A 57,671-nucleotide genomic window follows, 5' to 3' on the forward strand; every position below is an offset into this window, starting at 1 on the left:
TCTTGAATTCGTACTCGTAATCTAAGTTATAGTGGTGTCTTTTTATTGTTTTTAACCAGTTTTTTGTTTGTTCATCATCTGTATTAATAGCTATAAAATCTATATTTGGGTGTAATGATTTTAAATATTGCACTTTATTATGAGCTCTCTCATAATGTTTTTTACTTTCCATAGACCAAAAATAAAGAGCGGTTATGGGTTGGTTGAACAAAGAAGATAATTTGATTGTTTCACCTTTAGAAGTTATTAAGTCTTGGTCTGGTATGATATTGTTGGGTCTTAATTTTGAAATTAAACCTGCTAACTCTTTTAGTTCTTTTTGTGATTTTTTATCAGAATTAATCAGTAAATAGCGCTTTAAGATCTTGTTAGATTCTAAATTATTTTCACTGTTTAATAAAAAATTAGAAGTTACCCTTCTTAAAAGATTGTCTTTAATAAATGAATGCTGAATTAGACTATCGATCAAATTAATTTTATACAATGTTTTATCAAAATGAGTCTCAAATTCTCTATTTTCTGTTATTTGATTTGATAATGGAATATTAGCAAAATAGAAATTTAAAAATCTATTGTAAGAGTATAATCGCTTTATATCATTATCATTAAAGTTAATTAGATTTCGATAGTTAAAAAATGGTGAAGATACAATGTCTCGTACAGCATTTTTGCCTTTTATATCGTGTTTGATATTAAAATACATTTCATGTCTTGTGTAATAATCATAAACAAAACTTGCTTGTGTAATTTTTTTAGACAAATTACTTAGACTATTTTTCTTAGTAAGTTTTTCAAAAGATGAAAGTTTGACATTTAGTAAAGAATCTTGTTGATTTTTGAAATATGGAGGAGAAAGTTTAAAACCAACTCTTCTTAATTGCTGTCTTTCTTTCTCATTTTGAAGGTATGTATCAATTAAAAAGTTATTTTTTCTTGCCCCATCTCCTGTAAAAACCAAAGATTCATCAAATTCGATAGTGTTAAGTCTAATTAAAATACTATCTCCTTTTTCCAGAATAACAACCTGACTTTCTGGATTATGTTTAAAAGAATAAAGTCCGTCTTGTAAACTGTCAATTTTATAGATAAACCTATTGTTATCATCAAGAAATATAGTGTCCCTAAAATCATATCCTTTTGATAGTACTACATAATTGGTGTTAGGGTTGATAATTTCCCCTCCAAAATAGGTAGCTTGTCTATCACTTTTTTTAGGAGTACTACAACTTGTAATTGTAATTAAAAAAGAGATTAGGATTAAAAATTTAAAAGTAAAAAGATTCATTTTCAGGACTAAAGATTTCTACAACACAAAATCAAAAATAAACGGAAACATGAGTCAAGGTTGTTAATTATAAGTTAATTGTGGATATCGCAAATTGTAGAGAATAAAATTAAAAGAAGTATAATTTACTTTTTTGCAAAGGGGGCTAAGATTCTTTTTCTAAATGTTGTACTTATTATAAATTAATGAGGTAATGTTTCTGGTTCTGAATCCATTTTTCTACTTTTGCCGCAAATTCTAGTTTACAACTTTTATAATTATGTTATCAGTTTCAAATCTTTCGGTTCAATTTGGCAAAAGAGTACTTTTTGATGAAGTAAATACTAATTTTACTCAAGGTAATTGTTACGGTATTATTGGGGCTAATGGAGCAGGAAAATCCACTTTTTTAAAAATTCTTTCCGGTACAATGGAAGCTACTTCGGGACACGTACATCTCGAACCTGGTAAAAGAATGTCTGTTCTAGAACAAAACCATTATGCATATGATGAGTTTACTGTTTTGGAAACTGTGATTATGGGTAATAAACCGTTGTATACAATTAAAAAGGAAATAGATGCCTTGTATGCCGATTACACAGATGAAAATGCAGAAAAGATAGGAGAACTGCAAGTGCAATTTGAAGAAATGAACGGGTGGAATGCTGATAGTGATGCCGCTGCTATGTTGTCTAATCTTGGGATCAAAGAAGATATTCACTACATGAAAATGTCTGATCTTGATACCAAACAACGTGTGCGAGTATTATTGGCACAATGTTTATTTGGTAGTCCTGATGTGTTAATAATGGATGAGCCGACAAATGATTTGGATTATGAAACAATCTCTTGGTTAGAAAGTTTTTTGGCTAACTATGATAATACTGTGATTGTAGTATCTCATGACCGTCACTTTTTAGATGCAGTATGTACTCATATTTCTGATATAGACTTTGGGAAGATTAATCACTTTAGTGGTAATTATACTTTTTGGTACGAATCATCACAATTAGCTGCAAGACAAAGAGCTCAGCAAAACAAGAAAGCTGAAGAAAAGAAAAAAGAATTACAGGAGTTTATTGCTAGATTTAGCGCAAATGTTGCCAAATCAAAACAAGCTACTTCTCGTAAGAAAATGATTGAGAAACTAAATATAGAAGATATTAAACCTTCTAGTCGTAGATATCCTGCAATCATTTTTGAAAGAGATAGAGAGGCTGGGGATCAGATTTTAAATATCGAAGGTTTATCGGCAAGTTTAGAAGGAGAAACTTTATTTAAGAATATAGATATTAATCTTGCAAAAGGAGATAAAGTGGTTGTGTTTTCTAAAGATTCGAGAGCAACGACTGCTTTCTATCAAATCTTAAATGGTAAACAAGATGCAGATTCCGGAAAATTCGAATGGGGAATTACAACAACTCAATCTTATTTGCCCGCTGATAATAGTGAATACTTTCAAAACGATCTTACTTTGGTAGATTGGTTAAGACAATGGGCTACAACAGAAGAAGAAAGAGAAGAAGTATTCATAAGAGGTTTCCTGGGGAAAATGATTTTTAGCGGAGAAGAAGCTCTTAAAAAGTCCAATGTTTTATCAGGTGGAGAAAAAGTACGTTGTATGTTATCAAAAATGATGATGACTAAGGCAAATGTTGTTATGTTGGATGAACCTACCAACCATCTGGATTTAGAGTCTATTACTGCTTTTAATAATTCGCTCAAAAAATTTAAAGGAACAGTTTTGTTTACAACTCATGATCATGAGTTTGCTCAAACTGTTGGAAATAGAGTTATCGAACTTACTCCAAATGGAGTTATTGATAGATATACAACTTTTGATGAATATATGAGTGATTCAAAAGTAAAAGAACTACGTGATAAAATGTATGCGGTAAATGTGTAAATAACATTTATAAAAATACTTCGTCAAGTAATAAAAAAAACACTTAGTTCTTAAAAATGGACTAAGTGTTTTTTTATGATTAAATTTTAATAATATTTCATCATTGCCTGTGAAATTAGGATTTCCTCAATGTTTGAGTTGAATTACCGAACTTCATCTATTAGATTTTGTTTTACTACAAGATAAAATCTGTTAAATTAACATAACATATTCCTATTTTTTAAAATTTAAAGTTAAATTTGCCACTCTTAAAAGTTAAGAAATAATAACTTTTGAGAAGATATATAGCTTTATTATAGGTATCCAGACTTTTGAGATCGTTTTCCATTCATACCCCAAATTTGAAACGATTATTTTTTTGAATATAGTTCTGATAAAGAGTTGTTACCTAAAAGTATATACGATTAAGAATTCATTTAGACATTAATATTATTACAGTAAATGATATTTAGAAAAGCTATGATTGTTTTTTTAATAGCAATTACATTCTTTTCTTTTACGCAATGTAAAGCGGTAGAAAAAAAAGAATCAATAAAGGATAAGCAAAACATAATCATGCCTCAAGAAAAAGGTATTTCAAAATTGAATACTGATAAAAGTATGCAACTCGTCATTAATAAAGAGCAAAAGGAAGGGGATCCTGCTTTTTATTTTAACTATAAAGTTTTTAATACAAAAACACGAGAGGTCATAAAAAAAGGAACATTTAGAGGGATGAATATTGACTGGCATGGCAATACCTCTATAAAATTGATACCTTATGTAGGTATGGAACAAAAACCAAACTCAGAAAACCCAGAAGAAGTTCTTTCTTCTGACACACTAACTCAAATTCAAATTATTAAATTAAACCACTAATTCATGACACACAAACTTTACTTTAGCAAATTTGTTTTTGTATTATTGTTATTGTTTTACACCTCGTGTTCTACGAATACTCAAGAGGAAACTCAGAAGGTAGAAGTAGTAGAGCGTTTTGAACAAAAACAAAAGACTCAAAAACAAAAAGACCATAGCAAAAAGAAAGGGATTGAGATTATGGCAGAGTATATCGCCAGTCTTTTAAAACCTATTGGAGCAGAAAAATCTACATATAAAGAAGGCTTTTTGATCACTGAACATCAAAAAGCTATGAAAAATGCTTTTAAAGCTCAAGCTAAAAATTCAAGTATCATCAGATGGAAAGAAAGAGGACCAGTTAATGTTCCAGGAAGAGTACGAGGAATCGTAGTAGCTCCTGATAACCAGGATAAATGGTATGCAGGGACTGTTGGTGGTGGACTTTGGGTAACAAAAGATGCAGGAACAACTTGGGAAAACCTTACAGATTATAAAATACCTAATTTATCTACATCTACAGTAGCAATTAGTCCTAATGATCCAAAAACAATTTATCTAGGTACAGGAGAACCATTTAATAACTTAGATGCAATTGGGGGAGTAGGAGTATTAAAGTCTACTAACGAAGGTCGTAGTTGGGAATATTTAAATAATACTAGAGACTTTGGAGGAATAGGACGATTAGCTATAAATCCAGAAGACGAGAATAATTTGATAGTAGCAAGTAGTAATGGAATCTATGTAACGACAGATGGAGGGATTACTTGGCAGAATACCTATACAGGCGGAAATGTTCAGGATCTTAATGCAGACCCTACAGACTTTAATGTTCTGTATGGAGGAGTCAATAGCATTGGAGTCATCAAAAGTGAAGATGGTGGATTAACGTGGGAGCTTATTTTTGATAAAGACGACTATAATGCGGGGCATCAAAGATTTGAATTAGATGTATCTCCGGCAAACCCAAAACGTGTATTCATTTCAGTTTATACTCCAAGCAATGATGAGAGCAGTGCTACAACCGCTGTTAATACTGATTTCTATTTTACAAATGATTCAGGAGCTACATTTGCATTGCTTGGATTTGATGGAGAGCCAGCAGCTGGTAACTTGATTACTGGTCAGGGATGGTATGATAATATCATTATGGCACACCCGTTTAATGAAGATATTTTTTATGCAGGTGGAGTGGTAATGCATAGAGTAGAAATAGTTAAACGATCAAAGTCAGAATCTAAAAAGAAACCGGTACCACCAAGACCTACTCCTCAAGGGTTAAAGTATACGTTTCAGCCAATTGCTGCAGGGTATAATAATGAATTAAATGATTATGTGCATGTGGATCAACATGGATTAACCTGGACATCAAGATCTCCTGAAAAGAAGTTTAAACTTATACTTGCAAATGATGGAGGGGTATATCATACAGATTATTTAGTAGATCCAGGAACTACATTTAATGATTGGTCACAAGCAGCAGTAGGACTTAATTGTACACAATTCTATGGAGCAGATAAGCGTAATGGTGTTGAAGATTATATTGCAGGAGCACAAGATAATGGAACCTGGGTATCATTAACAGGTAATACTGCAAATGATGAAACTGAATATACAAGAATTATTGGAGGAGATGGATTTGAAGCCCTATGGAATTATAATGATCCAGGTAAATTTATCGGAGGGTCGCAATATAATAATTTTGTAGGATATGCAAATGGTCAAGGATATAGTGCAAGACATGGTGAATCAGGAAATGGAACTTCTCCATTTTATTCTAAAATTGCAAATACAAATAATAATCCAGATGTGCTTTTCAGTCCTTCAATAAGTGGAGTTTGGAAATCAACTAATTTTGGAGAGTCTTGGGAATTAACTTCGATCCCAAGTAATTTTTCTGTAGGAGCTTCAAGTGCCTTAGACGTAGTGGTTTCTACAGCTAATCCTGATATTGTATGGGCAGGAAATGCAATGACAGAGTCTGGTAGTTTTGTTCTTCATGTTTCTAAAGATAATGGTAGATCATATGAACCTGCAACTACGTTTTCTGATCCTAGAGAGGATAAAACTCATAATCTTTTTATCGCAGGTATAGAGACATCCTCTGTTAACGAAAATAGAGCGTATGCATTATTCTCAAGTCAAGGAGCTGCAAAAGTTCTAAAAACAGAAGATTTAGGAAAAACCTGGGAAGATATTTCTGGTTTTTCGACAGGAGAAGATCGTGGATTTCCTGATGTAGCGATTCACTGTTTGGTAGAAATGCCTTTTGATGAAGATAGAATTTGGGTAGGTACAGATATTGGTGTTATTCAAACATTAGATGGAGGTAAAAATTGGTCATTATTAGCGGGAATACCTGCATTTTCGGTATGGCAGATGAAAATTGTTAATAATGAAGTTGTTATGGCTACACATGGTAGAGGAGTATGGACTGCTACACTAGATGAGCTAGAAGGGTATGAGCCACCAGCGTATTATGCACCGCCAACAATTGTCGCTTTAACACAAGATGCAATTGATAATCAAAACGGTAAAGTAACGTATATCAACACAAATGCAGATGCAGAATCAATCGTTGTTTATTTAGATGGCGAAGAAGTTGCTTCAATAACAGATAATGTAGCTCAAAATGAAGAATTTAGTTTTGTTATCGAAAATATTGAAGAAGGAAATCATACAGTTGGTATACAAGTAGTAAGTAGTGAAGGAGAAGCTTCAGTGATATCTACAGAAAAAATTGATATTATTGATTTCTCAGAACCGGAAACGTTGGTTTCTATAAAAACATTTGAAACATCCGATGTTTATACTTTTGGCGGTGAATTTGTTATAGATAATATAGGCGAAACTGTAGGTCAAGATGTTTTAAATAATTCTGACCACCCTTATCAAAACAATGCTACATATCGCACAGTTTTAAAACGTCCTATTGAGATATCAGCAGTTTACAAAGATTTTACTTATGAAGATGTGGCAATAACAGAGTTTGATCCTGCTCCAGGGAGCTTTTACGATTTTGTTGTTGTTGAAGCATCAACAGATCTTGTAAATTGGGTAGAATTAGATAAATATGATGCTCAGAAATTCCCAGAGTGGACAGAAGCGTTTAATTCTTCACCAACTCCTTCAATAAGTGATGATCTATTCAAGAAACAAACGATAGATTTATTAAGCTTTTTCCAAGAAGGGGATGTAGTAGCGATACGTTTTCAATTAGTATCTGATCCTTTATTTAACTCTTTTGGATGGGCAATACGATCTATTAATCCTGATGCAGAAGAAGTGGTAGCAGTAGAACCTGCACAACCAAGAACTTCTGAAGGACCTCTATTATATCCAACAATTTCTAATGGAGAAATTCAAATTTCTTCTGGTAATACAGTAACAAATAGTATTGTAGAAATTTATGGTATGAATGGTAGATTAGTATTCTCTAAAGCATTAGGAACTTTAGATAAAAAAGAACAAAGATTGGTATTGGGTAATTTACGTTCGGGACTTTATCTTGTAAAAGTTTCTGGAGATAACGGAGTAGCTAATACCTCAAGAATTGTCATTAGATAATCTTTAAAATTATATAGAATATAAAAAGGCTTGAAGATTTAATTTTCAAGCCTTTTCTTATAAAGATTGATAGTATAGTACTGTAAAAGTGATTTGTTAAAATTAATATCCGGCAGCTTGTCCGTCTTTTCTTGATTCTGAAGCACCATAATAAACCCCGTCTTTTAACATGATCGCTTGGTATCCACCATAGGGACCTACAGCGTATCCTATTTTATGTCCTTTTTCTAGTAGAACTCTTATCGTTTCATAAGAAAATCCTGATTCTATATGTAGAATTCCCCCATCGGCCATTTTCTCTCCTGTAGGTTGAGAAGATCCCATATGATTGATTCTTGGAGCATCTCCAGCTTCTTGTAGATTCATTCCAAAATCAATCATATTTACTATGATTTGTACATGTCCTTGCGGCTGCATTCCACCACCCATGAGACCAAAACTCATAAAAGGTTTTCCGTTTTTTGTAACAAATGCAGGAATTATAGTGTGAAAGGGTCTCTTTTTTGGAGCATAGGTATTAAAATGCCCTTCTTCTAAAGAAAATAACTCTCCTCGATCTTGTAATATAAAACCTAATTTAGTAGGAGTCATACCTGATCCCATACCTCTGTAATTACTTTGTATTAATGAAACCATATTTCCTTCTTTATCTGCTACAGTAAGATAAATAGTGTCTCCATCATTTAGATTTCCTGCGTCATACGTTTTTGAGGCTATATTTGTATTGATCAGTTTCTGTCTTTCTTTAGCATAATCTTTAGAGATAAGTTTCTTTATTGGTATTCTATTAAAATCAGGATCGGCATAAAATTTAGCACGATCTTCATAAGCAATTTTTTTAGCTTCAGTTAATGTATGCAGATATGCGGGAGAATCGAATCCCATAGAAGCAATATCATAGTGTTCTAAAATATTTAACATTTGTAAAGCAGCGATCCCTTGCCCATTAGGAGGTAGTTCCCAAACATCATATCCTCTATAATTTGTTGATAATGGCTCTACCCACTCAGATGTATGATTTTTTAGGTCTTCATAACTCAAAAAACCACCATTATCTTTCATATATTTTTCGATAGTTTTAGCTATTTCGCCTTCATAAAATACATCACGTCCTTGATTGGCAATTTTTTCTAATGTATTAGCTAAATATGGATTTTTAAATATTTGCCCTTTTTTTGGGGCTGCTCCATTTGGCATATATGTTTCTTCAAAGCCTGGATATTTTGATAAAAAAGTGGCACTACGTTGCATATAATAAGCAATGAGCTCTGTAACCGGAAAACCTTTGCGAGCATAGGTTATAGTGGGTTCTAGAATTTTTTTCATATCTAACTTTCCGAATTTTTTGTGCAATTCGAACCATCCGTCTACGCAACCCGGCACAGAAACAGGAAGAGCTCCATGAGAAGGGATTTTTTTCAGATTATTTTCTTTGAAATACTCTAAAGTTAGTTTTTCTGGAGATCGCCCACTAGCATTTAATCCATACAGTTTTTTGGTTTTTGCATCCCAAACAATAGCAAAAAGATCTCCACCGATTCCATTTCCTGTAGGTTCCATAAGGCCTAGCATAGCGTTTGCGGCAATTGCAGCATCTATAGCATTGCCACCATCTTTTAAAATATCTAAAGCGGTTTGAGTTGCCAGTGGGTGACTTGTTGCAGCCATTGCATCTGTAGCTATAACTTCTGATCGTGTTGCAAATGTTTTTCCTGTAATTCTGTCTTGTCCAAAACTAAAGGCAGTATAAAGTAATACTGTAAAATAAATAATGTAAGAGGATTTCATGTGATCTTGTTTTTTTACCAAATAAATTATTTGCTCATTAATTAGAATTAACAAGCAATTTAAAAAGAAATAGCACACTTTTATGTGCTAAAACAAGATACTAAAAATGTGTTTACCTTTTTGTTGTTATCTTTTTCTTTTGGCAATAGGAATCAAATAACTAATCGTGTAATTATATCCAACTCCAATATTGTTAAAATCATTTGTTTTGCCAAAACCGGGAATATAGAGGTTGTCAAAACCATCAGGTTTAGACTCATTTACAAGAGTTCTTAATGATAAGCTAGCTCCTAGATATATATTACTAATTACTTCTACTTCTAGTCCAAATACAAATTCAAGCCAACCAGCATTAAGTCCATCTTGTTTTATACTATCGGTGATTCGATCTGTTCCAAAAAAATTATTATCAGTAAAAATAGTATATTCATTTAATTCCTGGCTAAATGTAGAAAAACCATATCGCAATCCTACATAAATGCTATTTTGCATTCCGTACCAGTTATCGTATACATTATAATCAAATCCCGCTCTAATGTAAGTGCCAGAACCTTCTACATTAATATTTTCTTCATCTCTAATTAGAGATTCATTTCCAACTTCTCCGGCGATATAGATTTTTCTATGGATTCTATAATCTCCTTCTATTTCGAATCCGGTATAATTATTATCTAATGCAGAGCGTACAAGCCTAGCTATATCAACGCCTGCTCTTAAGCCGTATTTTTCGGCTGGTGGGAGAGTGTCCCTAGCAGAGATTCTGGGAACAGAATCTTGTGATTTTGTTTGTTTGTCTTGACTATATATACCGCTTATTACAAGGATATTAAAGAAAAATAAAAACGTGTGTAGTTGTTTCATCGATTACTTCTTCTGTTTGTAACTCTATATTTCGTATCCATAGCCCATCGTCTTGGCCATCTACAGGAGAATTTGTTAAAGCTCTGTAATTGACTTTAAAACCGCAAGCACTACTAACATATTCTTGTTCTGTGTTATATTGAAAACTTATTTTGTCTGTATTAGGAGGATCACTGTCCTCATCATTGTTTTCTGTATTAGAGTTGATCGTAAAGTTATATTCTGTTATAGATGCACTATTTCTAAGAGGTATTGATATAGAATCTGTTAGCTCACCCAATTCAAATTCTTCTTCTATACCATCAACTGTTATTTGTAATTCTGGAGGAGTAGTTCTTTCTAAACCTGTTTCAAAATCAAAGAACTGTATAATAAGTAATGGGGTTGTAGGTGTTCCTTCTGCACAGATATCATCTCTTTCACAACTGCTTATGCCTAAATAAGTGAAGAAAAGTAATATCGCAAAAATTACTGAATATGTTTTTATTTTCATATTATCTTTTTTCTAGCAAAAAATCCGCAACATTAAATTTATACATTTTTAACCCTTTCTTTTCTCTAACAATACTACATTTTCAACATGATATGTCTGCGGAAACATATCTACGGGTTGTACCTTTGTTACTGTATAACTCTTATCTAATAACGCAAGATCACGAGCTTGTGTTGCACTATTACAACTTACATATACGATTCTTTCTGGGGCAATATTCAATAATTGTTCTACTACATCTGCATGCATACCATCTCTAGGAGGGTCAGTAATGACAACTTCAGGATATCCATTTTGAGCTATAAAATCTTTGGTAAATACCTTTTTCATGTCGCCTGCATAAAATGTGGTATTGTCAATTTGATTTCGTTTTGCATTCTCTTTTGCGTCTTCAATTGCTTCGGGAACAGCTTCTACACCAATCACTTTTTTTGCTTTTTTGGCAACAAATTGTGCAATTGTTCCTGTACCTGTATAGAGATCATAAACAGTTTCTTCTCCTGTAAGACCCGCAAAGTCTCTTGTGATTTTATATAGTTCGTAAGCTTGTTTTGAATTTGTTTGATAAAAAGACTTAGCATTAATTTTAAAATGTAGCCCTTCCATTTCTTCCTGAATATGATCTTTTCCAGAATAGCATATGATGTCCTGATCATATATGGTATCGTTTCCTTTTGAATTGATAACATATTGTAAAGAAGTTATTTCAGGAAATTCTTCAGCGATATAATCAAGGAGTAATTCTCTTTTTTCTTTGTCTTCGTAAAAGAATTGTACCAATACCATGATTTCTTTTGTAGAAGCAATACGTATCATTAGTGTACGTAGAAGACCTTCTTGTTTTCTTGCATTATAAAAAGGTAACCCATGTTCTGTAGCAAATTGTTTTACTTTATTTCTAATAGCATTACTTGGGTCTTCTTGTAAATGACAGGTATTGATATCTAAAATTTTATCCCACATTCCCGGAATATGAAAACCTAAAGCATTTCTATTATTGATTTCAGAACTGTCTTCAATTTCTTCTTTAGTAAGCCATCTACTTTCACTAAAAGAGAACTCCATTTTGTTTCTATAAAAAAATTGGTCTTTTGAACCAAGAATAGGTGTTACTTCTGGTAATTCTATTTTTCCCAACCTGATCAGGTTGTTGATCACTTCATTTTGCTTGTATTCAAGTTGATGCTCATACTTCATAAACTGCCATTTACATCCTCCACAGGTGCCAAAATGATCACAAACAGGGGGTGTTCTTTTATCAGATTGTTTATGAAAAGTAGTTGCGGTACCTTCATAAAATGCTTTGCGTTTTTTGATAGTTTGTATATCTACTACATCACCGGGTACAGCATTATTTACAAAAATGATTTTCCCATCAGGAGCTTTGGCAATGCTTTTTCCTTTTGCACCAGCATCTACCACTTCTATATTTTGAAAAATTTGTCTTCTATTTTTTCTCGCCATAGCGCAAAAATAGAATAAAAAGTGAAATAGTAGAGCGGTTATTGCTTAAGAGTTAAATTCATTTTTATATTAATACAAATTATTTATATAAAATATTCTTTTCTCGTATCGTATAAAGAAGAAAATTTTTAATTGATCTAAATTACAAACCTCAAGTTATTCGACAAAGATTTAGTAATTTGCGATTCTCTTAGGGATGATTTCTCTCCCACGCTGAATTTTCGAAACTTGTCGAAAGGATAAAGGTACAGAAGGAATGGTTATTTTATTAATTTAAATTATGAAAAAATGGCTGTTTTAGAAAAAAAGTCATCAGAACAACTGATTGAGCTTGAGAACAAATACGGAGCTCACAATTATCATCCACTTCCTGTGGTTTTAAGCCGAGGAGAAGGCGTTTATGTATGGGATGCAGAAGGAAAAAAATATTATGATTTTTTAAGTGCATATTCTGCGGTAAACCAAGGGCATTGTCATCCAAAGATAGTGGAGGCTATGACAAATCAAGCACAAACATTGACATTGACCTCTAGAGCTTTTTACAATGATAAGCTCGGAGAATATGAAAAATTTGTAACAGAATATTTTGGGTTTGATAAAATCTTACCTATGAATACAGGAGCAGAAGCAGTAGAGACAGCGTTAAAAATTTGTAGAAAATGGGCATATGAAAAGAAAGGGATTCCAGAGAATGAGGCTCAAATTATTGTTTGTGAAAATAATTTTCATGGAAGAACTACTACAATTATTTCTTTTTCGAATGATCCTGTTGCCAGACAAAATTTTGGTCCCTATACAAGTGGATTTATAAAGATAGAGTATGATAATATTGATGCGTTAGAACAAGCATTAAGCTCTTCGAAAAATATTGCAGGATTTTTGGTGGAACCTATACAAGGAGAAGCAGGAGTATATGTTCCTTCAGAAAATTATTTAGCTAAAGCAAAAGAGCTTTGTGAAAAACATGGCGTTCTTTTTATTGCAGATGAAGTGCAAACTGGTATTGCAAGAACAGGGAGATTATTAGCGACATGTGGTGACTGTTCTTGTGAAGATAAGAATTGTTCAAAAGAACCGGACGTAAAACCGGATGTATTAATATTAGGTAAAGCATTAAGTGGTGGTGCTTATCCTGTTTCGGCAGTTCTAGCCGATGATCCTATAATGGAAGTGATACGACCTGGAAACCATGGAAGTACATTTGGAGGTAATCCTGTTGCAGCAGCAGTAGCTATGGCCGCTCTAGAAGTTATTAAAGATGAAAAACTTGCTGAGAATGCTTACGTATTAGGAGAACTTTTTAGATCAGAAATGAATAAATATATCGAAAAATCATCAATAGTTACTTTGGTTAGAGGTAAAGGATTATTAAATGCTATTGTGATTAATGATGATGAAGATAGCGATACTGCCTGGAATATTTGTGTGGCACTTAAAGATAATGGGTTACTAGCCAAGCCAACACATGGTAATATTATTCGATTTGCTCCTCCTTTGGTGATGAATAAAGAACAACTACTAGAATGTGTTGATATTATAACCAAAACATTACAAGAGTTTGAATAATTAAAAATTCAATATATCATAAAAAGAGGCTGTCAGAACAGTCTCTTTTTTTTTGAGAACTAGTTTATATTTTGAGATTCGGGGAGTAATAAAAACATAGAGCCCAAAAATATAAAGTACAATAGTATAAATAACGCATAAATAGAACTTAATATTAATCCTACTATGGCGCATATTCTACCTATTCTAAGGTTTTCATACCCAGTATACATGTCTGGATTTTCCAAATGTAACTTTTTTGAATTTTTAGAAACTATTAATGCAATAATACTTAAGATAAGTCCTGGTATTCCATAACAAAAACAAGTTATCAAGGAACTAATACCTAGTATTAAAGTCGTAGTAGCGTTCGGGAGTTCTTGTTTGACTTCCATAAAAAAATTAAAGTTTAATAATGTAATTTATAGTGATAAGAATAGAATTACAAATATAGAGATACATGAGGATTTTAGAACCATTCTTAAATTTTAAAATTAAATGTACTATAAGATATAGCCACATCAGTACTATTGGTAATAATGCAGGATACATTACAAAAGATTCTACGATTTTACCTTCAAGCAATAAAACGAAACTTCTTTGTAATCCACAGCCTAAACAATTTATATCAAGTGTAGCTTTTGTTGGACACTGTATAAGATGTGATTTTAAAAAAGAGATAATCTCTTTCATATTGAAATCATTTTCAATTTATGGAGCCAGTATTGTAAAAGGATATATATTGATATTTCTTAAAATCCAGAAAAGAATTATGATTACCGCAAGTATTATAGGAGTTTTAGGATGGTATAGGTAGTTATAATATGTTTTTTTTCCAAGTGTATTGACTCCTCTTACAGTAACATTATAGATTATAACAGCAAACCCCAGAATATAAAGAGCATTGTAGTCTAATGTACTTACAATATCAAAATGTAATAAATGATGAAGTGCTCTCTGACTTCCGCATCCTGGACAGTAAAGGCCTGTACATACATGAAAAGGACATCTTGGGAAAAGAGAAATTTCCGAGGGGTTTCCAAAATAATATAGGGATAGCAATATTATGATTCCTATCCCTAAAAATAGATATTTTACTTTCATTTAGTATCCGCCACCAAGTGCTGCTCCACCAACACCCATAACTACTACAAGTATTACATATAACACTATACCTACTACACCGGCGATAATTGAATACTTCATCCATTTTTTTGCACTTTCAGAAGCTTCTTGTGCCTCATCATAGTTACCCGCATCAAAAGCAGAATTTACTTTGGAAGCATTGATGATTGCTACCACACCTAAAGGTAAACAACAAAAGAGTGTTGCTAAAATAGACTCAACAAGGTAGTTTTTTGGTCTTGATTGATTTTCCATAAATATAGTTTTAAATTAAAATTACATATAGTTAGAATAGTTAATAACTATTCGAGATTAAAAGTTAAGAAAAAACGTTTAAAATATTGTTAAAAATAAAAAATCTTTATTGTCTGATATTCTAGTAACCTCCTGATCGACCGATCTCTTCTATCATGTCCTGATAACCAGCAAACCCAACCGTAGCAAACATAAAGATTACATAAATTAGATATAAAGAACTTAATACGACCCCTGATATCGCTAATATTTTACCAATTTGAACATTTTGATATCCCGTATATAATTCTGGATTTTCATTATACAATTCAGTCGCTTTTTTTGCCATTATTAAGGCGATTATACCAAAGATCATCCCTAGTAAACCATAACAACAGCAACCAAGAATAGAAATAATACCAAAGACTAGAATTAAAGTAGAGTTAGGAAGTATTTGTTTTTGCATAAATAGGATATTAATTTATTTAAACGATAATTTTCATTTTAATAATATAGTTTACTATAATAGTAAGAACACTAATAACAATTAAACTTGTTTTTATAATAGTATCATTCTTAAACTTAATAAAAATATTAAGTGTTGAAAATAATAATAACAATGAGAGAGGATATATAGCCGGATACATGTAAAATGCAGAAGCAAACTCTCCTTTAATTAAAAAAGAGATAGATCTTTGCATACCACAACCTAAACAGTCAATGCCAAAAAGTTTTTTGTTTAAGCAAGGTAACATATATTTTTCCAAGGGCAAAAAAATTGTGTTTTGTATTGCAATATACACAATTATGTTATTTATCATATTTAAAGCTATAAAAATATAAGATTTAATATTTTTGTCGTCATGAATTCTAATACAATAAAGAAAGTCGGTAGTGTACTTCTAATCATCACCGGAGCTATTATACTTTTGACAGAAATGTATACTGCTACAAAGAATTATTATTTCCAAAGTATTGGTATAATATTCTTAATGATTGGTCTATTTTTGATCAATTCTAATATCAAGAGTAAAAGTGAACAAAATTCTTTTATAGAAGATAAACAAGAGGAAGAAAATGATTAAAGTAGGAGATTTAGTATCTGTTATCGATGAACCAATTACAGGTAGTGTAATTTCTATTGTTGATGACAACATAACCATTACTACAGAAGATGGTTTTGATATGATTTTTTCTATTGATGAAGTTGTAAAAGTTAAAACAGGAGAAATGACGCTTCCTTCTTATGAAGAAGTACACAAAAATTTACAGGATAAAGAGATTTTTAGGAAAAAAACCAAAAAACGAAGTGTAAAACCTAAAGAAAGACATCTTCCTCCTATGGAAGTAGATCTTCACATTCATAAGTTAACAAAGTCAACCAAAGGAATGACAAATCACGAAATGGTGATTCTTCAGGTAGACACGGCAAAAAGACAATTAGATTTTGCCATTCAGAAACGAATACCAAAAATTATCTTTATTCATGGTGTAGGGCAGGGGGTATTAAAAGAAGAATTGAAGTATCTTTTTGGTAGATATGACAATGTAAGAATCTCTGATGCCGACTATAAAAAGTACGGATTGGGTGCTATGGAAATTTACATTGTACAAAATCCAAAGTAGACTACCATTTACAATTTTATACTCTAATTTAAGGAGTTGGTTCTGACTCTGGTTCTGTGATGTCTTGGGTAAAAATTATAAAATCTTCAGGCGTAATTTCAGGATCATCTGTGTCACCCACTATTGTTATATTTTTGAGGGTAAAAGTTCTTCTAAACCTTCTACGTGTATTAACGTTATCTAATTCCTCGTATGTGATTTCTAACATTCCTTCAGCTTTGCCATTGAGTACTCTTGTAGATGATGGAAATGTACTTCCGCACAATGAAGCCTCTATATTCTCTTCGCCTTCTTCGATTGGGGCTGTAAGATCTCTATAAGCCAATGTGTTACTGGCGTTACTAAACTCAATTTGAATAGTGTTATCAGCAGAAATTGTTTCAAAATCAGGTTCGATTTCAAAAGCATCACTAACAAAGTCTATTGTCAATATACGATTGCGATCTCCGTTTAATTTATAAAGACGAAAAGTATTAGTGGTTGTCTCCGGACAAAATGCTGCAGTACCATTAAAATTAATTGACGGGCTTGCAGTTACAATATCATTACCCATAGCAATTAATTCTCGTCTTATTTCTATTTCGTCTCCCATTAACGTTACACTAAATACATTTACGTTTCTTCTAAATATTCTTTGTGTACTAAAGTCAGAAGGTAATTCTTCATAACTTACAACAAGATTGCCACTATTACTTACAAGCTCTTCTGTAATTACAATATCACTAGGAGGAACACTTGTGCAAAAATATTCTGAACCTACAATAGGCTGCGCAAATTCTCTGTAATTTAATTGATTTCCATCTGAGCCAAGAGCGATTATAGTTGGTTCTTCTGTTGATATATCATCAATCTCAGGCGTGATGTCGAATGTATTGCTAGTAAAACCTACAGAAATAGCTTTGTTATTATCAACTTGAAAAAAAACAAAACTATTATCACTTAAATTAGCACAATTTTCGAGTTGAGATGTAATATCTTCTAAATCATTTTCAATGATATCTCCCTCACTACACCCAAAGATTGTTAATATGAATATGTATAAAAATGCTTTATTCATCATATGTAGATTATTCATTTACTTTGGTTGTTTTGGAAATAGTAATATCTCTAGAGCCAAATGAGAAACTACTGTCTTCAAAATTATCATTATTTCTGTCAAAAACCAGATTAGATACTCTTACTGTAGTTCTAAATGTTGTTTGTACTGTGTTATCCAGACCAGGTAGTACTTCTACAACTTCATCATTTCCATCATCTGCATCTAGATAATCAAATTGACCATCCCCATCAGTGTCGTCATCTCTAGGGGTTCCATTTTGATTAGCGTCTTCATTTCTCGTCAAAACCATGTCATTATCATCATCATTGTCTAGGTAATCGGGAGTACCATCCTCATCTGTATCTTTTGGTCCTTCTCCACCAATATTAGTAATTTCTACACTAGTCAACACATTATCATTGTCATCATCTTGGTCTTTATAATTAGGTATTCCATCTCCATCAGTATCGTCGTCATCTAGATTGCCATTTCCATTTATGTCTTCATCTTCAGGATCTACACCATCATTATCATCTTCGCCATTTTCTGTAATTTCGGTAATGATTGTTACTGTTCCTGATACTGCTTTTATTTCTTCCACAACCTGAATTTCTCCTGAGGGAACTCCTGCACAAAAATAACTTTCTGTAATAGGTACATTGAAAGTTCTATACGCTAGGTTGATATTTGGGTCTGATAAATCAAGAACAATTTCTGTATCTCCTGTAGGAATAGTGTCAGAAAACCTGTCGTTTATAAAATCGAGAGAAATGGCTTCGTTTATCGTTTCATTTATTTTAAAGAATACAAATTGATTGTCTGTAGCAGCTTCACAAAGTTGTAGGTCAACTTCATCAAATTCAAAGCTTGTTATAATAATATCACCATCATCACATGAAAATATTATTGTTATACAAAAAAGAAGACAAAATAGTTTTTTCATATATCAAAAATTACAGCATTGTTCGTTTGTATGCTAAAAGACGATAAAAATATAGAGATGTTGATATAAAATTCTTCTTTTAACAAATAAAACTAATCATTATCCCAAATAAATATCAAATTATATCCCACAAAAGTACACGAATTGAAAGATTATAACGTGTCTAGTGATAAATAATTTTATTTAAACTAATTTTGTATGTTACAAGTAATAAGTTAAAATTCTTTAATCTTCAAATATTAATATTGTTATGACGCAACATGTTTATTTCGATAGTGCCGCTACAACGCAAATTCGACCTGAGGTCATCACAAAAATGGTTTCAGTATTACAAGATGATTTTGGTAATCCTTCTTCTACTCATGGATTTGGAAGATCTGCAAAAAATCATATTGAACATGCTAGGAAGAATATTGCAAATTACTTAGGAGTAAAAGCCTCAGAAATTATTTTTACTTCAGGAGGTACCGAAGCAGATAATCTTGTGTTGAATAGTGCTGTGAGAGATCTAGGAGTTACTCATATTATCACTTCAAAAATAGAACATCATGCAGTTTTGCATACAGTTCAAGAAATAGAAGTGAATCAATCTATACAAGTAAGTTATGTAAATATTAATTCTGATGGTATCATAGATTATGATCATCTTGAATCTTTATTAAAATCATCTGATAAAAAGACATTAGTAAGTTTGATGCACATCAATAATGAAATTGGGACTATTCTGGATATACAAAGAGTAGGAGAGTTGTGTAAAACATACGAAGCTCTTTTTCATAGCGATATGGTACAGTCTGTTGGCCATTTTGAAGTAGATTTGAATACAATACATGTTGATTTTATAGCAGTAAGTGCTCATAAATTTCATGGTCCAAAGGGAATAGGTTTTGCTTATATTCGTAAAAACTCGGGCTTGAAACCTTTAATTTTTGGAGGAGAGCAGGAGAGAGGTTACCGTGCCGGTACAGAAAGTGTACATAATATTGTGGGTATGGATGAAGCATTGAAGTTATCTTATGAACATTTACAAGAAGAACAGAAATATATCTTAGATGTTAAGAAATATTTTATAAAAGAATTAAAAAATAATATTCCTGGAGTAAAATTTAATGCAAGTTGTACAGATAATGAAAAAAGTACTTATACATTGATCAATGTATGTTTGCCTATTGCTGATGAAAAAGCAGGGATTTTATTATTTCATTTAGATATTAATGGTATAGCATGTTCCAAAGGGAGCGCTTGCCAAAGTGGTAGTAGTACTGGCTCTCATGTATTGGCAGAAATTCTTTCAGATGAAGATTTGAAAAAACCTTCAATACGATTTTCTTTTTCACGATTTAATACCAAAGAGGATGTAGATCATGTAATCGAAGTATTAAAGAAATTTACTAATGAAGAGGTTGTGTCTGTTTAAAATAAATTAGTGATAAAAGTATAAGGTTGGGTTTTAGTATCCAGTATTAGAATAGATGATATAGAACATTAAGAAGTATAATTACAGGTAAAATCTAATATTTTAAGATTAACGATAGACTTTTATAGAGTATTGCGACTATTTTGAACTTATTACATATCGTTAATATGTAAGCAATAGTACATCAAGTAAAGGTTGAACGAGATCTAAAACTTCATCCTTACTCGAACATTAAAAACTCTGGGAGTTAAAAAATTTGGAATTGCAAATTGCCTTCTACTTGCAGCGTCTCTTACAAAAGTATTGGTAATAGCATTTTGATTATCAAAAATATTGAATATTTCTATTCCTATGTTTAGTTCTCTAAAGGTGTTTAAAAAATGTCCTTTTCGCATTCTTTTATTTGGGTCAACAACTACATACGATACTCCCAGATCTGCTCTTCTATAATCTCTTAGCCTTGTTTGAAAATCATACGGATCAGCATAGCTGGGAGACCCCCCAGGCATTCCTGTTTGGTAGACCATATTAAGATACATTTTTAGACTGGGTATCGTTGGTACATAATCTTGAAATAATACCCCTACTTTTAATCTTTGATCTGTTGGTCTTGAGATGTAGCCTCTATTATCAATATTCTCTTCGGTTTTCAGGTACCCTAAGCTTACCCAACTTTCTGTTCCTGGTACAAATTCACCATTCAGTCTTAGGTCAATTCCTTGTGCAAAGGCCTCTGCGTTATTTCGAGCTCTGTATCGTATACGTACATTTTCGATGGTATACGGATTTACATCTGTAAGTTTTTTGTAATATACCTCTGTAGTGAGTTTAAATGGACGTTTCCATAATAAAAAACTGTAATCATTACCCAAAACTACCTGTATTGATTGTTGGGCTTTGACCTCTGGCCTAACTACACCGAGAGAATCACGCAACTCTCTGTAAAATGGAGGTTGATGATACCATCCTCCGGATAGTCTGAAGATCATATCGGTTTTCCAGTTTGGTTTTATAGCGAATTGAGCTCTGGGGCTAAATACAATTTGAGAATCTGAACTTTCGACAGTATCCCCGGAGATATTCCAATTATGTGCTCGCACACCAATATTAGCCCAAATTTCATTGTCTTTGATAGCAGAGCGAATGCTGTACTGTGCATATCCCGATATACGATCTATTTTTGTGTCATTTATAGCTCTGGCACCGGTAAAAGGTACTATGGGACTGGCAAAAGGAGTATAAGGTTGATCATTGATAAATTCTGCAAGAGGAGGACGAATAGAAAAACCTGTAGAATCTACGATCTCATATTCTTGCAAACGATCTCTAATATCTTCTGAAGTGTATTTTATACCCCAATCGAATTGATGTTGATCTGATAGGTATGTACCTTTATGCTCAATATTAAAAATTAAAGCATCCAGATCATTTCTTGCATGAGTTAATTGTGAACCTGCACCTTCACTAAATTCTACTTCTCCAAGATTTTCGCTTCCGATGTCGGTATTTACAGTGCCAAGCGCATATGTAGCTAAAATGTCGAAGTGTTCTTGTTCTTGAGTATGATATCCGGAGGCAATTAATTTGAGGGTAAGATTATCATTAACAAGATACGTGCCTTTCAAAGCTCCAAAATAGGTGTCGTATTGATCTTCTTCCTGACCTTGATATCGTACTGTTAATGCTTGGACAGTTTGTAAAGTACCAAAATTGATTTGCTCACTTAATGGTTCATAATCATAAGAGTTGCTTGCTAAACTACCAAGAAAACCTAACTCAAATTTTTTGGTAAAATTATATGATATATAGGTCTGTATGTCTGCAAATCGGGGCTGAAAATTTACTTCTGTATTTCTAGAATTAACAAGCAAACTATTATTTCGATATCGTATTCCTGCGATGGCGGCTAGCTTCTTATCTTTTGAGATTCCTTCTACAGCAATACTGCCGCCAAGTAAACTCGCATCGAGCGAGGCTCCTAATCGTGTAGGCCGTTTATAAGTAATGTCTAAAACAGAAGAGAGTCTATCTCCATATTTGGCTTGAAAACCTCCCGCAGAAAAATCAACATTGCGAACCAAGTCTGTATTGACAAAACTAAGTCCTTCTTGTTGTCCTGATCGTATCAAAAAGGGCCTGTATACTTCTATTTCGTTGACATACACTAGATTTTCATCAAAATTACCGCCTCTTACAGAATATTGCGTACTTAGCTCATTGTTAGAACTCACGCCGGGTAAACTTTTTAGAAGACCTTCAACTCCTGCATTGGCAGAAGGAGTGGTTCGTATGGTTTCAGGATCTAATATTGTAATCCCTTCTACAGTTTTTCGTTCTCGACCAGAGATGACGACTTCGCTTATTTGTTCAACATCAGTTTTGAGAACAGGATTAAACTCGTATTCCTGATTTTCCTCTAAATTGATTATAAATTGTATATTTTTTAGCCCTATATATGATATGGTTATGGTAACCTCTTGATTAGAAGGAATAGCAATCTCATACACTCCATTTTTATTTGATTGCGTTCCTGAATTATCAAAAGAAACATTTGCTCCTTGCAAAGGAATATTATTCTCATCAAGAACTACACCTTTTAATATGGCATCTTGGGCCGATACAATTGTTGAGAGGATGAAACAGGTTAAGAGTAATAAATATTGATTTTTCAAGAAAAAGGGTTGTTTAAGGTTTTCTATAAAATACAGCTTCAAAAGTAGATCGATTTCCTACTTTGTCATAAACCACAAGTTTAAAATTATTTTTAGAATCAGTATTCGTTTGGTCGTTAAAATCATAAACCAACATCCCGGTTTTATAATCATACTCCATCAAAATAAATTTTCCATTTATAGTACCCCGATAACTTCTTATGCCTGTTTCTGCATCATTAATTTTCACTTTTAGGTGGGTATCATCAGAAAGCCATTTTTCATTAACAACATTGATAGGCATTATGGTTGGTTTTTTGCGATCAAAAAATAGTGCGTATTTGCCAAATGTTCTTGTTCTGGTCGAAAAGCGATTTCCTTTTTTTGAAGTTCTCGAATACAAATGTTTTTTACCAAATACTTCGCCAATATACAGTTGTTTTCTATCTTCTTGTTTGTATTTAGATACATCAAAAACTACGGTCATGCTTTTGTGCAAAGGCGTTCTGTTATTATGAATTTTTGCTGTTTCTCCTTCTACCGAAATATTAAGGTAGGTGTCCTTATAAAGTGCTCCTTTTGGAATATAAAGATCAACAATGCCAGAGTTAAAAGTATAATTTTGACTGGCTAGTGCAAGTTCCTTTGTTTTTGAAATATTTGATGTGATAATATTCTCTTCTTGTTTACCAAGTACAGGAATTGTTATTGTGGTTGTGTTTTGCTTGTAATCTTTTATACGTATTACATAGTTGTAAGACAAACTGTCTTCTATTTTTATAATCCCATTATTTACTTTGGTCTTATAAATAGATAATGGATTGACTTTTTCTACATATAGCTTTGTAATTCTACTTCTATTTTTTTTGTAATAGGCATAATCAATTAATTGATTGATATATCGAGTTTCTGCAAAAGAAAATCGATTCATTTCTAATTTGAAATTTTCTTGACCATTTACCTCAGTAGCAATTTCATAAATACCATTACTATTGGCAGCCAAATCTTGACGATCAATTGTTGATACCCCAAAACCAATATTACCTAAAGAAGTGATATCTTCAGCCATATAGCTTCCATCTTTTTGAGGAGTTAATTGGAGGCGAACGGGAGTTTGTACACCATTAATATGTGCTTTCTTATCAAGACTATAGACCCAAATACTATTCACTATTGGTTTTTTAGTATCTTTTACTTCTATCCCAAAACTCATAGGGTTCATAGGCCTTGCTCTAGGATCTCTAATTTCAAAATGTAAGTGTGGTCCTGAGCTACCACCTGTATTACCACTATATGCTATAGTATCTCCTTGTTTTACGATTAAGGCTTCGGATTTTGGAAATAATTCTATTTCATATGATTCTTTGGCATATTGTCTTTTTTTTACAAAAGCCTCAATTTTGGGTGCAAATTTTTGTAAATGAGCATATACAGTAGTATATCCATTTGGGTGGGTAAGATATATTGCTTTTCCGTACCCTCCATGAGATACCTTAATTCTACTTATTCGCCCTCTGGCAGAGGCAAATACAGGCAGACCTTCTTCGCCATTAGTTTTCATGTCCAACCCAGAATGAAAATGATTAGATCTCAATTCACCAAAAGTACCCGAAGCTACCATAGGAATATCCAAAGGATGAATAAAATAATCTGTAAATGGATCTTTTTGTGCATGACAAAAAGAAAGGTAAAACATGCTAATAGCTATTATTTTTTTCATATAAGAAAGTCTAGGTCAATATCGTTCTTAATAGCTTATAAAGCTACTTAATTTTTTTTTATGTCAAGTGTTTTTTACTATTTGATTGATAGCATCTTTTAAGTACCCTCCTGCAATGATTTTCTTTCTTACTTTTTCTACATTGGCTTTCATTGATTGGTACTCTTCTTTAGAAAGATTTTGCAGTTTTTGACTTAATTGATTTAAGTTAGAAACTGTAAAACCGATATTATTCTCTACAATAAAATTACTTATTGCAGCTTGATCCCAAACAATAACAGGTAATCCACACAAAATGTATAAAGAGGTTTTGTGTGGGTTATTAAATTTTAGATATTGTCCGTATTGTCCGCTACATTCTTCTGTAGATATACCATCCCAGACCAATCCAAAAGATCCTTCTATATGATATGCAACTACATCAGAAGGGAAGGCACCTTTGTATGATAATACAGAGTCTTCTTTATTAACTTTTATTTTATTTTCATCAAAACCTATACCGTATAAGTTCATGATAAACCCATCATTTTTTAACTGATCAAGATCATATAGATAGGCATTTTTTCCTTCACTTAATCCACCGGCATATACAATTTCATATGGGTTAGGAGAGAGGTTTTTGTCATTTTGGTTAGGTAATCCTTTATCTAGCAGATAGTCAAATATTCCTAAAACTGCTATAGGAGATTCCATTTTTTGTTCTAAAAACCATTGTTTCATAGATGCATTGTGTACAATAATACCTTTTGAAGATGCGATCTGGCGCAGTTCTTTATTGGCATCACGAGTTCTTCCTTTTAAAAACTTAACATCATGTACAATAGTAATAATTTGACATTTTTTTAATCTTGCCACAAACATAATGTAGTTTCTAAATTTATTGAGCGGGTATTGAGTGCATAAAACACTTTTAAAAGGCAATCGTAACAATGCAATACTAATTCCAAAAGTGTTTTTGATGGTTCCTAAAGCCGAACTTGGAATTGAAGATTGTTTGAACCCTAAATTTTTAAAACCGATTTCTGCTAAGATATTTTCGCAGTCAGTCTTGGCTTTTCCTGCAGCGTTAAATAGAGATTTGTAATTTCTAGATATATAATATCCTTTCATAAAGTTAAGTAAAGTTTACCGTTGGGAAAGATACATACATTTTATTTTGTTTATCTACTTTTTTGAAAAGTATTGTGCTGATTGTACTGCTTAAAATAGATGTATTGAATCATGTAAAATCATTTTTAAAAGTGTTAATTTTGAAAAAATAACTATTCAGGAGTTTTTCTTATTAAATTACCTTGGGGTAAACTCAATGGCTATTTACAAGAAATAAACTTTTTGTTTCGAGACAGCCCTTGAAATGTTTAAAAACTCGATTATCGGGTAAAATTATAATTATTGTGAGAGAAAAAAAATATGACTATTTAATTGTTGGTGCAGGACTTTTTGGAAGTGTTTTTGCTCATGAAATGACAAAATTAGGAAAAAAGTGTTTTGTAATTGATAAACGAAGTCATTTAGGAGGAAATGTATATTGCGAAAATAATGAAGGGATTAATGTGCACAAATATGGAGCTCATATTTTTCATACCAATGATAAAAAAATATGGGATTATGTAAATCAGTTTGCAACTTTTAATAATTATATTAATTCTCCATTGTCGCTATCAAAAGGTAAGTTGTATAACCTTCCTTTTAACATGAATACTTTTTATCAGCTTTGGGGAACAAAAACCCCAGAAGAAGCTAAGGCAGTGATTGATGCACAAATCGAAAAATATGGTGTAAAATCTCCCAAAAATCTTGAAGAACAAGCACTCTCTTTGATAGGAAAAGATATTTATGAAACCTTAATCAAAGAATACACAGAGAAGCAATGGGGTAAAAAAGCGAGTGAACTTCCGGCATTTATCATCAAACGTCTACCGGTAAGGTATACATACAACAATAATTATTTTAATGACGTATATCAAGGCATTCCTATTGGAGGATATAATACAATTATTAATGGGTTATTAGAAGGAATAGAAACAAAAACTAATGTAGACTTCTTTTCAGAAAGAGAATCTTTAAGTTCTATAGCTGATAAGATTGTATATACTGGTAAAATAGATGAGTTTTTTGATTATAAGTATGGAGCTTTAGAATACAGATCCCTGAGGTTTGAGAATCAATGGCATGAGATGCAAAATTATCAAGGTAATGCAGTTGTGAATTATAATGATTCTGAATACAAATTTACTCGAATCATAGAGCATAAGCATTTTGAATTTGGAACTCAAAAAAATACAATTATTACCAAAGAATATCCTGAAAATTGGGATAAAAGTAAAGAAGCATATTATCCAATCAATAATGATGTAAATCAACAAAAATTTAAACAATACAAAGAAGATGCTTTAGCTTTAAAGAATGTTATTTTTGGAGGAAGGTTAGCAGAGTATCGATATTATGATATGCATCAGATCATAGCATCGTCTCTTAAAAAAGTAGAAGAGATGCATAAAAAAAACTTAACAATTTAATATTCAGTTCTTTAAAATTAGTTTAAAAACTATTGGGTTTTTTCAATTCGTATGTTAACTTTGTGTGTTGAAGTATTGTGTAAAATATATTAATGAGTAGTTTAATTGAAATCATTGATTCTCTTGAAAATAGGATAAGTAAGTTGCTTCATAAATATGAACTTTTGAAACAACAAAATACGAATCTTAAACAAAAAATAGAGAAATTGGAGTCTGATTTAGAACTCCACGATGATCAATTAAAAAGATGTGAAGAAAAATTCAGTGCACTCAAGAATGCAAACGCAATGCTGGGCAGTGATGAATATAAAAGAGAAACAAAGCTCAAGATAAATGCTTTAATTAGAGAGATAGACTTGTGTATAGCACAGCTTTCTGAATAAATATATGTATGGGTGATAAGCTTAAAATAAAAATATCTATTGCAGATCGAGTGTATCCCTTGACTATAAATCCTAACCAAGAAGAAGGGTTAAGAAAGGCGGCAAAAAAGATTGAAGCTATGATAAAGCAATTTGAGCAAAGTTATGCTGTAAGAGATAAGCAAGATGTATTAGCAATGTGTGCTTTACAATTTGCTTCACAAGTAGAACAAAAAACTATAGATAAAAATGATGATATGATTACTGTAGAAAACAGGTTAAGTGATCTTAACGAGTTGTTGCATAATCATTTGTCATAAAAGTTCTTTAAATAATAAAGGTTACTGCCTGCACTAGTTGTTATTTTGATAAACTCAACAAGAATTAATTAAAAAGGGTGAGTTTAAGTTGTAAAAGCGTGCCGCCTTGAGCGGATTTTTGAGCAATTTGTTAGCCCTAAACCTGTTTTTTACAGAGTTTATACAGAACCTTTGCTAGTGCAGGCTTTTTTATATATAAATATTAACACAGATTATGGACAACACTATTATATTTTTGATAGTTTCGGGTATGGCAGGACTAGTGATTGGTTTTGTGATTGCTAAAATTTTGGAGCGTAACAGAGCCTCAGAAATTATTAAAGACGCCAAAAAAACTTCGGATAGCATTATCAGAGATGCTAAGAACGAAGGAGAAACAATTAAAAAAGATAAAATATTACAGGCCAAAGAAAAGTTTATAGAACTTAAGTCTGAGCACGAAAAAGTAATTCTGTCTAGAGATAAAAAAATGGCAGAAGCAGAAAAAAGAACTAGAGATAAAGAATCTCAGATATCTAATGAGCTTTCTAAAAATAAAAAATTAAACAAAGAACTTGATGAAAAATTAAAAGAAAGTCAGAAGCACAAAGAATATCTGGAGAAAAAACAAACTGAACTTAAGAAACTTCATAAGAGTCAAGTACAACAATTAGAAGTAATATCAGGTTTATCTGCTGAAGAAGCAAAAGAGCAATTGATGGAGTCTCTAAAAGAGCAAGCAAAGACAGACTCTATGGCACTTATACAAGACACTATTGAAGAAGCAAAGCTTACCGCGCAACAAGAAGCCAAAAAAGTTATTATAAATACAATACAACGAATAGGTACAGAAGAAGCTATTGAGAATTGTGTGTCTGTTTTTAATATCGAAAGTGATGATGTAAAAGGAAGGATTATTGGTAGAGAAGGTAGAAATATTAGAGCTATTGAAGCGGCAACAGGAGTAGAAATTATTGTAGATGATACTCCGGAAGCAATTATATTATCGTGCTTTGATTCTGTAAGAAGAGAAGTAGCACGTTTATCTCTTCATAAATTGGTTACAGACGGTAGGATACACCCTGCACGAATAGAAGAGATAGTTAAAAAGACAAGAAAACAAATTGATGAGGAGATTATAGAGGTTGGTAAACGTACAGTTATCGATCTTGGAATACATGGTTTACATCCAGAATTGATTAAAACAATTGGTAGGATGAAATATCGTTCTTCTTATGGACAAAACCTTTTACAACACTCTAGAGAAGTAGCAAAATTATGTGGTGTAATGGCATCTGAGCTAGGATTGAATCCAAAATTAGCAAAAAGAGCAGGATTGCTTCATGATATTGGTAAAGTGCCGGATACGGAGACAGAAGTTCCACACGCAATTTTAGGAATGCAATGGGCAGAAAAATATGGAGAAAAACCAGAAGTTTGTAATGCTATAGGAGCGCATCATGATGAGATAGAAATGACTTCGTTAATATCTCCAATAATTCAGGTTTGTGATGCAATTAGTGGTGCAAGGCCAGGGGCAAGAAGACAAGTTTTAGATTCATATATACAGAGATTGAAGGATTTAGAAGATATTGCTTTTAGGTTTGAAGGGGTTAAAAAAGCATATGCTATTCAAGCAGGAAGAGAATTAAGGGTGATCGTCGAGAGTGAAAAAGTAAATGATGAGAGAGCATCAAGTCTTTCTTTTGAAATTTCGCAAAAAGTACAAACAGATATGACGTATCCTGGACAAGTAAAAGTTACAGTAATTCGAGAAACGAGAGCTGTAAATATTGCAAAATAAGAAATGTCAAACAACCGAATCATAAAAAAAGGAGTGTAAAATGCACTCCTTTTTTTTATATAGATGTAAATAGTAATTATGTTAACATAAATTCTTCTTTAAAATTAGATTTTTATATTCTAGGGCATCTTCCATATTGTCAAACTGCCTGAATTCTTTTCTAAAAAATACTTTTTCAAGTTTAGTTTGTATTTTTTGTTGAGGATCATTGGAAACAACAATCATACCAGCAAGATTTTCAATTTTAGCTGTTTCTAAGTATATAGTGGGGTTTACAGCATAAGAATTGATACGATGAGTGATGTATACAAATGATTTGTTTTTGAAATGCTTATTAACTACTTGTAGTAAAATATCATTATGTTCTGGTGATACGGTAATTCCTTCAGACATTACCGCTTTAACATAGTCATCATATACTTCGAGATGACAAAAATCAAAGTCGTATGAGATAATCTTAGGATTACCTCTTAGTTGTTTAGGTATTTGCATATTTTGACGAAGGTGTAGTGTTATGACCAAAGTTTTAAATAAAACTAAGTCGTAACTTATTTAATAAAATTTTTCCCATTAATGACTGTTAAGATAATAAGAAAAAAACTTGAATCATATTATTTTGTTAATTTTTATCAAAACTAAATTAGTAAAATGGATAAAATAAAATAAGCTATTGCAACCAGTGCAATAGCTTATTTTTATAATGTTTAATACCCTGATATTTATGCAGATTCTTCTGCTTTCTTAATATTTATGGTAAGCTCATTTGACTCTTCATCTATATCCATAAAGATGCTATCTCCTTCTTGAAGTTGTGCATTTATAATTTCTTCAGCCAAAGCATCTTCGATATATTTTTGGATAGCCCTTTTGAGAGGTCTTGCTCCATATTGCTTATCAAACCCTTTCTCTGTGATATAATCTTTAGCTTTTTCACTAAGAGAGAGATCATATCCAAGATCCTTGATTCTTAAATATAATTTATCAAGCTCTATGTCAATAATTTTATGAATATCTTCTCTTTCTAGTGCATTGAATACGACTACATCATCAACACGATTCAGAAATTCTGGTGCAAATGCTTTTTTCAAGGCGCTTTCTATAACACTTTTTGCATAGTCATCTGCTTGAGACTTTTTGGCAGTTGTTCCAAAACCTACTCCTTGACCAAAGTCTTTTAGTTTACGAGCACCAATATTAGAAGTCATAATAATGATCGTATTTCTAAAGTCTATTTTACGTCCTAAACTATCTGTTAGATAACCATCATCAAGTACTTGAAGCATCATATTGAAAACGTCTGGATGTGCTTTTTCTATCTCGTCTAATAGGATTACAGAATATGGTTTTCTACGAACTTTTTCTGTTAGTTGCCCACCTTCTTCATATCCTACGTATCCAGGAGGAGCACCTATTAATCTTGAGACAGCAAATTTTTCCATATATTCACTCATATCTATTCGAATAAGAGTGTCTTCACTATCAAAAAGTTCTCTAGCTAAAACTTTTGCTAACTGTGTTTTTCCTACACCTGTTTGTCCTAAAAATATAAAAGAACCAATAGGTTTATTAGGATCTTTGAGTCCGGCACGATTACGCTGTATTGCTTTAACAACTTTGGCAACGGCTTCATCCTGACCAATTACTTTACCCATTATTAGATCAGGTAATTCTGCTAATTTGTTACTTTCTGTCTGAGCAATACGATTTACGGGTATACCTGTCATCATAGAAACTACATCTGCAACATTATTCTCATCTACCGTTTCTTTATGAAGTTTTGATTCTTTTTCCCATTGCTCTTGTGCTACGCCTAGCTCTTTCTCGAGGTTCTTTTCATCATCTCTTAGCTTGGCAGCCTCTTCATATTTTTGTTTTTTGACTACGCTGTTTTTGAGTTCTCTTACTTCCTCAAGTTTTTTCTCAAGATCAAGAATTTTCTTAGGAACATCGATATTAGTGATATGAACTCTCGATCCTGCTTCGTCTAATGCATCTATAGCCTTGTCTGGAAGGAATCGATCTGTCATATATCTATTCGTAAGTTTTACACAAGCCTCGATAGCTTCTGGAGTGTAATTTACATTGTGATGTTCTTCATACTTTTCTTTAATATTATTGAGGATCTCAATAGTTTCTTCAATATTGGTAGGTTCTACAATTACTTTTTGGAAACGTCTTTCAAGGGCACCATCTTTTTCGATGTACTGTCTGTATTCGTCCAAGGTTGTAGCACCAATACATTGTATTTCTCCTCTTGCCAAAGCAGGTTTGAACATGTTTGAAGCATCTAAACTTCCTGTTGCTCCACCAGCTCCAACAATAGTATGTATTTCATCTATAAACAGTATGATGTCATCATTTTTTTCTAACTCATTCATTACTGCCTTCATACGTTCTTCGAATTGTCCTCTATATTTAGTTCCGGCAACTAGACTCGCCAAATCTAACGTAACCACTCTTTTGTCAAAGAGGATTCTAGATACTTTTCTTTTAACGATTCTAAGTGCAAGACCTTCAGCTATTGCAGATTTACCTACACCTGGTTCTCCGATAAGAAGCGGATTATTTTTCTTACGTCTACTTAATATTTGAGAAACTCTTTCTATTTCTTTGGATCTACCTACAACAGGATCAAGTTTTCCTTCTTCTGCCATTGCGGTAAGATCGCGTCCAAAGTTATCTAAAACCGGAGTTTTTGATTTTTTACCTGCTTTTCCACCTCCAGAAGGAGAGTTAAATGGATTTTCTTTTGAAGAATCTCCTGTAAGATCATCATCTTCAGAAAAAGATTCGGCTTTTGGATTATCTATATATTCTTCCTCGTTAGTTATCATAAATTTAAATTGGTCTTTTACGTTATCATAATCAACTTTTAAACGATTTAAAAGCTTGGTTGTTGGATCATTTTCGTTTCTTAAGATACATAACAAAAGATGCGCTGTATTAATAGAAGAGCTTTGAAATAGCTTAGCTTCCAAAAAAGTAGTCTTTAATGCTCGTTCTGCTTGTCTTGTTAAATGTAAGTTTTTCTTCTCATTTGATGCAATTGCAATACTTGGGTTTGCAGGGCTTAAAATTTCTACTTTTCTTCTCAAATTGGTAAGATCTACATCTAACGCATCAAGAATGCTTATTGCTTTTCCACTTCCATCACGTAACAATCCTAACATAAGATGTTCTGTACCTATAAAGTCATGCCCTAATCTCAGAGCCTCTTCTTTACTGTAGGCAATAACATCTTTTACTCTAGGTGAAAAATTATCATCCATAAAAATTATTCTCTTTCTTTATAACTAAAATAGTAATTTTTTAATATTACTATGGCAAAAACTATTCCTTTTAATCGATCATTAACAAATAAACTTACAGAAGTGGCATTTTTGTCATAAAAATCAATTTTTTTAGAAGAAATCATGCTTATAATTTATCAATTTTCTCCTTCTGTAGTGTCTTGTTTGCGTAAATAGACAAAAAAAGCTTTAATAATCAAAACCTAATGTAATAGACTTATTAACCATATTAATTCTTCATATTGTTAATAAATTACGTATATTACATATAGAATTTGCTGTTAAAACCGTCTTTATTTAACTAAATTAGCGCGTTTAATTAATTAAATTTTAGAATATTTTTTTATGGCTGAAGGAGAAAAACTTATACCTATCAACATAGAAGATGAGATGAAGTCTGCATATATCGATTATTCGATGTCTGTGATTGTTTCTCGAGCTCTTCCTGATGTTAGAGATGGTCTCAAACCTGTACATAGACGTGTTCTTTATGGAATGTATGAATTAGGAGTACGTGCTAGTAGTGCTCATAAAAAATCTGCAAGAATTGTAGGTGAAGTACTTGGTAAATACCACCCACATGGGGATACTTCTGTTTATGATACGATGGTTCGAATGGCTCAGGAATGGAGTTTGAGATATATGTTGGTTGATGGTCAAGGAAACTTTGGTTCTGTAGATGGTGATAGCCCGGCAGCAATGCGTTATACAGAGGCCCGTATGCGAAAAATATCTGAGGATATGCTGGCAGATATAGAAAAGGATACTGTAGATCATACATTTAATTTTGATGATACTCTACAGGAGCCTACGGTTTTGCCAACAAGAGTTCCGGGATTATTAATTAATGGAGCTTCTGGTATTGCAGTAGGTATGGCTACAAATATGCCACCACATAATCTAAGTGAAGTAGTGGATGGAACTGTAGCTTACATTGATAATAATGATATAGAAATTGATGAACTAATACAATACATCAAAGCACCAGATTTTCCTACCGGAGGTATTATTTATGGTTATGATGGTGTAAAAGAAGCTTTTAAGACAGGGCGTGGTAGAATAGTGATGCGAGGTAAAGCTACTTTTGAAGAAGTCAATGGTAGAGAATGCATTATCGTAACAGAAATACCATATCAGGTTAATAAAGCTGATATGATTAAAAAGACTGCCGACCTCGTTAATGATAAGAAAATTGATGGAATTTCTACTATTCGTGATGAGTCTGATAGAAAAGGTATGCGTATTGTATACATTTTAAAGAGAGATGCTATACCTAATATAGTACTCAATCTTTTATACAAGTATACCGCTTTGCAATCTTCTTTCAGTGTAAATAATATAGCACTAGTTAATGGCAGACCACAATTACTTAATGTAAAAGAAATGATCCACTATTTTGTGGAACATAGACATGATGTAGTTGTTAGGCGTACTAAATTTGAATTAAGAAAAGCAGAAGAAAGAGCACATATTCTTGAAGGATTAATCATTGCTTCTGATAATATTGATGAAGTAATTGCATTGATTAGATCTTCTGCAAATGCAGATGAAGCACGTGCTAAATTGATAGAAAGATTTAAGCTTTCTGAAATACAAGCTAAAGCAATTGTAGAAATGCGTCTACGTCAATTAACAGGACTAGAGCAGGATAAACTACGTGCTGAGTATGAGGAATTAATGAAGACTATAGAAGATCTTAAAGACATTCTTGATAAGAAAGATCGAAGAATGCAAATTATTAAAGATGAACTTCTTGAAGTTAAAGAAAAATACGGAGACCCGAGACGTTCTCAAATTGAATATGCCGGAGGAGATCTTAGTATAGAAGATATGATTCCTGATGAAAAAGTAGTAATTACTATTTCGCATGCAGGATATATCAAAAGAACTTCTCTAAATGAGTATAAAAAACAGAATAGAGGAGGAGTAGGGCAAAAAGGAAGTACAACGCGTAACGAAGATTTTCTTGAACATTTATTTGTGGGGACAAACCACCAATATATGCTTTTCTTTACTCAAAAAGGAAAATGTTTCTGGATGCGTGTGTATGAAATACCAGAAGGAAGTAAAACTTCTAAAGGTAGAGCTATTCAAAATCTTATCAATATAGAAAATGATGATAAGGTAAAAGCTTTTATTTGTACACAAGACTTAAAAGACGAAGAATATATCAATTCTCACTATGTCATAATGGCAACCAAAAAAGGTCAGGTCAAAAAGACATCTTTAGAACAATATTCTAGACCAAGAACAAATGGTATCAATGCTATTACTATAAAAGAAGAGGATGAACTACTCGAAGCTAAACTGACAAATGGTAAAAGTCAAGTTATGCTTGCTGTAAAATCCGGTAAAGCCATTCGATTTGAAGAAGAAAAAACAAGACCTATGGGTAGGGGAGCTTCTGGTGTAAGAGGAATCAGAATGGCAGATGAAAAAGATGAAGTAATTGGTATGATTGCCGTTAATGAAATGGATAGTAATATCTTGGTAGTTTCAGAGAATGGATATGGTAAGCGTTCTAAATTAGAGGATTACAGGATTACTAATAGAGGAGGAAAAGGAGTAAAGACCATTTCTATAACAGATAAAACAGGAAATCTTGTCGCTATTAAAAATGTAACAGACAAAGACGACCTTATGATTATTAATAAATCAGGTATTGCTATTAGATTAGCTGTAGAAGATTTAAGAGTAATGGGTAGAGCTACTCAAGGAGTTCGCCTTATTAATCTAAAAGGAAAAGATTCTATTGCTGCAGTTGCAAAAGTAATGCATGACGAAGACGATATAGATGCCAATAATGAAGAAGAAAATGAAAACTCTTCAATAGAAAATTCTGATGATGCAACTAATGGCACGACTATTGATAACAATTAAAGAATAACTAAATCTCATATTAAAAACACAAGTAATGAAGACTAAATTTTTTGTAGCAATATTCTTGGCGGGTACTGCTATTGGATTTTCTCAAAAACAAGCTTTAAAAGCAGCTGCAAAGGCAATTAAATCAGGTAAAATGAATGTTGCTAGCGATGCTCTTAAATCTGCAGAAGCACAACTTGGTGCCGCAGACGAGAAGATGAAAGCTCAATTCTATTTCTTCAAAGGACAAGTAGAATCCTCTTCTGCAGGAGAATCTCTTGAAAAACTAGAATCTGCTGCAAATGCTTATGTAAAAGCTATGGAAATTGAAAAGGCTGCTGGAAGTTCTAAATACACTGCTGGAGCTAATGAGAATTTGCAGAAAATTCGCCAGTCTTTGATAGAAAATGCTATTAAAGATCAAAATGCTAAAAACTATAAAGGAGCAGCAGAAAAATTATATTTAGGATATAAAACAAACAAAGCAGATACAACTTATTTATATTATGCAGCTGGTAATGCTGTAAATGGTAAAGATTATGATATTGCATTGAAATATTATAATGAGTTAAAAGAATTAGGCTTTTCAGGAATTAAAGAAGAATTCGTCGCTACTAATAAAGAAACAGGAGAAGTAGAGCCGTTTGATTCTAAACAAACTAGAGATTTGTCTGTTAAATCAGGTTCGTATATAAAACCAGATATTCGTAAATCAGAATCAAGAAAAGGAGAAATAGCTAAAAATATTGCTCTTATTTATATTACTCAAGGTAAAAATAATGAAGCTATTGCTGCTATAGAAGATGCAAAAAAAGAAAACCCTAACGATTCAGCTCTAATGCAAGCAGAAGCAGATATACACTATAAACTTGGTGATATTGCAAAATATAAAGAGATAATGGAGAAAATTGTTGCAAATGATCCTGAAAATCCAGATTTATTATATAATTTAGGAGTAAGTGCATCTCGTTTAGGTGACAATGATAAAGCTTTAGAATACTACAAGAAAGCATTAGAATTAAAGCCAGATTATACATCAGCACAAATCAATATAGCGTCTGTGATTTTAGGTAAAGAAGCTAAGGTTGTTGAAGAAATGAATGGTTTAGGAACATCTTCTAAAGACAATAAACGATACGAAGTTCTTAAAAAAGAAAGAGAAGGAATATATAAGAGTGCTGTGCCTTATTTAGAAGGAGCTCTTAAAAGTAAGCCTGATAATGTAGAAGCTGTTCGTACTCTAATGAATATTTACTACCAACTTGATGATCCAAAAGCTGATGAAATGAAAAATAAGCTTAAAGGTTTAGAAGGAGGGAACTAAATAATACCGATTTATAAATTTTTGAAAAAACCGAAGCTATGCTTCGGTTTTTTTATTTCCAGATTTTTTGATTATTATATGGTATATAATTTTTTCATTCCAATGTCGTGAATGTATTACCTAATGCTATCTCAAGAAGTCCTATGAAAATACGTTCTTATCATGTAATGATACCTTTACTGTTTCCTAATGTTTTTTCTTTGAAGTACAGCTTCTAAGGGTTTACTGTAAACCTATAAATTAACTTTTTTCAAATAGATGGATTACTCATGATATTGATTTTTTGTTTGCTACAAATTTAGTTAAGAATCGTATTGTTTTTTACAACATTCATATGTTACCTTGTCTTCCATTTTAGTTTTTAGACTCAATCATGTTTTGATCATTTTAGTGATAAAACAAAAAAGAGGCTATTTTATTAAAATAGCCTCTGATAAAGTTCGCCAATAAATTAGGCTTAAAACTTATGAGATGAAATCAAATGATTTTTTTCATTTATAAAAATTACATTATCAATTTCGTCAATAAGATAGTTTGGAGTTTTATCCAAGATGTCTATCTGCTTATCTATAGCTCCTGTTTTTTTGTTGATCATATAAATAGCATGTTTTGTCGGAGCAGTTTCGCTTTTTATTTTTGCTACAATAAATTTATGATCTTTTATGGTTTTTGAATTTGAATATCTAGTTTTTGTAATTTCGAATACCGTAGACATATTGTTTTGATTATTTCCAACATATAAACCTGCTACAGTAGATTCTGATGAAGTACCATCCGTTTGATCTTTAGAAGTTCTGTATGCACCTTTAGATAAAGCAGATAGTTGATTGATGTTTTCTAAGGAACCAGTAATGTCTAAATCAACACCAGCAAAAGCTAATCCAGTCTCTGCAAGACCTACAAAACCCTTTAAACTGGAAGCAGGCTCGTAATACTTGCTATATTTTAATTCTCCAGATGATGAAAGTAACGAAACATGTTGACCTGTGTATAATAAGTAACCAGTATTGTTAACATATTCTGCTAATAAAGGAGTTTTTTTCTTTACATTTTCTAAAGCTATATCTTCTGCAAATAGTTCAATTTGTCCGGTTTGAAGATCAAATTTGTATCCTTTTTTGTTTTCGAACAATACAACCTTGTTTTCAACTTCATCATAAGTAACTGCCGGTATTGCTTTGAATTTTACGTCTTTGTCCCAAACATCTTTCCCTTTTTCATAATCCAAAATATTAGATCTTTCTGTAGATACATATAATACGCCTTTATCAGTTGGAGTTACATAATATGCATACCCCTTTACTTTACTAGTCCATATTTTTTTTCCATTATCATCAACTAGAGATATTGTGCCATCTTTTTCATCTTTACCAATTGCAATCAACCCTTTTTCATGTGGAATCACTTCATCAAGGTAATCTATTTTAAAGCTCTTTTTCCATTTGAATTCGTTTGTACTAGGATCTATAATATTGAATCCTTCAGTTTCTACCAAAATTAAATTATTGGCATCGTCTGGTCTAACATCTATTAGTGTTCCTCTTAGTTTTAACTTACCTGGAGTTATATCACTACCATTAGAAGGGTCTAGTACTGTTAATTTTTTAGATTTTTTAATTCCTAAATACAAGCTGCTGTTGGCTTCAGAATATACCAAAGCTTTTATTTTTTTATCAGCTTCATGCTTCCAGGTAATTTTTCCATTATCCTTATTGATAGCAAATATTCGATCTTTTATCCCGATGATTAAGTTATTGTCTTTTGTAAAATAGGGACCTTGATCAATAAAGCTTCTTTTGGTTAAAAGACTTTTGATAAACCCTTTACTTTCTCCAAGCGGAGTAATCCATTTTTGTTCCCATGTTTCAAGACTAAAACTCATAAGGTATCGTTCTTTGTCCTTAGTAAGTTCAAAAAGAATAATTCCTTGATTAGGTAAAAGATTAAAGTTTTTAATTCTGTATCCTTCATCTTTTGTATCAAAGACAATATCACCATTGCTGGAGTTAATAATAATTCCTCTTGTTTTTCCGGCGATAGGCACATATTCAGCATAGAATAATGGTAAGCCGTCTATATTCTGAAAAGTACTTTTGTCAACAGCTTTCAGCTCTTTGTTATGCCATTTGATATCACCTGTATTATTATCCATTGCAAGTAAGCCTTTTGCACCAGAGGCAATTATTAAGCCATCATTTGATTGCATAATCCAGCCTACTTCGTATAGACTTTCTTTAAGGTCTACTTCCCATTGTTTTTCTTGACTATATCCAGAGAAGATAATTGCAAGTAAGATAATTGTTAAAGATGTTAAGTGTTTTTTCATACGAGGGGTTTTTTGTATTCGTGATTTAAATTTTGAAATGAAATTTGTTGGCAAAAATACAAAAAGAAGAGGATGATTGTTAAAAAAAACAAAAATCCTCTTTGTAAACGATATAATTTGCAAAAATTATCTTAACTCGGCATCAAGTTTATTTTCAAAATTATGTTGTAACTTATTCATGATTTTATCGATTTGCTTGTCTGTAAGTGTTTTATTTTCATCTAAAAGCGTAAAACTTACAGCATATGATTTTTTTCCTTCCGGAAGATTTTCACCTTGATAAACATCAAACAAATTAATATTTTTTAATAGGTTCTTTTCAGTTTGCTTCGCTATTGTATAGACTTCTTCAAAAGTGATAGAGTCATTTAATAAAAGAGCAAAGTCTCTACGTACTTCAGGGAATTTAGGGATATCTTTATACTTGATTTTGGTATATTTTGAATATTCTAAAATATTATCCCAATTAAAGTCTGCATACAAAACTTCTTGAGTTATAGAAAAATGTTTTAGTACAGATTTTTTAATAACTCCAAAATCAACTAGTTTGGTTTTTCCTATACTTAAAGAAATACCTTCAGAAAACATATCATTTTTGATGGGTGAAGTTTTTAATCTTTCAATGCCTAATCGGTTCAGGACATTAGAAACAATACCCTTTATGTAAAAGAAATCACTTGTTTTTTGTTCAGTATTCCAGCTTTCACTTGTCTTATTTCCAGAAATGGTAATACTTAAGTGTTTGTTTTCTACCCTTTCTTCACCATAATGATGATACGTTTTTCCAAATTCAAATAGTTTAAGATCAGCTCTCCTTCTGTTAATATTATAAGAAATTGCTTCTAGAACAGAAAAAAGCATTGATTGTCTCATAACTGCCAAATCATTACTTAAAGGATTAAGCATTTGAACATTGTGCTCTGGTTTTAATTGCTCACTTAAGTTAATGTATTCTGGGCTTGTTAGAGAGTTTGCCATCATTTCATTAAATCCTTGACCAATTAATTGATTAGCGATTGTATTTTGGATTTTATGGTCAGAGAATTTGTCGATATTAGAAATAGATGCATTTAATTTTTGAGTAAATCCAATGTTGTTATATCCATATACTCTTAATATTTCTTCAATAACGTCAGACTCTCTTTGTACATCATTTCGATAGGCAGGAATAGTCAATCCAATTGCGGTTTCGGTGACGCTATTGATTTTTATTTCTAAAGAAGTAAGTATTCTTTTTATAGTATCTTGAGGAATTTCCTCACCAATAAGTTTGGTCGCATTTTCAAAAGATAGAAATACTTGAAAATCTTCAATTTTTTTTGGGTATAAATCTATGATTTCACTAGAAATATTTCCTCCTGCCAACTCTTGTATGAGTAGTGCAGCTCTTTTTAAAGCATACTCCGTTATATTAGGATCAATACCTCTTTCAAATCTAAAAGAAGCATCAGTATTAAGTCCATGTCTTTTTGCAGTTTTACGAATACTTACAGGATTAAAATAAGCACTTTCTAAGAATATTGATGTTGTTCTTTCTGTAACACCTGAGTTAAGCCCTCCAAAAACACCAGCAATACAGAGTGGTTTATTAGCATCGCATATCATCAAATCGTCTTCATGCAGTTCTCTTTCAACTTCATCGAGAGTAGTGAATTTTGTGCCTGCTTCAACCGTTTTTACCTCTATCTTTTCACCTTCAATCTCATGCGCATCAAAAGCATGTAGAGGTTGGCCTAATTCATGAAGTACATAATTAGTAACATCTACAACATTATTTTTTGGAGTGATACCGATTGCTTGTAATCTATATTTTAGCCAATTAGGCGATTCTTTTACTTTGATATTAGAAATGGTTAAACCACAATATCTAGGGGCTAATTCAGAGTTTTTAACTTCTATATCAATTTTGTTTAATCTGTTTTCTACTCTAAAACTGCTAACCGAAGGTGTGATTAATTCTAGGTTAATATCTTTTTGTAGTAGTCCTGCTTTCAAATCTCTGGCAGTACCCCAGTGACTCATAGCATCAGCCCTATTGGGAGTAAGTCCTATTTCAAAAATTGAATCATTCTCTACATCAAAGATTTCAGAAGCTTTAGTCCCCACGGCAATATCAGCATCAAGAACCATAATACCTTCATGACTTGCACCCAGACCTAATTCATCTTCGGCGCAAATCATCCCATGGCTCTCTTCACCTCTTATTTTCCCTTTTTTAATTGTCCATTCTTTACCTTCTTGATCGTATAGTTTTGTGCCAATTGTAGCAACAGGTACTTTTTGACCGGCAGCAACATTGGGAGCTCCACATACAATTTGTACAGGATCACCTTTACCAAGATCTACTTTGGTTATTTTTAATTTATCTGCATTTGGATGTTTTTCGCAGTTTAATACCTGACCTACAATTACTCCTTCTAGTCCACCTTTTATACTTTGAAAAGTTTCTATTCCTTCTACTTCAAGTCCTAGATCTGTAAGTAATTCTCCAGCTTTTTCTGCCTCCCAATCAAGATTAATAAATTGTTTTAACCAGTTATATGAAATTTTCATTTGTGTTTGTCTAAATTAAGGCAGTAAAGATAATATATTGAGTAAAGGTTACAAATGAGATTATTAATAAAATCTTGTCATATGGTGTTGTATATAAAAGGGCTGATTTTTTTATTACCTTTGAAATATCCTATAAAATGAAGATGATGAATAAATTAAGGTATTTTTTTACAAGTTTTTTTTTAATAGCATTTATAGCTATTGGTTTTTCTCAAGAAAAACAAACAGCTTCTGACAAACCATCTAAGGAGAAAGAAAAAATAAAAAACGAAAAGAATAATAGCAGCAAAGATGATTTAACTTTGGTAAATCAAGCAACAAAATCTCCTAACCAAAAAGTTTATAAGGCGCAATCTAAAAGAAGTTTTGCTACTGCTAAACAAAGTAAACCTTCACAAAAAACTGCTAACGGACAAGTAAAGTCTTATACAACAAAAAGCGGGGATGAAGTCTTTTATGTCGAAAAGAAAGATAAAAATGGGAAAATGATTAAAAGTGAAGAGATTAGAGTGATTAGAAATCCCGATGAATTAGAAAAGATGAGAAAAGGAGAAGAAATCAAAGAAGAAAATTTATAATTGTATCCAAATAACAATAATATACTGTCGTTATGATGTACATTCTAACGGCAGTTTTTGTTAATACCCATACTATTTAAGTAAACTTAATATTCATGAAGCACATACATCTATTACTTATACTCATTATTACTATTTCTTTAAATTCTTGTAAAAAAGAACAAAAATCCGAACAAGTAGATTTTAAATCAGGTCCTTGGAGAGCCTATCTAGAGGTTCAAGACAATAAAAAATTACCATTTCTTACTGAAGTAATGGAAGATCAAAGTTTAAAAATATTTAATGCGGAAGAAGTTATCAATGTAGATGAAATAGAAATAAATAAAGACTCTTTGATCATTAGGTTTCCGGTTTTTGAAGGGTATATAGCAGCACGGTTTGAAGATTCTATGACCTTATCAGGGAGTTTTATCAAAGAAAGTTTAGATCGAGTAGTGCCCTTTAAAGCAACATTTGGTGCGCAAGATCGATTTGATATAACAACCCAACCTTCTCAGAATATTTCAGGTAATTGGGAAACAGTCTTTAGTCAGGATAACAAAGAAGACAGGTATATTGCTAAAGGAATTTTTAAGCAAAATGGAAATATAGTTACAGGAACATTTAGAACCACAACAGGGGATTACAGATTTCTAGAAGGAGTTCTTAACGATAATCAATTAGAATTGTCTGCTTTTGATGGCGCACATGCATTTTTGTTTACTGCTCAAGTTACAGATACGACAATGAATGGTTATTTTTATTCTGGAAATCATTGGAAAGAACCTTTTGTAGCCAAAAGAAATGAAAACTATAAATTACCATCAGAAGACTCTCTTACTTTTTTGAAAGAAGGGTATGAAAAATTAGCATTTACATTTTCTGACAGCCAAGGTAATCAGGTCTCTTTAGAAGATAAGCGCTTTAAGGATAAGGTAGTGATTGTTCAAATTATGGGAACATGGTGTCCTAATTGTATGGATGAAACCAAGTATTATGTGGATTACTATGCTCATCGCAAAGTGTCGAATGCAGAGTTTGTGGCCTTGGCATTTGAGTATGCTAAAACAGAGGAAAAAGCTTTTAAATCAATAAAAAGATTTAAAGAAAAGTTAGGGGTTGAATATCCGGTTCTTTTGGCTCAATATGGAACTTCTGATAAAGAAAAAGCGCAAGAAAAATTACCAATGCTTAATCATGTGCTGTCGTATCCAACAACAATTTTTATCGATAAAAAGGGAAAAGTACGAAAAATACATACCGGATTTAATGGCCCTGCTACAGGACAAAAATATCTTGATTTCAAAAAAGAATTTGAGCATTTTATTGAAGAATTATCAAAAGAATAAGTAAAGATTTTTGATAAAAAATTAAAGCTAATATTCATTTAAGCTAAGCAAAACATAAGGTTTATTATAAAAACACAAGTGTAATCGTTAATATTATAAAAGTCCTGTATAAACAATGTTGTACAGACCAATTTCTATGTTAAATTATTACCTTAGCAATACCAAATGAAAACAAATGAGTAAAGCCGTTTATGTAGCCACTATAGAGCCTAATAGTGGTAAATCCATTGTAGTTTTAGGAATGATGCGAATGTTACTTGGTAAAGTAGCAAGGGTAGGATATTTTAGACCGATTATAGATGATCCCGAAGCGGGAGAGGTCGATAATCATATTAATACAGTAATCTCACACTTCGAACTCGATATTAACTTTAAAAAAGCATACGCATATACACGTAGTGAAGTACTTCAAAAACATAACCAGGGTAAATTTGGAGAAGTTATTGACGAGATTATAAGAAAATATAAAGCTCTTGAAGAGAAATTTGATTTTATACTGGTCGAAGGTACAGACTTTTCTGATGAAGGAAGTATTATTGAATTTGATATCAATGTTGTTATTGCTAAAAACCTAGGTATTCCTGCTGTAATTGTAGCAAGCGGTGTTGATAAGAAGAACGAAGAAATTGTTGGGAATCTAAAGCTAGCTTTAGATACTTTTAACAACAGAGATGTAGAAGTTCTGGCATTGGTTGCAAACAAAGTGCAGCCCGGTTGTGAAAATCAACTGCAAATTGAGTTTGATAAAGATTTTAAAAATGGAGTTGATAGAATTATCATTCCTAAGGTAAATTCTTTGAATAACCCAACGATCAAAGAGATTGTCAAAGAATTGGATGGCAATATTTTGTTTGGGAAAGAATATCTTAACAATCAGGCAGGCAGTTTTGGAGTCGGAGCAATGCAATTGAGAAATTATCTCACACATCTCAAAGAAAATAGTTTGGTAATAACTCCAGGTGATCGAGCAGATATTATTTTGGGAGTATTACAAGCCAATATATCAGATAATTATCCTAAAATATCCGGAATCATATTAACGGGGGGGATTATTCCTGAACCATCAATACTTAAGTTAATAGAAGGGGTTTCATTATCATTTCCAATAATTTCGGTTACAAGCGGAACATTCTCTGTAACAAATAAAATAGGAGCTATCAAATCAAGGATTTATGTTGATAATGTCCAAAAAATTAATACTTCAATTAGCACATTTGCAAAATATGCGAACGAGGATCATCTGGCAGATCGCCTAATTACATTTAAATCAGAAAGTTTAACTCCAAAAATGTTCCAGTATAATCTATTGAGAAGGGCGTTAAAACAAAAGAAACATATTGTTCTTCCTGAAGGTTATGACGAGCGTATTTTGAGAGCAACGTCTCGTTTATTAGCATCTAGAGTAGTGGATATTACTCTAATAGGAGACGAGAAAAAAATAAAAAATAGATCAGCAAAACTTGATATTCCGATTGATTTTACCAAGATTAATATCGTAAATCCTGTAGAGTCTGAATATTATGAAGACTATGTACAAACATTTTATGAGTTACGTAAACACAAAAACGTAAATTTGGATATGGCTAGGGATATGATGGCCGATGTATCTTATTTTGGTACTATGATGATCTATAAAGGTCATGCCGATGGTATGGTGTCTGGTGCAGTGCATACGACTCAGCATACGATACGACCTGCACTTCAGTTTATAAAGACCAAGCCGAATGTTAAAGTAGTTTCCTCTGTGTTTTTCATGTGTTTAGAAGATCGTGTTTCTGTATTTGGTGATTGCGCAATTAATCCTAATCCCGATTCTGAACAACTGGCAGAAATCGCTATATCTTCTTCAGAATCTGCTCAGGCATTTGGTATTGAACCAAAAGTAGCAATGTTATCTTATTCTTCGGGAACTTCAGGAAAAGGAGCAGATGTAGAAATTGTTAGGGCGGCAACAGAAATCGTAAAAGATAAACGTCCTGAACTCAAAATAGAAGGGCCGATACAATATGATGCAGCAGTAGATATGAAGGTTGGTCAAAGTAAATTACCTGATTCTGAAGTAGCGGGTCAAGCTAGTGTACTTATTTTCCCGGACTTGAATACCGGTAATAATACATACAAAGCCGTGCAGAGAGAAACAGGAGCACTTGCTATTGGCCCAATGCTGCAAGGGTTAAATAAACCTGTAAATGATCTTAGTAGAGGATGTACAGTAGATGATGTTTATAATACAGTGATTATTACAGCAATTCAGGCTCAAGGATTATAGATATAAAACTCAAAAAAATACCTCTTTATAAATATTATGCAGATACTTGTATTAAACTCAGGAAGTTCTTCTATAAAATTTCAATTATTTACCATGCCCGAAGCAAAAGTAATCTGTTCGGGGCTTGTGGAACGTATAGGTTTAGAAAATGCTAAAATTAATTATCATTCAATTTCTACTACGATTGAAGAAGTAGCAACTATCTCTAATCATAAAGAAGGATTGCAGCTTATTGCAGACTATTTAATGGACAAAGAAAAGGGAGTTATTGATTCAGCTTCAGAAATACAGATAGTTGGTCATAGAGTTGTTCATGGAGGAAATACTTTTGCAGAGACTACTGTAATTAATGAAGCTGTTAAAAGTAAAATAAAAGAGCTCGCAGCACTTGCCCCTTTACATAATCCTGCAAATTTACAAGGAATAGAAGTAGCAGAACAAATATTTACAAAAGCAAAACAAATCGCTGTATTTGATACCGCATTTCATCAAACGATCCCTGTAGAAGCTTATAAATATGCAATACCAAATCAATTTTTAGATGAAAATCATATTAGATTGTATGGTTTTCATGGCACGAGCCATAAATATGTTTCAGAAAAAGCTAATGAGTTTTTGAATAAAAGCACCAGTAAAATAATTACAATACATTTAGGTAATGGATGTAGTATGACTGCTGTAAAAGATGGAAAAAGTATTGATCACACATTAGGTTTTGCTCCTATGAATGGTTTAATAATGGGAACTCGATGTGGTGATATCGATCCGGCAGTGATTTTTTATATGGTTAATGCCTTAGGGTATACTTTGGAAGAAGTAAATACACTCCTACAAAAAGAAAGCGGTATGCTTGGATTAACAGGATTTAGTGATTTAAGAGATATAGAATCAGCAGCAGAACAAGGAAATGAACAGTGTAAATTAGCACTGAGAATGAATGCCTATCGTATCAAGAAGTTTATAGGGACTTATGCTGCAATAATGAATGGTTTGGATGCAATAGTGTTTACTGCCGGTATAGGTGAAAATTCTGATGTGATAAGAAAACTAGTTTGTGAAGAATTAGAATTTTTAGGAATTCAATTAGATAATGCAAAGAATGAGATAAGATCCAAAGAAATAAGAGAGATTAATGCAGAATTATCAAAAGTGAAAATTCTAATCGTACCTACAAACGAAGAACTTGAAATAGCAAAACAATCCTTTGATTTATTACAATAGCTTCATATAAAAAACAATCATCTTGAGTTGATAATAAATATATAAACTCAAGATGATATAAGAAGGGTAGTCTCTAAAGAAATACCCTAGTCATTGCTAATGTTATGCCCAAATACAACCATTAGCAACACAATATCCGAAATCGCAAAATTCTCCTCCTTCTGGCAATCTGACACAACATCTACCTGGAGGTCCACAATAAGGTCTATTAAAATTAGAACCTTTAATTCCTTTCTGTTCTTCTTTTTGGAGTTTATGTACTCCTTTTAATTCTAAAATTTTCTTCATTGTGTAATATATTTAAATAATTAAGTAGTAATACTAAAAAAAATGAAAAACACTTTAATAGATCTTAAATGTAGGTAGACAGTTTTATTAAATACAATTTTATATTTTTATATAATAAGCCTTTTCATAAAAGTTTTATTAAAGCGTTATTTCCAGTCGGTTTTGTCAAAGGCTATGCCAATATACATTTACTCGAACCAAAACATCTTCCGGGGACACAGACAAATTCATCACCTGTTGAACTAATTAAACAACCATTACCCGAAGGGCAACAGGATACGCTATTAGCAGCACCTTTTATGTTTTGCTGTTGTTCTTTGGTTAGTTTTTGAGTCCCTGACAATTCTAAGATTTTTTTCATTGTGTTTATATTTATTTGTTAAAAAATACAAATGTGGCATCGTAGAGTAAAAGAGATTGATTGATAATGCTCTAAAACTTATATATGATATTAGACTAGCCGATTTAGTTTTACTAGTGCATGCCTCATATAAAGTGAGGTCTACCATTATGCAAGTTTTAAAGCATTTTTTATGGTTTTGTAAAGACTATGCTAATATACATCTATTAGGTCTGAATCGATCACAATATCCAGGCTCGCAAAAACTTTCGCCTCCAAAACTTAATAAACAACCTCTACCGGTTGGACAACAAGTAACGGTACCAAATGCACCTTTAATATTTTGTTGTTGTTCTCTCGTTAATTTTTGGATTCCTGATAATTCTAAGATTTTTTTCATTGTATATATATTTAAAGTTATTGGTTACAAATAAAATAGAAGAAAAAGGTATTAATAAAAAATACAGCCAAAGTTCGTGCAACGACCCGGTTCACAAAATTCTCCCCCCGGGAAACTTACACGGCATTTGTTGCTACTACAACAGCCACTAAATATGGCTCCTCTGATTTTACTTTGTTCTTCTTTGTTGAGTTTTTGAATACCTGCGAGATTTAAGATGTTTTTCATTGTGTAGTTATATTTAAATTGAATCTTTAAATTTAATTTAAAATATTGTAAAACAGTTACTTGTAAACCTTTAAAGAAATGCGGTATAGTTCGCTTTTGTGACAATAATTATTGTATTAAGGGATAATTGCCATTTTTTTAAGAATAAAAAAGAAAAGTTTGGATACGTTTTTGATAAAGATATAATGTTCTATTTAACAATTTAATAATGTTTTGTACAAGTACGTAAGTTAAAATAATGATAGTTTCGAAATTATTTATACCTTTTCAGTAAACTAACTTAAACACAATGAAAAAATTACTAGGCTTACTATTGATCATACCGACTCTTATATATAGTCAGATACCTTCTTATTATAACGATATTAATCTTAATGTATCAGGAACGCAGTTAAAAAATGTATTAAGTGAAAAAATAACGAATACACATACAAACTTTTTATCATACACTCCTGGTGTTTGGGATGCATTAAAACAAACAGATATAGATCTTACAAATGCTTCAAAAGTATTATTAGTTTATGGATATAATGATTTAGATGGTGATAGCACTAATGATAGAACGAGAGGGATTAATGATAATGGAGGTGGATCAAATAGCTGGAATCGAGAACATGTATATCCAAAATCATTAGGTAATCCTAATTTGGGAACTAGTGGGCCTGGTGCGGATGCACATCATTTAAGACCTGCAGATACACAGCGTAACTCATCTCGAGGCAATAGAAAATTTGGTGATGGTAGCGGAAACTCCGGAGCTACCTCTCAGGGGCATTGGTATCCCGGTGACGAGTGGAAAGGTGATGTTGCTCGTATGATGATGTATATGTATCTACGTTATGGAAACCGTTGTCTACCTAAAAATGTAGGAGTTGGCGCTTCGGTTTCAGGCGATAATAATATGATAGACTTATTTCTGCAATGGAATGTAGAAGACCCCGTTTCTCAATTTGAATTACAACGAAACCCAATTTTAGAAAATTTACAGGGTAATAGAAATCCTTTTATTGATAATCCCGCATTTGCTACGAAAATATGGGGAGGACCACAAGCAGAAGATAGATTTGGCAATTCTAATGGTAGTGATACTCAAGCACCAAGTACTCCTACTGCATTAGTAGCGTCTAATATTAATACAAATAGCATATCGCTATCCTGGAATGCCTCTACCGATAATGTAGGTGTTACAGGATATGACATCTATCGTAACGGAATTCTTGTTAGCTCTTCTAATACTGCAAGTTATACAGTTACAGCTCTTGTAGCTAATACATCATATTCTTTTTTTGTAAGAGCAAAAGATGCAGCAGGTAATATATCTAATGCAAGTGCTACAATTGATGTAACAACTCTTAGTGGTCCACCAACAGGAGGATCAGGAGAACTATTCTTTTCAGAATACATTGAAGGATCTTCAAATAATAAAGCCATTGAAATAGCGAATTTTACAGGAACATCAGTGAATCTATCAGAGTATAGTATTAAAAAACAGATTAATGGAGCTGGTTCATGGTCTTCTACTCTAAATCTTTCTGGAACGTTAGCTAGTGGAGATGTATTTGTAATAGCAAACGCTTCTGCAACTAGTGGGATTAAAAATGAAGCAGACCTTGTAACGTCATCTTCGGCAGTTACTTTTAATGGTAATGATCCTGTTGGATTGTTCAAAAATGATGTACTGATTGATATTATAGGAATATTTGATGGAGGATCTACTAATTTTGCACAGAATATGACATTGAGAAGAAAAGCAGATATATCAACACCTTCTACATCTTTTACAATATCAAACTGGGATTCATACTCTCAAGATACTTTTAGTGGCTTGGGAAAGCACACAAAAAGTAGTCAAAATAATCAAACGTCTTATTGTACTTCAAAAGGAAATACAACTACATACGAATACATAGATCATGTAGAGATTGGTGGAATATCTAATACTACTGTAGCAAATAATGGATATGGTGATTTTACTTCACAAACAGCTCAATTATCATATGGAAGAAATACGATAGTATTAAGTGCAGGTTTTACAGGAACTCCTTATGCAGAATATTGGAGAGTTTGGATCGATTTTAATAAAAATGGTGTTTTTGAAACTTCAGAATTAATGGTAGATGAATCTTCTTCCAGTGATTCACAACTATCATATGACTTTAATATACCATCTTCAGTAAGTAGTGGCGAGACCAGAATGCGTATTGCGATGAAATGGGATAGTGCCTCAACACCATGCGAGACTTTTGGTTATGGTGAGGTTGAAGATTATACAATAATCCTCAACACATCTACTTCTCAAAGCTTGAAAACAAATTTAGCAACTTTACAAAAGCAAGAAGAAGAATTTTTAATAACAATTCACCCTAATCCTGCATCAGAATACATTCAAATTAATGGAGAGAATACACTCAATTCACAATTTAAAATTACAAATATGGTTGGAGTAACTGTAAAGTCAGGAAAAGTAACCAATGATAAAATCTCTTTGGATAATTTAAGATCAGGAGTTTATTTTATTAATGTTTCTAATGATGAATATCATACTTCAAAAACAATTATAATTGAATAAATTATAATTTATATATGTGATATAAAAAGGAAATAGTATATCTCAAAAAGATCTGTTATATATCTAGCGATAACAGGTCTTTTTTATATAAATACATATGGATTAAAAGTTGATTATATGAGGTTTTGCCGTATTCAGAATTAAATCAATTGTTTGTAGCTTAGCTGACAAAATTAAGAATCTCCTAACGCTATATATTATTATAAATACAAAGGCATGGAAGAAATTGAAGTAAGAGTCAAAGCAGTCAAAACTTTGCTTGAAGCATTTAGATTAGAACGGATTTTATATATCGTGATTTCGTGTCTCTCTGTAATGATGTTATTATGTCTTCCTGTTTATATTATTTTGAAAGCTCCCGATAAAATTGAATGGGTAATAGGGCTTTTTGTTCCTGCAGGAGCAATTACTCTATCTATTGGTAGACTTTTAAAAATGTGGAATCAAGCTATTTCGTTTGTAAGTGATCAAAAAGTAGAAGAGGATGAAAAGAAATAATGTAAAGAACAAAACAGAAACTATTATTTCGACAGGGGTTATTTTTATACTAATAGGTTTTGGCTATGTATTGTATTTACTTAATAGTTTGAGTCAAGATGTTCAAGAAAAAAAACAAGAATTAGTTGATCTCAATATATTAATCTCTAAAAATCAAGATTCACTGAGCTTTATAGATCAAAGATTACGGTTGAAACAAACTGTATTAGATAGTATTGTAAAAGAAATTAATAAATCTAATGATATTGCTCTAAGAGAAAAAGTACAACAAGGACTTCAAATAGAGCAAACATTACATAATTCTCTCAAAACAAAAGTAATGGGAGCGAATGTTGGACAAGTTGTCTATATGCAGGTAGGAGATAAAGAAACCAAAGAATACCTAGAAAATATATATCTTCTTGATACACTTCATCAAAACGAGTATAAAGCATTTGGATACGATCTACAGCCTGAAAGGACTGATAATACAGTGCGTTATTTTCATTTAGAAGATAGTCTCAAAGCACAAAGCCTTAAAAATAGAATAGAAAAAGCTACGGGAATCCCTGTACAAGAGCAATATATACAAGGTTTTGAAAAAGAAGTGCCTAATCAACAACTAGAGGTATGGCTAAAAAAAGCTAAAAAGGATAGTATTTATCCTTAAAAAATTTAGAAATTTTAAAAGAAAAATTTAAGAAAAATAAAGTATATTACTTGTCAAAATGTTTATAGCTTTGAATACCCTTGTAAATACTTTTTAAACGATGAATTTGAGTACAAAGCTAATCTCTCCTCAAGTAGATTTTGAAAAACACTATCAAAAAGTTTTAAGAGATATCAGAAGAAAGGATGAACTTTCTCCAGCTTCATGGCTATGGATTCTTGAAGAACGAAAGAAATATTGGGGTAGAAATTACATTTATAGCGATTATCCTGAAAATCAATTTCAAAAAATGGAAAAATTAAATCCAAAGATTGGGTTTGATTGGAAAGGACAAAGAGGAAATAGAAAACCTATTATAGAGTGGAGTCTGGAAATTCGTGAATCTCTGATATCAAAAGAAAGAGTAGAAGATGACCAATACGAATGGTTAATACGAAATAGAAAAAAGTATCAAGATGATCCGGATTCGTTTTCGGAACAAGATATTAGTGCTTTAGATAAATTGATCCCCTATTTAGGAAGGGATTGGAGACAAACCTCTAATTACGCTGCTTTTCTCAAGTTTGTAAAAGGTATAAATTATTCTTTAAGTAGGGATAAAAAATTGAGTTCTGCACAGGTTGTATGGCTTAATCACAAAGCTCAAACATTCAGAAATTTAAGTCCGGAAGAAGATACCCATGAATATTTACCACTCTTAGAAAAACTAAATAAGTACCTTGAATATGGATGGCGTGCCGGAAATAATGGAGTAGATTTTTCTCAAAAGGCCGAAGCGATACAACAATCTCTTGAAGAGCGAGGCAGTATAACAGGGTTACAAAAAAGATGGTTGAATTTTCAAAGTAAATTTTATAATGCTGATCGCTTAACAGAAAAACAAATCGAAAAGCTTGAGCATTGCACAAAAAAACTACTTTTTGATTGGAAAAGTATTAATAAGAAAAAATAGAGATCAATAGCTGTAGATGTAATATCGTTCTACAGAAATCAGTGATAGGTTTTAATAGTATCGCAAATGGTCTTTGCAAAATCTTTGTCTTTATAGAGATCATGACCTTTATTTTTTTCTATTAAGCAATCGATACCCATTTGATCAAACCATTTTTGATGCGGTGCAAAATTGTCTTGACCTCCATAATATAATTGTATTTTATTCTCAGGTTTGGTAGTTTCATATCGTAATCGTGTTGATGAAACTGCATATAATGAAGAAACATTTTGTTGTAAAAGCGCAAATCTCCATCCAATTGTCCCTCCGACACTAAACCCAAGGATGATCACCTTCTTTTTCTCAAGTTTTAGTAATTTTTGTACAGCTCGATCAATGCCACCATTTACAAACTGATGATGTATGTGTTGTTCTGTATAAGCATCCAGCGATAAGCCTGCTAATTTACAGCAATCGTAAAAACACACCTCGTATCTGGTTTTTAATGTGTGTTTATAACATTCTATCCATTGGGATTTTGGTTTTCCCCATAAATCAGATAAGATGATGATTCGTTTTTGCATATTAATTAAAAATCAAAATAAGAACCGGTGTCATAATCAGAATCCCCGTTACTCTCTGGACTGGTATAATATATTTCTAATTCGTTGAATATTTCTGATGTTTCAAAAATGATTTCGGCAGTATTAGCGTCGATTGAAGCAATGTAATCTACCCAATACCAATCCGGGTCAAACGCTGCATGGGGCGTTTTTATATGTACGGATAGTTTTTCAAAAAGCTCAAAATTTAAATTTTTCAATAAAAAAATATTACTTTTTAAATCTTTAATGATTTCAACGGCTTTATCCGGTTGATTTTGTAATGCTTCCTGAAGCATTTTATCCATTTTATTAAGGTATTCTGTAATAGTTACCTTCAACTCTTTGCCTTTACGGTTTGTTTTGGTTATTGATAACATATATAAAAGCATATTGTTTTTAAAGAAAGCTCTCATTTTTAAATCACGAATGATTTGCTGTTTATATTGGCTCTTTTCATTAATGATTTTAGATACTTTTCGTAAGTATGCTTTTGCAATAAAATAGGTGTCTTCATCAATATTGGCAATAAAGTATTTTTCAAAATTATGAGGTGTATATTTTGCAAAATTTTTACCGGTTTCAATAATGATGTATTCTCTTAGATATGGATCTCTAGGGTGAGATTTTTTTAGTTCTTTTTTTAAAACTAAAACCTGTCTGTATACCAGATCAAATAATACCAACCGCATAAGTTCGATTGTTGAGGTCGTATTGGGGTCAAGAATCAGTTGAACTCCTACGGGTTTTATTTCTGATAAAATGGATGTGCTTGAAGATATTGTTTCTTGTCTCAAATTAATGTTTTGTTTGGTATTACTGATGATTCATACATATTTTGTGATCTATTGGTGGATTATCAACAAGTTCTTGCTGTATTTGTTTTTCCCATTGGTCAAGTTTTGAAGTATTAAAACCTTTTAAATCTTGATCTATCTGCATATCTATATTTTTGAACTGTTCTTCATGATATTTCATAATTTTTGCAATAGCATCTAGTGAGATCGTATGGTTACATTTCATGATATACATATTTTGATTTAATTCACGAGCATATAACTCCATGATATTAAATTTTAATTGTATAACCCTCAGATAAAATCTTTTATTAAATTTCTTCTTGTCTTTAATCCAAGCTTCTTTTTGATCAAAAAATGCTTTGGCATATACCCTTTCAAGATGCTCATGATCATCTACATAAACCCCTACAAAATAATTGTAATTTGCGTTTGAAGCATAATCAGGAAATCCTTTAAAATCATCTATTTCTATTGATCTTTCATCCCAATACACATGATGTAATGTGGTAAAAAAACGTTTTACAGGAACTTTTATGATTAAATAAGCAAAATAAAGGGCTATGCATACTATAACTGCAAGTATGGTTGCCAATCCGGAAGATAGGATAGGATATCGTCTAAAATATGTGATCATGATATTTATCCGGTTTTCACTTTATTATTATTTATGTCTTTTCATGGGTTTGGCAGAGACTTCTATTGGGATGTCAAAATAGATGTTCCTGTTTACAAAGTACATAGAGGTATTTTTGTAGGGTCGATTCTGGCCTTATCATCTCTTGTATCGTGTATTCGCCCGTTGAAGGTGGTATATATAATATACGAACTGTTGTAATCAGTTATTTTTTTCAGTTTCTTTTTTGAAATTAATTAATTCAATTAATCTGTTCAAAGAGGATCTCACATTGTCTGATTTACTTTTTTTCATCATTAATTCAGCTTTGTTTTTCATTTTACTATAATCAGCTTGTGGATAAACTTCAATTAGTGCAGAGAAATATTTATCAATACCATTTGCGAGCTCTATCTTTCCTTGTTCTGTGAATGCTTTTTCGTTATTTATTTCATCCAGATAGATCAAATAATTTTTGATTAGAGTTCTTACATTCGAATTAATATTGTTTTTAACGATTGGTGAATTAGGATCATCTGCATTTTCTTTTATTTGGTCATTTCCTAATTTGAAATATTTTAGTTGAAGTTCTAATCCAAAATGCCAAACGGCAAGCATTTCTTTATCATACAGATATTGATCTTTTCTGTCTAGAGCATCATAGATATTATTCATATCTTTCCATTTATTGAAGAATTTTTCAGCAATGTTATTTTTGTGTTTAATTCCTAACTCATTATCATCAAGTATCACATTAAAGTTTTGTTGATCCGTAAGCTTTTCAACAATGATTCTTGTTGTTGGGTCATCAAAAGTTGGAAGTTTTTCATCCACTTTGTAACCATAATTTAATTCCAAAACCACTTTGTTATAATCATTTAAATCCCAATACCTTTTGTCAAGAGGGAATTCGCGTTTTTCTGATTTGCAGTTTGTTAATACGATACTCGTTAAAGCAAAGATGATAAGTCTAATTTTTGTCATAAAATTCAATTTTTGGTTCTTTATAATCTATTAACAAATTTAGTAAACTGTCAATTTCTTTCTCATATCTTTTTTGTTCGCTCAAAACATAACTATGGAAAGTATTGTAGTCGTATTCGCTTTGAAATTTTCGTTCTTCTTTTTTAGTTTGTTGAATTATTCCTTCTATTTTATCTTTTTCAAACCTATCGAGTTTTGATATCTTTTCTTTGGCTTTACGAGCGAAGAGTTCAGTTATTTTTATATGGTATTTCTCATGAGTTAGTAATTCTCTATTATTCGTATTTTTTTTATAAACAAATGAACGAGATGGATAAAATAGAGATTGAACTGTTACAGAATTTTTGTCAATGTTACTATCTATAGAAGTAACGACATAAGCAAATCTTTCACTATCATAAAGAGATCTTTTAAAAAATTCTAACCCTCTAAAATTCTCAAAAGTTATTTGATCGTATTTATCAAATGTTAAAGGCTTCTCATAATTCAAAAAATTTGTATGACTTAAAATTCCAAACCCTACTATAATAGGTATTAAAATAACAACATTGTACTTGAGAAATTTTTTGAATTTTTTGAATGGAATTTTGTTTCCTTTTTTGTTCTCCATTATAACTATACCCAATTGATAAAAAACAGGTGAAAAATATATTAGAAGTAGTATTATGGCTATTGGATTTTCATTCATTCATTCTATATGTTTTATCTATTTTAGTCAGCTCTTGATTACAGGACGAGAATAATATAATTACTCCTAAATATAAAATACGTTTAATCCCATATTTTGGTGTTATTGCTTTTTCTGTCTTTTCATGGGTTTAGCAGAGACTTCTATAGGGATATCAAAATATATATTTCTGTTTACATAATACATTGAGGTATCTTTGAAGGTCACATTCGATCTATCGATATATTCTGTAAACCAACCTCGTATGGTATCTTTACCCACTTTGGTAGGTTTGATATAAAACAGTACGGTCTCCCGATGCAGGGTAGTATCTATCTTTGCCTTATCAATAGGATAGGTGTCATCATGTTTCAAACTTTTTTTGATCGCAAATGGGATTCCTTTTTCGGGATCATAAGAGTCTGTATTGGTAAACTCGCGATCAAAATTTTCTTTTTCAAAATCTTTGGGTATGGTTACCTTATAATCAGAATCGGTTTCGGAGATAAAAGGCACTCCTGCCTGAAACCACAAGCGTATAGAATCCCCCAGTTTGATATTTGCCTTGGTAGGTTTGTATCTCATATTACTACCATCATTAATGGTATCGCCTGTAACTGCAAAATGCCACCCTTGGTTAAGGTATCGTTTTCCTTTGATGATTTTAAACTCTTTGATATAATCTAATTCCCCATTGAGGGTGTCATAATATTTCCATTTTCCTGTTTTTTCGTGGGTATTAGTTTTAAGTCCTTCTTGATACATAATACCATTTGGTTTGAAATCTTTATGGTAGTAGTAATTATTAGGTTTATGATATGCAATTATTTCAATTTGATTTGCTTTGGATTCATAAAAAAAAATGGTAGAATCGACTTTTTTAT

The 57,671-nt window shown here is 32.0% G+C and carries 51 protein-coding genes and 1 other RNA gene (2 of these 52 cut by a window edge); 22 read left to right on the forward strand and 30 right to left on the reverse strand.

Going from position 1 to position 57,671, the window contains the following annotated elements; all coding sequences use genetic code 11:
* Positions 1 to 1,285 carry the 5' portion of a thioredoxin-like domain-containing protein gene (locus FHK87_RS23250; protein WP_140597274.1) on the reverse strand. It extends 167 nt beyond the left edge of the window, so only the first 1,285 of its 1,452 coding nucleotides appear in the window; it begins with the start codon at positions 1,283 to 1,285; its stop codon lies off the left edge, out of view.
* A gap of 259 nt (positions 1,286 to 1,544) precedes the next feature.
* On the opposite strand from FHK87_RS23250, the gene FHK87_RS23255 reads away from it, so the two are divergent.
* The 3 genes from FHK87_RS23255 (at position 1,545) to FHK87_RS23265 (ending at position 7,574) form a co-directional block, all read left to right on the forward strand.
* A complete protein-coding gene (locus tag FHK87_RS23255) occupies positions 1,545 to 3,170 on the forward strand; it encodes an ABC-F family ATP-binding cassette domain-containing protein (RefSeq protein ID WP_140597275.1) in 1,626 nt (541 codons plus the stop codon).
* Positions 3,171 to 3,611: 441 nt separating this feature from the next.
* On the forward strand, positions 3,612 to 4,028 hold the full coding sequence (locus FHK87_RS23260; protein ID WP_140597276.1) for a hypothetical protein: 417 nt from the start codon (positions 3,612 to 3,614) through the stop codon (positions 4,026 to 4,028).
* Between the two features lie 3 nt (positions 4,029 to 4,031).
* Entirely contained in the window at positions 4,032 to 7,574 is a 3,543-nt protein-coding gene (locus FHK87_RS23265) for a T9SS type A sorting domain-containing protein (RefSeq protein ID WP_140597277.1), read from the forward strand.
* A 102-nt stretch (positions 7,575 to 7,676) separates the two neighbouring features.
* On the opposite strand, the gene ggt is transcribed toward FHK87_RS23265, so the two are convergent.
* The 4 genes from ggt to rlmD all read right to left on the reverse strand — a co-directional run bounded on the left by ggt (position 7,677) and on the right by rlmD (position 12,180).
* Positions 7,677 to 9,362 carry a gamma-glutamyltransferase gene (gene ggt, locus FHK87_RS23270; protein WP_140597278.1) on the reverse strand — a complete coding sequence of 562 codons (1,686 nt, stop codon included), beginning with the start codon at positions 9,360 to 9,362 and terminating at the stop codon, positions 7,677 to 7,679.
* A 126-nt stretch (positions 9,363 to 9,488) separates the two neighbouring features.
* On the reverse strand, positions 9,489 to 10,223 hold the full coding sequence (locus FHK87_RS23275; RefSeq protein WP_226294395.1) for a DUF6048 family protein: 735 nt from the start codon (positions 10,221 to 10,223) through the stop codon (positions 9,489 to 9,491).
* Positions 10,189 to 10,716 carry a DUF6452 family protein gene (locus FHK87_RS23280; RefSeq protein WP_140597279.1) on the reverse strand — a complete coding sequence of 176 codons (528 nt, stop codon included), beginning with the start codon at positions 10,714 to 10,716 and terminating at the stop codon, positions 10,189 to 10,191. Before FHK87_RS23280 ends, FHK87_RS23275 begins: the two co-directional genes overlap by 35 nt.
* A 48-nt stretch (positions 10,717 to 10,764) precedes the next feature.
* A complete protein-coding gene (gene rlmD, locus FHK87_RS23285) occupies positions 10,765 to 12,180 on the reverse strand; it encodes a 23S rRNA (uracil(1939)-C(5))-methyltransferase RlmD (RefSeq protein ID WP_140597280.1) in 1,416 nt (471 codons plus the stop codon).
* Between the two features lie 288 nt (positions 12,181 to 12,468).
* Between rlmD and rocD the strand changes: the two genes are divergently transcribed.
* Positions 12,469 to 13,746 (forward strand): ornithine--oxo-acid transaminase, encoded by a 1,278-nt coding sequence (rocD, locus tag FHK87_RS23290; protein WP_140597281.1) that lies wholly within the window; start codon positions 12,469 to 12,471, stop codon positions 13,744 to 13,746.
* A 59-nt stretch (positions 13,747 to 13,805) separates the two neighbouring features.
* On the opposite strand, the gene FHK87_RS23295 is transcribed toward rocD, so the two are convergent.
* The 6 genes from FHK87_RS23295 to FHK87_RS23320 form a co-directional block, all read right to left on the reverse strand.
* Positions 13,806 to 14,120, reverse strand: coding sequence for a CCC motif membrane protein (locus tag FHK87_RS23295; RefSeq protein WP_140597282.1), 315 nt, complete (start codon positions 14,118 to 14,120; stop codon positions 13,806 to 13,808).
* 7 nt (positions 14,121 to 14,127) lie between these two features.
* Positions 14,128 to 14,418 (reverse strand): DUF2752 domain-containing protein, encoded by a 291-nt coding sequence (locus FHK87_RS26615; RefSeq protein ID WP_140597283.1) that lies wholly within the window; start codon positions 14,416 to 14,418, stop codon positions 14,128 to 14,130.
* Between the two features lie 18 nt (positions 14,419 to 14,436).
* Entirely contained in the window at positions 14,437 to 14,787 is a 351-nt protein-coding gene (locus FHK87_RS23305) for a DUF2752 domain-containing protein (RefSeq protein WP_226294396.1), read from the reverse strand.
* A 42-nt stretch (positions 14,788 to 14,829) separates the two neighbouring features.
* A complete protein-coding gene (locus FHK87_RS23310; protein ID WP_140597285.1) occupies positions 14,830 to 15,105 on the reverse strand; it encodes a CD225/dispanin family protein in 276 nt (91 codons plus the stop codon).
* 121 nt (positions 15,106 to 15,226) lie between these two features.
* Positions 15,227 to 15,550, reverse strand: coding sequence for a CCC motif membrane protein (locus tag FHK87_RS23315; RefSeq protein WP_140597286.1), 324 nt, complete (start codon positions 15,548 to 15,550; stop codon positions 15,227 to 15,229).
* Positions 15,551 to 15,569: 19 nt separating this feature from the next.
* Positions 15,570 to 15,905, reverse strand: a complete 336-nt coding sequence (locus tag FHK87_RS23320) for a DUF2752 domain-containing protein (protein ID WP_317133561.1) — start codon at positions 15,903 to 15,905, stop codon at positions 15,570 to 15,572.
* Positions 15,906 to 15,947: 42 nt separating this feature from the next.
* Here FHK87_RS23320 and FHK87_RS23325 point away from each other — a divergent pair, with 42 nt between their 5' ends.
* Both FHK87_RS23325 and FHK87_RS23330 read left to right on the forward strand, forming a co-directional pair.
* A complete protein-coding gene (locus FHK87_RS23325; protein WP_140597287.1) occupies positions 15,948 to 16,169 on the forward strand; it encodes a hypothetical protein in 222 nt (73 codons plus the stop codon).
* The gene (locus FHK87_RS23330) at positions 16,162 to 16,710 is read left to right on the forward strand and encodes a DNA mismatch repair protein MutS (protein WP_140597288.1); all 549 of its coding nucleotides are present in this window, start codon (positions 16,162 to 16,164) and stop codon (positions 16,708 to 16,710) included. The genes FHK87_RS23325 and FHK87_RS23330 overlap by 8 nt, the downstream gene beginning before the upstream one ends.
* Before the next feature lie 28 nt (positions 16,711 to 16,738).
* On the opposite strand, the gene FHK87_RS23335 is transcribed toward FHK87_RS23330, so the two are convergent.
* Together FHK87_RS23335 and FHK87_RS23340 are read right to left on the reverse strand one after the other, a co-directional pair.
* The gene (locus FHK87_RS23335) at positions 16,739 to 17,785 is read right to left on the reverse strand and encodes a hypothetical protein (RefSeq protein WP_140597289.1); all 1,047 of its coding nucleotides are present in this window, start codon (positions 17,783 to 17,785) and stop codon (positions 16,739 to 16,741) included.
* A complete protein-coding gene (locus tag FHK87_RS23340; protein WP_140597290.1) occupies positions 17,778 to 18,692 on the reverse strand; it encodes a hypothetical protein in 915 nt (304 codons plus the stop codon). Before FHK87_RS23340 ends, FHK87_RS23335 begins: the two co-directional genes overlap by 8 nt.
* A gap of 250 nt (positions 18,693 to 18,942) precedes the next feature.
* Here FHK87_RS23340 and FHK87_RS23345 point away from each other — a divergent pair, with 250 nt between their 5' ends.
* Positions 18,943 to 20,109 carry a cysteine desulfurase family protein gene (locus FHK87_RS23345; RefSeq protein ID WP_140597291.1) on the forward strand — a complete coding sequence of 389 codons (1,167 nt, stop codon included), beginning with the start codon at positions 18,943 to 18,945 and terminating at the stop codon, positions 20,107 to 20,109.
* Positions 20,110 to 20,315: 206 nt separating this feature from the next.
* On the opposite strand, the gene FHK87_RS23350 is transcribed toward FHK87_RS23345, so the two are convergent.
* The 3 genes from FHK87_RS23350 to FHK87_RS23360 all read right to left on the reverse strand — a co-directional run bounded on the left by FHK87_RS23350 (position 20,316) and on the right by FHK87_RS23360 (position 25,590).
* A complete protein-coding gene (locus FHK87_RS23350) occupies positions 20,316 to 22,781 on the reverse strand; it encodes a TonB-dependent receptor (protein WP_140597292.1) in 2,466 nt (821 codons plus the stop codon).
* 13 nt (positions 22,782 to 22,794) lie between these two features.
* The gene (locus tag FHK87_RS23355) at positions 22,795 to 24,480 is read right to left on the reverse strand and encodes a M23 family metallopeptidase (protein ID WP_140597293.1); all 1,686 of its coding nucleotides are present in this window, start codon (positions 24,478 to 24,480) and stop codon (positions 22,795 to 22,797) included.
* A gap of 63 nt (positions 24,481 to 24,543) precedes the next feature.
* Positions 24,544 to 25,590 carry a beta-1,6-galactofuranosyltransferase gene (locus FHK87_RS23360; protein ID WP_140597294.1) on the reverse strand — a complete coding sequence of 349 codons (1,047 nt, stop codon included), beginning with the start codon at positions 25,588 to 25,590 and terminating at the stop codon, positions 24,544 to 24,546.
* 281 nt (positions 25,591 to 25,871) lie between these two features.
* Between FHK87_RS23360 and glf the strand changes: the two genes are divergently transcribed.
* The 5 genes from glf to rny all read left to right on the forward strand — a co-directional run bounded on the left by glf (position 25,872) and on the right by rny (position 29,464).
* Entirely contained in the window at positions 25,872 to 26,999 is a 1,128-nt protein-coding gene (glf, locus tag FHK87_RS23365; protein WP_140597406.1) for a UDP-galactopyranose mutase, read from the forward strand.
* Positions 27,000 to 27,091: 92 nt separating this feature from the next.
* Positions 27,092 to 27,382: a hypothetical protein gene (locus FHK87_RS23370; RefSeq protein WP_140597295.1), complete on the forward strand. Its 291-nt coding sequence runs from the start codon at positions 27,092 to 27,094 to the stop codon at positions 27,380 to 27,382.
* Between the two features lie 8 nt (positions 27,383 to 27,390).
* Positions 27,391 to 27,681: a cell division protein ZapA gene (locus tag FHK87_RS23375; protein ID WP_140597296.1), complete on the forward strand. Its 291-nt coding sequence runs from the start codon at positions 27,391 to 27,393 to the stop codon at positions 27,679 to 27,681.
* Positions 27,682 to 27,733: 52 nt separating this feature from the next.
* Positions 27,734 to 27,841: non-coding RNA, 6S RNA (ssrS, locus tag FHK87_RS23380), on the forward strand.
* 54 nt (positions 27,842 to 27,895) lie between these two features.
* Positions 27,896 to 29,464, forward strand: coding sequence for a ribonuclease Y (rny, locus tag FHK87_RS23385; protein ID WP_140597297.1), 1,569 nt, complete (start codon positions 27,896 to 27,898; stop codon positions 29,462 to 29,464).
* A gap of 81 nt (positions 29,465 to 29,545) precedes the next feature.
* On the opposite strand, the gene FHK87_RS23390 is transcribed toward rny, so the two are convergent.
* From FHK87_RS23390 to FHK87_RS26450, 3 genes are all read right to left on the reverse strand, one after another.
* On the reverse strand, positions 29,546 to 29,956 hold the full coding sequence (locus FHK87_RS23390; protein ID WP_140597298.1) for a hypothetical protein: 411 nt from the start codon (positions 29,954 to 29,956) through the stop codon (positions 29,546 to 29,548).
* 227 nt (positions 29,957 to 30,183) lie between these two features.
* The gene (locus FHK87_RS23395) at positions 30,184 to 32,733 is read right to left on the reverse strand and encodes an ATP-dependent Clp protease ATP-binding subunit (RefSeq protein WP_140597299.1); all 2,550 of its coding nucleotides are present in this window, start codon (positions 32,731 to 32,733) and stop codon (positions 30,184 to 30,186) included.
* Positions 32,734 to 32,738: 5 nt separating this feature from the next.
* Positions 32,739 to 32,879 (reverse strand): hypothetical protein, encoded by a 141-nt coding sequence (locus tag FHK87_RS26450; protein ID WP_226294398.1) that lies wholly within the window; start codon positions 32,877 to 32,879, stop codon positions 32,739 to 32,741.
* Positions 32,880 to 33,099: 220 nt separating this feature from the next.
* On the opposite strand from FHK87_RS26450, the gene gyrA reads away from it, so the two are divergent.
* Positions 33,100 to 35,634 (forward strand): DNA gyrase subunit A, encoded by a 2,535-nt coding sequence (gene gyrA, locus FHK87_RS23400; protein ID WP_140597300.1) that lies wholly within the window; start codon positions 33,100 to 33,102, stop codon positions 35,632 to 35,634.
* Positions 35,635 to 35,668: 34 nt separating this feature from the next.
* A complete protein-coding gene (locus FHK87_RS23405) occupies positions 35,669 to 36,943 on the forward strand; it encodes a tetratricopeptide repeat protein (RefSeq protein WP_140597301.1) in 1,275 nt (424 codons plus the stop codon).
* Between the two features lie 457 nt (positions 36,944 to 37,400).
* Here FHK87_RS23405 and FHK87_RS23410 read toward each other — a convergent pair whose 3' ends face one another.
* Together FHK87_RS23410 and pheT are read right to left on the reverse strand one after the other, a co-directional pair.
* Complete coding sequence (locus tag FHK87_RS23410) at positions 37,401 to 39,269, reverse strand: outer membrane protein assembly factor BamB family protein (RefSeq protein ID WP_140597302.1); 1,869 nt, start codon at positions 39,267 to 39,269, stop codon at positions 37,401 to 37,403.
* A 126-nt stretch (positions 39,270 to 39,395) separates the two neighbouring features.
* Positions 39,396 to 41,822 (reverse strand): phenylalanine--tRNA ligase subunit beta, encoded by a 2,427-nt coding sequence (pheT, locus tag FHK87_RS23415; protein ID WP_140597303.1) that lies wholly within the window; start codon positions 41,820 to 41,822, stop codon positions 39,396 to 39,398.
* A gap of 143 nt (positions 41,823 to 41,965) precedes the next feature.
* Between pheT and FHK87_RS23420 the strand changes: the two genes are divergently transcribed.
* The 4 genes from FHK87_RS23420 (at position 41,966) to FHK87_RS23435 (ending at position 47,218) form a co-directional block, all read left to right on the forward strand.
* Positions 41,966 to 42,400 (forward strand): hypothetical protein, encoded by a 435-nt coding sequence (locus FHK87_RS23420; protein ID WP_140597304.1) that lies wholly within the window; start codon positions 41,966 to 41,968, stop codon positions 42,398 to 42,400.
* Positions 42,401 to 42,495: 95 nt separating this feature from the next.
* A complete protein-coding gene (locus tag FHK87_RS23425; protein WP_140597305.1) occupies positions 42,496 to 43,728 on the forward strand; it encodes a peroxiredoxin family protein in 1,233 nt (410 codons plus the stop codon).
* Between the two features lie 175 nt (positions 43,729 to 43,903).
* Positions 43,904 to 45,997: a phosphate acetyltransferase gene (gene pta, locus FHK87_RS23430; RefSeq protein WP_140597306.1), complete on the forward strand. Its 2,094-nt coding sequence runs from the start codon at positions 43,904 to 43,906 to the stop codon at positions 45,995 to 45,997.
* A 36-nt stretch (positions 45,998 to 46,033) separates the two neighbouring features.
* Positions 46,034 to 47,218: an acetate/propionate family kinase gene (locus FHK87_RS23435; protein ID WP_140597307.1), complete on the forward strand. Its 1,185-nt coding sequence runs from the start codon at positions 46,034 to 46,036 to the stop codon at positions 47,216 to 47,218.
* A 102-nt stretch (positions 47,219 to 47,320) separates the two neighbouring features.
* On the opposite strand, the gene FHK87_RS23440 is transcribed toward FHK87_RS23435, so the two are convergent.
* From FHK87_RS23440 to FHK87_RS23450, 3 genes are all read right to left on the reverse strand, one after another.
* Entirely contained in the window at positions 47,321 to 47,506 is a 186-nt protein-coding gene (locus FHK87_RS23440) for a hypothetical protein (protein WP_140597308.1), read from the reverse strand.
* A 172-nt stretch (positions 47,507 to 47,678) separates the two neighbouring features.
* Complete coding sequence (locus FHK87_RS23445) at positions 47,679 to 47,867, reverse strand: hypothetical protein (RefSeq protein WP_140597309.1); 189 nt, start codon at positions 47,865 to 47,867, stop codon at positions 47,679 to 47,681.
* Positions 47,868 to 48,054: 187 nt separating this feature from the next.
* A complete protein-coding gene (locus tag FHK87_RS23450) occupies positions 48,055 to 48,246 on the reverse strand; it encodes a hypothetical protein (protein ID WP_140597310.1) in 192 nt (63 codons plus the stop codon).
* A 517-nt stretch (positions 48,247 to 48,763) separates the two neighbouring features.
* Here FHK87_RS23450 and FHK87_RS23455 point away from each other — a divergent pair.
* From FHK87_RS23455 to FHK87_RS23470, 4 genes are all read left to right on the forward strand, one after another.
* Complete coding sequence (locus FHK87_RS23455; RefSeq protein WP_140597311.1) at positions 48,764 to 51,043, forward strand: endonuclease; 2,280 nt, start codon at positions 48,764 to 48,766, stop codon at positions 51,041 to 51,043.
* Between the two features lie 216 nt (positions 51,044 to 51,259).
* A complete protein-coding gene (locus FHK87_RS23460) occupies positions 51,260 to 51,541 on the forward strand; it encodes a hypothetical protein (protein ID WP_140597312.1) in 282 nt (93 codons plus the stop codon).
* Positions 51,528 to 52,190 (forward strand): hypothetical protein, encoded by a 663-nt coding sequence (locus FHK87_RS23465; RefSeq protein WP_140597313.1) that lies wholly within the window; start codon positions 51,528 to 51,530, stop codon positions 52,188 to 52,190. Before FHK87_RS23460 ends, FHK87_RS23465 begins: the two co-directional genes overlap by 14 nt.
* A 106-nt stretch (positions 52,191 to 52,296) precedes the next feature.
* Positions 52,297 to 53,142: a hypothetical protein gene (locus FHK87_RS23470; protein ID WP_140597314.1), complete on the forward strand. Its 846-nt coding sequence runs from the start codon at positions 52,297 to 52,299 to the stop codon at positions 53,140 to 53,142.
* A gap of 38 nt (positions 53,143 to 53,180) precedes the next feature.
* Here the strand turns inward: FHK87_RS23470 and FHK87_RS23475 are convergent, their stop codons facing one another.
* The 6 genes from FHK87_RS23475 to FHK87_RS23500 form a co-directional block, all read right to left on the reverse strand.
* Positions 53,181 to 53,705: an alpha/beta hydrolase gene (locus FHK87_RS23475; RefSeq protein ID WP_140597315.1), complete on the reverse strand. Its 525-nt coding sequence runs from the start codon at positions 53,703 to 53,705 to the stop codon at positions 53,181 to 53,183.
* Positions 53,706 to 53,710: 5 nt separating this feature from the next.
* Positions 53,711 to 54,520, reverse strand: a complete 810-nt coding sequence (locus FHK87_RS23480) for a hypothetical protein (RefSeq protein WP_140597316.1) — start codon at positions 54,518 to 54,520, stop codon at positions 53,711 to 53,713.
* A 19-nt stretch (positions 54,521 to 54,539) separates the two neighbouring features.
* The gene (locus FHK87_RS23485; RefSeq protein ID WP_140597317.1) at positions 54,540 to 55,157 is read right to left on the reverse strand and encodes a hypothetical protein; all 618 of its coding nucleotides are present in this window, start codon (positions 55,155 to 55,157) and stop codon (positions 54,540 to 54,542) included.
* A 201-nt stretch (positions 55,158 to 55,358) separates the two neighbouring features.
* A complete protein-coding gene (locus FHK87_RS23490) occupies positions 55,359 to 56,120 on the reverse strand; it encodes a hypothetical protein (protein WP_140597318.1) in 762 nt (253 codons plus the stop codon).
* Positions 56,107 to 56,808, reverse strand: coding sequence for a hypothetical protein (locus FHK87_RS23495; protein ID WP_140597319.1), 702 nt, complete (start codon positions 56,806 to 56,808; stop codon positions 56,107 to 56,109). Before FHK87_RS23495 ends, FHK87_RS23490 begins: the two co-directional genes overlap by 14 nt.
* A gap of 102 nt (positions 56,809 to 56,910) precedes the next feature.
* A protein-coding gene (locus FHK87_RS23500; protein WP_140597320.1) for a toxin-antitoxin system YwqK family antitoxin crosses the window boundary here: on the reverse strand, positions 56,911 to 57,671 show its 3' portion. Its footprint extends 199 nt past the window's final position; the window shows 761 of its 960 coding nt (coding positions 200–960); its start codon lies off the right edge, out of view; the stop codon is at positions 56,911 to 56,913.

The sequence above is a fragment of the Aquimarina algicola genome (assembly GCF_006443095.1).
GTDB lineage: Bacteria > Bacteroidota > Bacteroidia > Flavobacteriales > Flavobacteriaceae > Aquimarina > Aquimarina algicola.

What these genes read in the sequence shown, in the direction of transcription:
- rocD (WP_140597281.1), top strand. Translation starts at nt 12,469, where the DNA reads ATGGCTGTTTTAGAAAAAAAGTCATCAGAACAACTGATTGAGCTTGAG.
- FHK87_RS23275 (WP_226294395.1), bottom strand. Translation starts at nt 10,223, where the DNA reads ATGAAACAACTACACACGTTTTTATTTTTCTTTAATATCCTTGTAATA.
- FHK87_RS23390 (WP_140597298.1), bottom strand. Translation starts at nt 29,956, where the DNA reads ATGCAAATACCTAAACAACTAAGAGGTAATCCTAAGATTATCTCATAC.
- FHK87_RS23465 (WP_140597313.1), top strand. Translation starts at nt 51,528, where the DNA reads ATGAAAAGAAATAATGTAAAGAACAAAACAGAAACTATTATTTCGACA.
- FHK87_RS23280 (WP_140597279.1), bottom strand. Translation starts at nt 10,716, where the DNA reads ATGAAAATAAAAACATATTCAGTAATTTTTGCGATATTACTTTTCTTC.
- FHK87_RS23485 (WP_140597317.1), bottom strand. Translation starts at nt 55,157, where the DNA reads ATGATCACATATTTTAGACGATATCCTATCCTATCTTCCGGATTGGCA.
- FHK87_RS23405 (WP_140597301.1), top strand. Translation starts at nt 35,669, where the DNA reads ATGAAGACTAAATTTTTTGTAGCAATATTCTTGGCGGGTACTGCTATT.
- FHK87_RS23420 (WP_140597304.1), top strand. Translation starts at nt 41,966, where the DNA reads ATGATGAATAAATTAAGGTATTTTTTTACAAGTTTTTTTTTAATAGCA.
- FHK87_RS23395 (WP_140597299.1), bottom strand. Translation starts at nt 32,733, where the DNA reads ATGGATGATAATTTTTCACCTAGAGTAAAAGATGTTATTGCCTACAGT.
- FHK87_RS23450 (WP_140597310.1), bottom strand. Translation starts at nt 48,246, where the DNA reads ATGAAAAAAATCTTAGAATTATCAGGAATCCAAAAATTAACGAGAGAA.
- FHK87_RS23425 (WP_140597305.1), top strand. Translation starts at nt 42,496, where the DNA reads ATGAAGCACATACATCTATTACTTATACTCATTATTACTATTTCTTTA.
- FHK87_RS23345 (WP_140597291.1), top strand. Translation starts at nt 18,943, where the DNA reads ATGACGCAACATGTTTATTTCGATAGTGCCGCTACAACGCAAATTCGA.
- FHK87_RS23370 (WP_140597295.1), top strand. Translation starts at nt 27,092, where the DNA reads ATGAGTAGTTTAATTGAAATCATTGATTCTCTTGAAAATAGGATAAGT.
- FHK87_RS23320 (WP_317133561.1), bottom strand. Translation starts at nt 15,905, where the DNA reads ATGATAAATAACATAATTGTGTATATTGCAATACAAAACACAATTTTT.
- FHK87_RS23325 (WP_140597287.1), top strand. Translation starts at nt 15,948, where the DNA reads ATGAATTCTAATACAATAAAGAAAGTCGGTAGTGTACTTCTAATCATC.
- FHK87_RS26450 (WP_226294398.1), bottom strand. Translation starts at nt 32,879, where the DNA reads ATGATTTCTTCTAAAAAAATTGATTTTTATGACAAAAATGCCACTTCT.
- FHK87_RS23460 (WP_140597312.1), top strand. Translation starts at nt 51,260, where the DNA reads ATGGAAGAAATTGAAGTAAGAGTCAAAGCAGTCAAAACTTTGCTTGAA.
- pta (WP_140597306.1), top strand. Translation starts at nt 43,904, where the DNA reads ATGAGTAAAGCCGTTTATGTAGCCACTATAGAGCCTAATAGTGGTAAA.
- FHK87_RS23335 (WP_140597289.1), bottom strand. Translation starts at nt 17,785, where the DNA reads ATGAATAATCTACATATGATGAATAAAGCATTTTTATACATATTCATA.
- rlmD (WP_140597280.1), bottom strand. Translation starts at nt 12,180, where the DNA reads ATGGCGAGAAAAAATAGAAGACAAATTTTTCAAAATATAGAAGTGGTA.
- ggt (WP_140597278.1), bottom strand. Translation starts at nt 9,362, where the DNA reads ATGAAATCCTCTTACATTATTTATTTTACAGTATTACTTTATACTGCC.
- FHK87_RS23295 (WP_140597282.1), bottom strand. Translation starts at nt 14,120, where the DNA reads ATGGAAGTCAAACAAGAACTCCCGAACGCTACTACGACTTTAATACTA.
- FHK87_RS23375 (WP_140597296.1), top strand. Translation starts at nt 27,391, where the DNA reads ATGGGTGATAAGCTTAAAATAAAAATATCTATTGCAGATCGAGTGTAT.
- FHK87_RS23455 (WP_140597311.1), top strand. Translation starts at nt 48,764, where the DNA reads ATGAAAAAATTACTAGGCTTACTATTGATCATACCGACTCTTATATAT.
- FHK87_RS23495 (WP_140597319.1), bottom strand. Translation starts at nt 56,808, where the DNA reads ATGAATGAAAATCCAATAGCCATAATACTACTTCTAATATATTTTTCA.
- FHK87_RS23315 (WP_140597286.1), bottom strand. Translation starts at nt 15,550, where the DNA reads ATGCAAAAACAAATACTTCCTAACTCTACTTTAATTCTAGTCTTTGGT.
- rny (WP_140597297.1), top strand. Translation starts at nt 27,896, where the DNA reads ATGGACAACACTATTATATTTTTGATAGTTTCGGGTATGGCAGGACTA.
- FHK87_RS23435 (WP_140597307.1), top strand. Translation starts at nt 46,034, where the DNA reads ATGCAGATACTTGTATTAAACTCAGGAAGTTCTTCTATAAAATTTCAA.
- FHK87_RS23475 (WP_140597315.1), bottom strand. Translation starts at nt 53,705, where the DNA reads ATGCAAAAACGAATCATCATCTTATCTGATTTATGGGGAAAACCAAAA.
- FHK87_RS23360 (WP_140597294.1), bottom strand. Translation starts at nt 25,590, where the DNA reads ATGAAAGGATATTATATATCTAGAAATTACAAATCTCTATTTAACGCT.
- FHK87_RS23440 (WP_140597308.1), bottom strand. Translation starts at nt 47,506, where the DNA reads ATGAAGAAAATTTTAGAATTAAAAGGAGTACATAAACTCCAAAAAGAA.
- FHK87_RS23260 (WP_140597276.1), top strand. Translation starts at nt 3,612, where the DNA reads ATGATATTTAGAAAAGCTATGATTGTTTTTTTAATAGCAATTACATTC.
- FHK87_RS23330 (WP_140597288.1), top strand. Translation starts at nt 16,162, where the DNA reads ATGATTAAAGTAGGAGATTTAGTATCTGTTATCGATGAACCAATTACA.
- FHK87_RS23265 (WP_140597277.1), top strand. Translation starts at nt 4,032, where the DNA reads ATGACACACAAACTTTACTTTAGCAAATTTGTTTTTGTATTATTGTTA.
- gyrA (WP_140597300.1), top strand. Translation starts at nt 33,100, where the DNA reads ATGGCTGAAGGAGAAAAACTTATACCTATCAACATAGAAGATGAGATG.
- FHK87_RS23340 (WP_140597290.1), bottom strand. Translation starts at nt 18,692, where the DNA reads ATGAAAAAACTATTTTGTCTTCTTTTTTGTATAACAATAATATTTTCA.
- FHK87_RS23445 (WP_140597309.1), bottom strand. Translation starts at nt 47,867, where the DNA reads ATGAAAAAAATCTTAGAATTGTCAGGGACTCAAAAACTAACCAAAGAA.
- FHK87_RS23410 (WP_140597302.1), bottom strand. Translation starts at nt 39,269, where the DNA reads ATGAAAAAACACTTAACATCTTTAACAATTATCTTACTTGCAATTATC.
- FHK87_RS23355 (WP_140597293.1), bottom strand. Translation starts at nt 24,480, where the DNA reads ATGAAAAAAATAATAGCTATTAGCATGTTTTACCTTTCTTTTTGTCAT.
- FHK87_RS23310 (WP_140597285.1), bottom strand. Translation starts at nt 15,105, where the DNA reads ATGGAAAATCAATCAAGACCAAAAAACTACCTTGTTGAGTCTATTTTA.
- FHK87_RS26615 (WP_140597283.1), bottom strand. Translation starts at nt 14,418, where the DNA reads ATGAAAGAGATTATCTCTTTTTTAAAATCACATCTTATACAGTGTCCA.
- pheT (WP_140597303.1), bottom strand. Translation starts at nt 41,822, where the DNA reads ATGAAAATTTCATATAACTGGTTAAAACAATTTATTAATCTTGATTGG.
- FHK87_RS23255 (WP_140597275.1), top strand. Translation starts at nt 1,545, where the DNA reads ATGTTATCAGTTTCAAATCTTTCGGTTCAATTTGGCAAAAGAGTACTT.
- FHK87_RS23490 (WP_140597318.1), bottom strand. Translation starts at nt 56,120, where the DNA reads ATGACAAAAATTAGACTTATCATCTTTGCTTTAACGAGTATCGTATTA.